At 57.0% G+C, this 57,197-nt stretch carries 55 protein-coding genes (2 of these 55 only partly in view); 28 read left to right on the top strand and 27 right to left on the bottom strand.

From position 1 onward, the window contains the following. Positions 1-819: the 3' end of a TonB-dependent receptor domain-containing protein gene (locus ACWFTY_RS14455; protein WP_447524883.1), read on the top strand. It extends 2,145 nt beyond the left edge of the window; 819 of the gene's 2,964 nt are visible here — the last part of the coding sequence; its start codon lies beyond the left edge, outside the window; the stop codon is at positions 817-819. A gap of 91 nt (positions 820-910) precedes the next feature. Here ACWFTY_RS14455 and ACWFTY_RS14450 read toward each other — a convergent pair whose 3' ends face one another. The 4 genes from ACWFTY_RS14450 to clpB form a co-directional block, all read right to left on the bottom strand. After that, positions 911-1,651, bottom strand: a complete 741-nt coding sequence (locus ACWFTY_RS14450; protein ID WP_447524882.1) for a 2OG-Fe(II) oxygenase — start codon at positions 1,649-1,651, stop codon at positions 911-913. 27 nt (positions 1,652-1,678) lie between these two features. Beyond that, the gene (locus ACWFTY_RS14445) at positions 1,679-2,698 is read right to left on the bottom strand and encodes a hypothetical protein (RefSeq protein WP_447524881.1); all 1,020 of its coding nucleotides are present in this window, start codon (positions 2,696-2,698) and stop codon (positions 1,679-1,681) included. A gap of 68 nt (positions 2,699-2,766) precedes the next feature. Beyond that, a complete protein-coding gene (locus tag ACWFTY_RS14440) occupies positions 2,767-3,897 on the bottom strand; it encodes a membrane dipeptidase (protein WP_447524880.1) in 1,131 nt (376 codons plus the stop codon). 31 nt (positions 3,898-3,928) lie between these two features. Next, on the bottom strand, positions 3,929-6,508 hold the full coding sequence (gene clpB, locus ACWFTY_RS14435) for an ATP-dependent chaperone ClpB (RefSeq protein ID WP_447524879.1): 2,580 nt from the start codon (positions 6,506-6,508) through the stop codon (positions 3,929-3,931). A gap of 135 nt (positions 6,509-6,643) precedes the next feature. Between clpB and ACWFTY_RS14430 the strand changes: the two genes are divergently transcribed. Beyond that, the gene (locus ACWFTY_RS14430) at positions 6,644-8,878 is read left to right on the top strand and encodes an acylase (RefSeq protein ID WP_447526906.1); all 2,235 of its coding nucleotides are present in this window, start codon (positions 6,644-6,646) and stop codon (positions 8,876-8,878) included. Between the two features lie 78 nt (positions 8,879-8,956). Here the strand turns inward: ACWFTY_RS14430 and ACWFTY_RS14425 are convergent, their stop codons facing one another. Beyond that, complete coding sequence (locus tag ACWFTY_RS14425) at positions 8,957-10,219, bottom strand: acyl-CoA dehydrogenase family protein (RefSeq protein WP_447524878.1); 1,263 nt, start codon at positions 10,217-10,219, stop codon at positions 8,957-8,959. 240 nt (positions 10,220-10,459) lie between these two features. Here ACWFTY_RS14425 and ACWFTY_RS14420 point away from each other — a divergent pair, with 240 nt between their 5' ends. Next, complete coding sequence (locus ACWFTY_RS14420; protein ID WP_339826553.1) at positions 10,460-10,885, top strand: MarR family winged helix-turn-helix transcriptional regulator; 426 nt, start codon at positions 10,460-10,462, stop codon at positions 10,883-10,885. Positions 10,886-10,995: 110 nt separating this feature from the next. Here the strand turns inward: ACWFTY_RS14420 and nadB are convergent, their stop codons facing one another. Then, positions 10,996-12,588 carry an L-aspartate oxidase gene (nadB, locus tag ACWFTY_RS14415; protein WP_447524877.1) on the bottom strand — a complete coding sequence of 531 codons (1,593 nt, stop codon included), beginning with the start codon at positions 12,586-12,588 and terminating at the stop codon, positions 10,996-10,998. Positions 12,589-12,691: 103 nt separating this feature from the next. Beyond that, positions 12,692-13,630, bottom strand: coding sequence for an ABC transporter ATP-binding protein (locus ACWFTY_RS14410; RefSeq protein WP_447524876.1), 939 nt, complete (start codon positions 13,628-13,630; stop codon positions 12,692-12,694). Positions 13,631-14,168: 538 nt separating this feature from the next. Between ACWFTY_RS14410 and ACWFTY_RS14405 the strand changes: the two genes are divergently transcribed. The 11 genes from ACWFTY_RS14405 (at position 14,169) to ACWFTY_RS14355 (ending at position 22,718) form a co-directional block, all read left to right on the top strand. Then, entirely contained in the window at positions 14,169-14,711 is a 543-nt protein-coding gene (locus ACWFTY_RS14405) for a DUF4402 domain-containing protein (RefSeq protein ID WP_447524875.1), read from the top strand. Positions 14,712-14,805: 94 nt separating this feature from the next. Then, complete coding sequence (locus ACWFTY_RS14400) at positions 14,806-15,015, top strand: zinc-finger domain-containing protein (protein ID WP_447524874.1); 210 nt, start codon at positions 14,806-14,808, stop codon at positions 15,013-15,015. Between the two features lie 48 nt (positions 15,016-15,063). Further along, positions 15,064-16,491 (top strand): metalloprotease TldD, encoded by a 1,428-nt coding sequence (gene tldD / locus ACWFTY_RS14395; RefSeq protein WP_447524873.1) that lies wholly within the window; start codon positions 15,064-15,066, stop codon positions 16,489-16,491. A 36-nt stretch (positions 16,492-16,527) separates the two neighbouring features. Further along, positions 16,528-17,061, top strand: coding sequence for a DUF924 family protein (locus ACWFTY_RS14390; protein WP_447524872.1), 534 nt, complete (start codon positions 16,528-16,530; stop codon positions 17,059-17,061). Then, entirely contained in the window at positions 17,055-17,573 is a 519-nt protein-coding gene (locus tag ACWFTY_RS14385; RefSeq protein ID WP_447524871.1) for a CPBP family glutamic-type intramembrane protease, read from the top strand. The genes ACWFTY_RS14390 and ACWFTY_RS14385 overlap by 7 nt, the downstream gene beginning before the upstream one ends. A gap of 12 nt (positions 17,574-17,585) precedes the next feature. Then, complete coding sequence (locus tag ACWFTY_RS14380) at positions 17,586-18,143, top strand: pyridoxamine 5'-phosphate oxidase family protein (protein WP_447524870.1); 558 nt, start codon at positions 17,586-17,588, stop codon at positions 18,141-18,143. 3 nt (positions 18,144-18,146) lie between these two features. Further along, on the top strand, positions 18,147-18,359 hold the full coding sequence (locus ACWFTY_RS14375; protein ID WP_447524869.1) for a putative signal transducing protein: 213 nt from the start codon (positions 18,147-18,149) through the stop codon (positions 18,357-18,359). Further along, a complete protein-coding gene (locus ACWFTY_RS14370; protein WP_447524868.1) occupies positions 18,356-19,186 on the top strand; it encodes a patatin-like phospholipase family protein in 831 nt (276 codons plus the stop codon). The genes ACWFTY_RS14375 and ACWFTY_RS14370 overlap by 4 nt, the downstream gene beginning before the upstream one ends. Before the next feature lie 141 nt (positions 19,187-19,327). Beyond that, on the top strand, positions 19,328-19,666 hold the full coding sequence (locus ACWFTY_RS14365; RefSeq protein ID WP_067201060.1) for a P-II family nitrogen regulator: 339 nt from the start codon (positions 19,328-19,330) through the stop codon (positions 19,664-19,666). 15 nt (positions 19,667-19,681) lie between these two features. Next, a complete protein-coding gene (locus tag ACWFTY_RS14360) occupies positions 19,682-20,992 on the top strand; it encodes an ammonium transporter (RefSeq protein ID WP_447524867.1) in 1,311 nt (436 codons plus the stop codon). A gap of 151 nt (positions 20,993-21,143) precedes the next feature. Continuing rightward, entirely contained in the window at positions 21,144-22,718 is a 1,575-nt protein-coding gene (locus tag ACWFTY_RS14355) for a sodium:solute symporter family transporter (protein ID WP_447524866.1), read from the top strand. Between the two features lie 29 nt (positions 22,719-22,747). Here ACWFTY_RS14355 and ACWFTY_RS14350 read toward each other — a convergent pair whose 3' ends face one another. From ACWFTY_RS14350 to ACWFTY_RS14315, 8 genes are all read right to left on the bottom strand, one after another. Beyond that, complete coding sequence (locus tag ACWFTY_RS14350) at positions 22,748-24,337, bottom strand: GMC family oxidoreductase (protein WP_447524865.1); 1,590 nt, start codon at positions 24,335-24,337, stop codon at positions 22,748-22,750. Continuing rightward, entirely contained in the window at positions 24,271-25,311 is a 1,041-nt protein-coding gene (locus tag ACWFTY_RS14345; RefSeq protein ID WP_447524864.1) for a phosphatase PAP2 family protein, read from the bottom strand. The genes ACWFTY_RS14350 and ACWFTY_RS14345 overlap by 67 nt, the downstream gene beginning before the upstream one ends. A 222-nt stretch (positions 25,312-25,533) precedes the next feature. Further along, complete coding sequence (locus ACWFTY_RS14340; protein ID WP_447524863.1) at positions 25,534-26,433, bottom strand: sterol desaturase family protein; 900 nt, start codon at positions 26,431-26,433, stop codon at positions 25,534-25,536. Between the two features lie 47 nt (positions 26,434-26,480). Next, positions 26,481-26,906, bottom strand: a complete 426-nt coding sequence (locus ACWFTY_RS14335) for a TIGR01244 family sulfur transferase (RefSeq protein ID WP_447524862.1) — start codon at positions 26,904-26,906, stop codon at positions 26,481-26,483. 104 nt (positions 26,907-27,010) lie between these two features. Then, complete coding sequence (recQ, locus tag ACWFTY_RS14330; RefSeq protein ID WP_447524861.1) at positions 27,011-28,789, bottom strand: DNA helicase RecQ; 1,779 nt, start codon at positions 28,787-28,789, stop codon at positions 27,011-27,013. 79 nt (positions 28,790-28,868) lie between these two features. Next, complete coding sequence (locus ACWFTY_RS14325) at positions 28,869-30,677, bottom strand: ABCB family ABC transporter ATP-binding protein/permease (protein ID WP_447524860.1); 1,809 nt, start codon at positions 30,675-30,677, stop codon at positions 28,869-28,871. Between the two features lie 65 nt (positions 30,678-30,742). Beyond that, the gene (locus ACWFTY_RS14320; protein ID WP_447524859.1) at positions 30,743-32,863 is read right to left on the bottom strand and encodes a TonB-dependent receptor plug domain-containing protein; all 2,121 of its coding nucleotides are present in this window, start codon (positions 32,861-32,863) and stop codon (positions 30,743-30,745) included. 157 nt (positions 32,864-33,020) lie between these two features. Beyond that, positions 33,021-33,308, bottom strand: a complete 288-nt coding sequence (locus tag ACWFTY_RS14315; RefSeq protein WP_447524858.1) for a hypothetical protein — start codon at positions 33,306-33,308, stop codon at positions 33,021-33,023. Here ACWFTY_RS14315 and ACWFTY_RS14310 point away from each other — a divergent pair, their 5' ends adjacent. After that, on the top strand, positions 33,309-33,518 hold the full coding sequence (locus ACWFTY_RS14310) for a hypothetical protein (protein WP_447524857.1): 210 nt from the start codon (positions 33,309-33,311) through the stop codon (positions 33,516-33,518). Between the two features lie 52 nt (positions 33,519-33,570). Here the strand turns inward: ACWFTY_RS14310 and ACWFTY_RS14305 are convergent, their stop codons facing one another. Together ACWFTY_RS14305 and ACWFTY_RS14300 are read right to left on the bottom strand one after the other, a co-directional pair. After that, positions 33,571-33,864, bottom strand: coding sequence for a GIY-YIG nuclease family protein (locus ACWFTY_RS14305; RefSeq protein ID WP_447524856.1), 294 nt, complete (start codon positions 33,862-33,864; stop codon positions 33,571-33,573). 123 nt (positions 33,865-33,987) lie between these two features. Beyond that, positions 33,988-35,511: a fumarate hydratase gene (locus ACWFTY_RS14300; RefSeq protein ID WP_447524855.1), complete on the bottom strand. Its 1,524-nt coding sequence runs from the start codon at positions 35,509-35,511 to the stop codon at positions 33,988-33,990. A gap of 2 nt (positions 35,512-35,513) precedes the next feature. Here ACWFTY_RS14300 and ACWFTY_RS14295 point away from each other — a divergent pair, with 2 nt between their 5' ends. Together ACWFTY_RS14295 and ACWFTY_RS14290 are read left to right on the top strand one after the other, a co-directional pair. Next, positions 35,514-35,648: a hypothetical protein gene (locus tag ACWFTY_RS14295; RefSeq protein ID WP_447524854.1), complete on the top strand. Its 135-nt coding sequence runs from the start codon at positions 35,514-35,516 to the stop codon at positions 35,646-35,648. A 148-nt stretch (positions 35,649-35,796) separates the two neighbouring features. After that, on the top strand, positions 35,797-36,684 hold the full coding sequence (locus ACWFTY_RS14290) for a DMT family transporter (protein WP_447524853.1): 888 nt from the start codon (positions 35,797-35,799) through the stop codon (positions 36,682-36,684). Between the two features lie 325 nt (positions 36,685-37,009). Here the strand turns inward: ACWFTY_RS14290 and ACWFTY_RS14285 are convergent, their stop codons facing one another. After that, on the bottom strand, positions 37,010-37,162 hold the full coding sequence (locus tag ACWFTY_RS14285; RefSeq protein ID WP_447524852.1) for a hypothetical protein: 153 nt from the start codon (positions 37,160-37,162) through the stop codon (positions 37,010-37,012). A gap of 607 nt (positions 37,163-37,769) precedes the next feature. On the opposite strand from ACWFTY_RS14285, the gene ACWFTY_RS14280 reads away from it, so the two are divergent. From ACWFTY_RS14280 to ACWFTY_RS14255, 6 genes are all read left to right on the top strand, one after another. Continuing rightward, positions 37,770-39,833, top strand: a complete 2,064-nt coding sequence (locus ACWFTY_RS14280; RefSeq protein ID WP_447524851.1) for a ribonucleoside-diphosphate reductase subunit alpha — start codon at positions 37,770-37,772, stop codon at positions 39,831-39,833. Positions 39,834-40,037: 204 nt separating this feature from the next. Continuing rightward, entirely contained in the window at positions 40,038-41,087 is a 1,050-nt protein-coding gene (locus tag ACWFTY_RS14275) for a ribonucleotide-diphosphate reductase subunit beta (RefSeq protein WP_447524850.1), read from the top strand. Positions 41,088-41,124: 37 nt separating this feature from the next. Then, a complete protein-coding gene (locus ACWFTY_RS14270) occupies positions 41,125-41,679 on the top strand; it encodes a Panacea domain-containing protein (RefSeq protein ID WP_447524849.1) in 555 nt (184 codons plus the stop codon). Then, entirely contained in the window at positions 41,676-42,452 is a 777-nt protein-coding gene (locus ACWFTY_RS14265; protein ID WP_447524848.1) for a hypothetical protein, read from the top strand. Before ACWFTY_RS14270 ends, ACWFTY_RS14265 begins: the two co-directional genes overlap by 4 nt. Before the next feature lie 64 nt (positions 42,453-42,516). Beyond that, positions 42,517-42,777, top strand: coding sequence for a DUF2442 domain-containing protein (locus ACWFTY_RS14260; RefSeq protein ID WP_447524847.1), 261 nt, complete (start codon positions 42,517-42,519; stop codon positions 42,775-42,777). Between the two features lie 276 nt (positions 42,778-43,053). Then, on the top strand, positions 43,054-43,437 hold the full coding sequence (locus ACWFTY_RS14255) for a DoxX family protein (RefSeq protein WP_447524846.1): 384 nt from the start codon (positions 43,054-43,056) through the stop codon (positions 43,435-43,437). Between the two features lie 112 nt (positions 43,438-43,549). On the opposite strand, the gene ACWFTY_RS14250 is transcribed toward ACWFTY_RS14255, so the two are convergent. Then, complete coding sequence (locus tag ACWFTY_RS14250; protein ID WP_447524845.1) at positions 43,550-43,888, bottom strand: hypothetical protein; 339 nt, start codon at positions 43,886-43,888, stop codon at positions 43,550-43,552. Positions 43,889-44,117: 229 nt separating this feature from the next. On the opposite strand from ACWFTY_RS14250, the gene ACWFTY_RS14245 reads away from it, so the two are divergent. Further along, complete coding sequence (locus tag ACWFTY_RS14245) at positions 44,118-44,597, top strand: DUF1294 domain-containing protein (RefSeq protein ID WP_447524844.1); 480 nt, start codon at positions 44,118-44,120, stop codon at positions 44,595-44,597. Between the two features lie 130 nt (positions 44,598-44,727). Here ACWFTY_RS14245 and ACWFTY_RS14240 read toward each other — a convergent pair whose 3' ends face one another. Next, positions 44,728-45,033 (bottom strand): GIY-YIG nuclease family protein, encoded by a 306-nt coding sequence (locus ACWFTY_RS14240; RefSeq protein WP_447524843.1) that lies wholly within the window; start codon positions 45,031-45,033, stop codon positions 44,728-44,730. A 201-nt stretch (positions 45,034-45,234) separates the two neighbouring features. Then, positions 45,235-45,600 (bottom strand): hypothetical protein, encoded by a 366-nt coding sequence (locus tag ACWFTY_RS14235; RefSeq protein ID WP_447524842.1) that lies wholly within the window; start codon positions 45,598-45,600, stop codon positions 45,235-45,237. A 223-nt stretch (positions 45,601-45,823) separates the two neighbouring features. On the opposite strand from ACWFTY_RS14235, the gene ACWFTY_RS14230 reads away from it, so the two are divergent. Beyond that, positions 45,824-46,180 (top strand): hypothetical protein, encoded by a 357-nt coding sequence (locus ACWFTY_RS14230; RefSeq protein WP_447524841.1) that lies wholly within the window; start codon positions 45,824-45,826, stop codon positions 46,178-46,180. On the opposite strand, the gene ACWFTY_RS14225 is transcribed toward ACWFTY_RS14230, so the two are convergent. Continuing rightward, positions 46,177-46,647, bottom strand: coding sequence for a thermonuclease family protein (locus ACWFTY_RS14225; protein ID WP_447524840.1), 471 nt, complete (start codon positions 46,645-46,647; stop codon positions 46,177-46,179). The two genes, ACWFTY_RS14230 and ACWFTY_RS14225, sit on opposite strands and share 4 nt — an antisense overlap. Before the next feature lie 21 nt (positions 46,648-46,668). Between ACWFTY_RS14225 and ACWFTY_RS14220 the strand changes: the two genes are divergently transcribed. Further along, the gene (locus ACWFTY_RS14220) at positions 46,669-46,872 is read left to right on the top strand and encodes a hypothetical protein (protein WP_447524839.1); all 204 of its coding nucleotides are present in this window, start codon (positions 46,669-46,671) and stop codon (positions 46,870-46,872) included. Positions 46,873-46,913: 41 nt separating this feature from the next. Here ACWFTY_RS14220 and ACWFTY_RS14215 read toward each other — a convergent pair whose 3' ends face one another. Next, positions 46,914-47,036: a hypothetical protein gene (locus ACWFTY_RS14215; protein ID WP_447524838.1), complete on the bottom strand. Its 123-nt coding sequence runs from the start codon at positions 47,034-47,036 to the stop codon at positions 46,914-46,916. 250 nt (positions 47,037-47,286) lie between these two features. Between ACWFTY_RS14215 and ACWFTY_RS14210 the strand changes: the two genes are divergently transcribed. Next, the gene (locus ACWFTY_RS14210) at positions 47,287-47,505 is read left to right on the top strand and encodes a hypothetical protein (RefSeq protein ID WP_447524837.1); all 219 of its coding nucleotides are present in this window, start codon (positions 47,287-47,289) and stop codon (positions 47,503-47,505) included. 58 nt (positions 47,506-47,563) lie between these two features. On the opposite strand, the gene ACWFTY_RS14205 is transcribed toward ACWFTY_RS14210, so the two are convergent. Beyond that, complete coding sequence (locus ACWFTY_RS14205) at positions 47,564-48,340, bottom strand: SDR family NAD(P)-dependent oxidoreductase (protein ID WP_447524836.1); 777 nt, start codon at positions 48,338-48,340, stop codon at positions 47,564-47,566. A 233-nt stretch (positions 48,341-48,573) separates the two neighbouring features. Between ACWFTY_RS14205 and ACWFTY_RS14200 the strand changes: the two genes are divergently transcribed. Continuing rightward, positions 48,574-48,984: a glycine zipper 2TM domain-containing protein gene (locus ACWFTY_RS14200; RefSeq protein ID WP_447524835.1), complete on the top strand. Its 411-nt coding sequence runs from the start codon at positions 48,574-48,576 to the stop codon at positions 48,982-48,984. 126 nt (positions 48,985-49,110) lie between these two features. On the opposite strand, the gene ACWFTY_RS14195 is transcribed toward ACWFTY_RS14200, so the two are convergent. From ACWFTY_RS14195 to ACWFTY_RS14185, 3 genes are all read right to left on the bottom strand, one after another. Then, positions 49,111-53,307: a hypothetical protein gene (locus ACWFTY_RS14195; RefSeq protein ID WP_447524834.1), complete on the bottom strand. Its 4,197-nt coding sequence runs from the start codon at positions 53,305-53,307 to the stop codon at positions 49,111-49,113. Then, positions 53,307-55,103: a hypothetical protein gene (locus tag ACWFTY_RS14190; RefSeq protein ID WP_447526905.1), complete on the bottom strand. Its 1,797-nt coding sequence runs from the start codon at positions 55,101-55,103 to the stop codon at positions 53,307-53,309. Before ACWFTY_RS14190 ends, ACWFTY_RS14195 begins: the two co-directional genes overlap by 1 nt. 314 nt (positions 55,104-55,417) lie before the next feature. Beyond that, a protein-coding gene (locus ACWFTY_RS14185) for a heme-binding protein (protein WP_447524833.1) crosses the window boundary here: on the bottom strand, positions 55,418-57,197 show its 3' portion. Its footprint extends 245 nt past the window's final position; the window shows 1,780 of its 2,025 coding nt (coding positions 246-2,025); the start codon falls outside the window, past its right edge — the gene reads right to left on this strand; its stop codon occupies positions 55,418-55,420.

Raw genomic sequence — 57,197 nt, 5'->3', positions numbered from 1 at the left:
CCTGACATTCAGGGTATCTCGGGCTTCAACGGCGGTAACCCCGACGTGTTCGAAGAAACTGCAGACTCTTGGACCGTTGGTGCAGTTCTTGCTCCACGTTCGATCCCTGCATTGGGTAACCTGACGATCACTGCCGATTACTACAACATCAAGATCACCGACGTGATCTCGGGCTTCCCGCGGCAGTTCTCGCTTCAACAGTGCTATGATGAAGGCAATCCAACATTCTGTGATCTGATTGTCCGTCGTCAGACTGCAACGGCTGTTAACAGCGCAGGTTCGATCGATTTGATCAACGCCCTGCAGGTTAACGCTGCTGTTCTGAAGACTTCGGGTGTCGACGTTACAGCGTCTTGGAGCACTCCACTTGGCCTGACGAACGGCGATCGTCTCTCTCTTCGCGGTGCCTACACGCACGTGATCAAGAACGATTTCTTCTCTCTGCCTAATTCGCCTGCAGATCCTTCCGCTGGTGAAATCGGTACGGCTAAGGATCGCTTCACCGCGAACGCAGCTTACTCGAACGAAGACTTCAAAGTCGGATTTACCGGTACATTCATCGGCAAATCCTACGAAGATGACCAGTTCGATGGACCCAAGGCTCACTCGATCCCAGCTTACTTCCTGCTGGACATGAACACATCCTTCTTTGTGTCTGAAAAGTTCGAGTTCTACTTTGGTGTTGATAACCTCCTCGACAAAGCTGCACCGAACATTTTGACCGGAACACCGTTCAACGTGACCGGTTCGGATACAGCCGCTGACGTTTATGACGTCTTTGGTCGCCGTTATTACACCGGTGTTCGTCTGCGCTTCTAGTCGCAGTCGATCAAATCGGATAAAAAGAAGGCGGGCTTTCGAGCCCGCCTTTTTTATTGCCTGAACAAAATTTTTAGACCGGATCGCTTGATCAGGGATCCATCGCCCAACCGGTGATCGCATAGCGACCGACCGGGGCAAATGGTGCGACATAGGAAACCGAATGGCGCTGAGGCACGAGGAACAGGTTGAGGCTGTTGAACATGGGTCTGACACCCGCTTCGATATTTCCATATTCGTCGAAAAAGTTCAGAAACCCGCCCCATTCCGACTTCCAGTCCGGGACCGTCAGATTGAGCACATAGGCGACGCGTCTCGGGTCTCTGCTGTGCAAGTCGTCATGTTCGGTCAGGAAATGGCCCGGCCGGAAGCAGGTTGCCTGTGCCTCCGCCTTGATCACCGACTGCACGCCGGTAACTTGCCGGATCAGATTGAGAAACGGCTGGTCGTTGAGATGTTCCAGCAAGCGATTAAGCGGATGCGCCGGGTCCCATTGCTCGAGATAGGCGGTCAACATGGCATATTGTTCGTAGATGAATCCATATTCCCCGTTGCCGACTGCTTCGCCGGCCTTGTCATAGATCATCTGCCTTTCACTGTCCGATAGCGCTTGCGTCTCTGCAAAACGCAGAGCTTGCGGTCCTTCCGCGCCGATTTGCCACGCCAGCCCCCAATTCGTTCTCGTCTGCAAAACCGACCGGTAATATTCTGCCGTATCGATGTTCAGCGCATTGCGTATCTGGATACGGCCCCGTGCTTTGAATTGTTTTGCCAGATCCGCTAGATCAAGATCTGCGTTCAGCTGAAAACCAGCGTTTTGATCGGAGTTCATTTTCTGTTTCGGCCTCTATTCCTGTTGTCAAAGCAACGGTGATGGGAGTTCAAGCGCGATATTTTGGCTTTGTGCGACGGCGGCAGTCCATTGCACGACCATATCGATCTCGTCGCCATGAGCTTCATCGACGCCCGAATGCTGATCCAGGCGGGCATCCGTGTCAAATTTCGAAAAATCTTTCGAATGTTGGGTGAAAGCGGGGCCGGCAAGGACTTCTGCAAGTCGATCGCTATCTAGGCCCAGTTCGAAGAACGACCCGAGACTGGCAATTGTGTCCCGCTTGTTGCTCAAAAATGCTTCGCTATCCAGGGTCTTGATACGATCGCTGCCATATTTCTGTACAATTTTGGCAAATCGCGCATGTTCGGAAAGCCACCCCACCGCCGCAATCTGGATATCGGTCAACCGGAGCAAATCTGCGGAGGTAAAGCCGCTGATCAGATCCTGATCGTCCATGATGCCGATGACATTATCCCGGGCCCAAATTCTCCCCCACATATTTTTCGCCGCAAGCGACCGCAAAAAGGAATTGAGCGGGGCGTGCAGCAGCAAGGCTTTGGAATTCGGTCGCATATCCAGGATCGACGGTGCCAGGCAATTGACGATATTGGATGGCTTGACGATGATCTTCTCGGCATTGGAGAAGGGACGCGCAAGAAGGTCTATAGACTGATCGAGAGCCGTGGCGAGTTTTGCCGGGGCGTTACCACGCCGTTTCATGCCGACCAGATCGTTCAGGACGATCGGTTCCTTCAATCCCATGGAAATGCCTTCGATATCCAGCGCCCGGGCCAGCATTGTCGAGCAGGCGAATGCCGAATGGAAGATGAAATCTACCGGAGCCAGTTCGGCACGATCCAGATCGAGGTCTTCCGACCTGATCATCACCCGCCGGGATTCCTCGGGAATATATTCGTCGGTCAGGAAGGTGCAGCGACGATGTTGCTCGCGGGTCAATGCGACGAATTGAAACGCATCGCTGCGTTCATCGTAACGATGGGCGAGAAACTCGGCGTTTCCGGTCATTTCTGTGGTTGAAGTCATCGTGGTCCATAATGCGGGGAAATGGTCGATCGCACAATAGGCGGATTTCTCCAAATAAGGGGTTCGGTCTATCCCAGAACTTCGACGAGAAGCTTCTGCCAGTTCCCACCCATGATTTTTGATACGTCTGTCTGGCCGAAACCATCGTCCAGCAAGGCATTGCGGATCGTCATCATGCGGGACAGATTGTTGAGCTCGGGGATTACGACATGTTGCGGATCAACTTCATATCCGGGAATGCCGAGCTTTCGCATCGCCTGCCACCAGCCGAGATATTCTTTGACGCCTTCGGCATTGTCATTTTTCAATTTGCGTAGATTTTCCTGCCCCGCCATCGGAAAATCATTGGAGATGCCGACCGCGTCAATGCCGCCAATATTTACCGCATGCCGGATATGCGCGATCAGGTGGTCGATATTGGGCTGGCTGTCGGTTGTCAGCCAGAAACTCATCATGAAAATACCGATTATGCCGCCCTTGTCTGCGATGGCCCGGATGCCTTCGTCGGTAATGCAGCGAGGGTGATCGACAATCGCCCGGCAAGCTCCGTGGGAATAGGCGACAGGCGACTGACTCGCCTGCGTGGCCTCCAATATGGTCGGCACCGACCCATGGGAGACGTCTGGCAGCAGGCCGACCCGGTTCATCTCGGCAATCCCCGCTCGGCCGAGTTCCGTCAGTCCGCTCTGTTCCGTTTCGATCGCGCCGCCGGCGAACTTATTGTCATTATGATGGGTCAGTTGCAGCACACGCAGACCCTTTGCGTGAAAATACGCGATCCGGCGGAGGTCTTCGCCGATGGTTTCACAAGACTGGAATTGCAGAAATGCAGCGCAGCCGGGTTTCGAACCGATGTCGCTCCCGCGTTTGGCAACAAAGACCAGATCGCTATCTTCTATCCGGCTGATCGCGGCATCCAGTGAGGCATCGTTGACGCCGAAATTTCGCTGGTAACGCGGCGTTCCGTCCGCATCCCGGACTTCTTCGACTTGCGAGACATCGCAGATCATCGCGGTCAGTCCGGCCTGGCGGATTTCTTCCAGATTATCGGGAAGGAAACTCAACCCATCTATCACCGGAGCATGTCGAACGGCACCGGTCAGGCTCCGCGCCATCGCGATCCCGCCACTGCCCGCCAAAGCGGACAGTGCGGTGCCGCCGACAAAAGCTCTTCGCGAAACTGATTTCAGGTTTTCCATGCCCGCAATATGGATGTTCAGCCGTCGATTGTCATGCAGTTTCCATCTTCAGCGCGCCGTCGCCTTCGTCGATCTTGACGGTGGATCCATCCGGCACTTCGCCGCGAAGGATCATGTCAGCCAGCGGATCCTGAAGATATTTCTGGATCGCCCGTTTCAGCGGACGTGCACCATAGACTGGATCATAGCCGACCCGTCCCAGCCACCGCCTTGCGGCATCGGTGAGGTCCAGTTCGATCTTCCGGTCCTTGAGCAATTTCTGCACGCGGAGGACCTGAATATCGACGATCGGCGCCATATGTTCTTCGCCAAGCCGGTGGAACAGGATGATTTCATCCAGCCGGTTGAGGAATTCGGGGCGGAAATGCGCGCGGACGACTTCCATAACCTGCGGCTCGACATCCTGAACCGTCTCGCCATCCTTCATATTCGCCATATATTGGCTGCCGAGGTTGGAGGTGAGGATGATCAGCGTGTTGGAGAAATCCACCACCCGGCCCTGACCGTCGGTCAGGCGGCCATCGTCGAGTACCTGGAGCAACACGTTGAACACATCGCTATGCGCTTTCTCGACTTCGTCAAACAGGATCACCTGATAAGGACGCCGGCGAACCGCTTCGGTCAGCACCCCGCCTTCATCATAGCCGACATAGCCCGGAGGGGCGCCGATCAGGCGGGATACGCTGTGCTTCTCCATGAATTCGGACATGTCGATCCGGACCATCGCCTGATCATCATCGAACAGAAACCCGGCCAGCGCCTTGGTCAATTCGGTCTTGCCGACGCCGGTGGGGCCGAGGAACAGAAAGCTGCCCAGCGGACGGTTGGGGTCTTGCAATCCCGCGCGGCTCCGGCGGACGGCGGCAGACACAGCTGCGACCGCATCTTTCTGACCGATCACGCGCTTGCCGATCAGCTCTTCCATCGCCAGCAGTTTCTCGCGCTCGCCTTCGAGCATCTTGTCGACCGGGATTCCAGTCCATTTCGATACCACTGCCGCAATATCTGCGGGTGTGACTTCTTCGCGCAACATCGCGCCTACGGTATCCTCGGAGGCATCTTCAACCGCTTTTTCCAGATTGGGAATAGTGCCGTAGCTCAGCTCGCCTGCCTTGGCGAGATCACCGGCACGCTGGGCCTGTTCCAGCTCAAGCCGTGCATGGTCCAGTTGCTCCTTGAGCTGGGCCTCGGCGTTGATCTTGTCTTTCTCGCCCTGCCAACGCGTGGTCAGTTCCGCACTATGCTGCTCGAGCTCGGCCAGTTCTTTTTCGAGATTTTTAAGCCGGTCCTTTGACGCGTCATCGGTTTCTTTCGACAGTGCCTCACGCTCGATCTTGAGCTGGATGATGCGGCGGTCGAGCGTTTCGATTTCTGCGGGTTTTGATTCCACTTCCATACGGATGTGCGATGCCGCCTCATCCATCAGATCGATGGCTTTGTCGGGCAGGAACCGATCCGAAATATAACGGTTGGAGAGCGTTGCTGCGCTGACCAGAGCGGCGTCGGTAATCCGCACGCCATGGTGCAGTTCATATTTTTCCTTCAGTCCACGGAGGATCGAAATCGTGTCCTCGACGGTCGGTTCGCCGATGAATACCGGCTGGAACCGCCGTTGCAGAGCCGCGTCTTTTTCAACATATTTCTGATATTCGTTGAGCGTGGTCGCGCCGATACAGTGAAGTTCACCGCGCGCCAAAGCCGGTTTGAGCAGGTTGGAAGCGTCCATCGAGCCTTCCGATGCGCCAGCGCCAACCAGCGTATGCATTTCGTCGATAAACAGGATGATTTCGCCTTCGGCACCACGCACTTCGTCGAGCACGCTCTTGAGCCGCTCTTCAAACTCCCCGCGATATTTCGCACCGGCGATCAGCGACCCCATGTCCAATGCCATAAGACGGCGGTCTTTCAGACTGTCCGGCACATCGCCATTGGCAATGCGCAGCGCCATGCCCTCGGCGATAGCGGTCTTGCCGACGCCGGGTTCACCGATCAGGACGGGATTATTCTTGGTCCGGCGCGCCAGTATCTGGATCGTGCGGCGGATTTCCTCGTCGCGACCGATGACCGGGTCGAGCTTGCCATCGCGTGCCGCCTGGGTCAGGTCGCGGGTATATTTTTCCATCGCTTCATAGGCGTCCTCGGCCGAGGCGGTGTCCGCCGAACGTCCGCCACGCAAATCGTTGATTGCAGTATTGAGCGCTTCGGCGGTGACGCCGGAAGAAAGCAGCGCCTTGCCCGCTGCAGTGTCTTTGGACAACAAGAGTGCGAGCAGCAGCCGTTCGACTGTAACATAGCTGTCGCCAGCCTTTTCGGCGATCTGCTCGGCCTGATCGAGCACGCGAACCGCGTCATTATTGAGGCCCGGTGTCTGCTGCGCGCCGCTGCCCGAAACCGCCGGAATTTTTTCCAGAGCTTCGTCAATGGCCTGATGGGCCTTTTTCGCATCGCCGCCAGCCTTGGTGATCAGACCCGCTGCCATGCCCTGATCGTCTTCGAGCAATGCCTTGGCCAGATGGGCAGCGGTAATCTGCTGGTGGTTCATCCGGATCGCCACGGTCTGGGCGGATTGCAAAAAGCCCTTGGCGCGGTCGGTAAATTTCTCAAGGTTCATCGGTTCATCCTGTTCAGTCTCAGTGTCTGATCATAAATATGGTGTTGCAGTGGTGCAACACAAGCATATTGATGACTTTTCCCGTCGGGTTGATATGGTAAGCGCCAAAGGGCGTTAAGATACACGCAGCATATGATGCTGTCGGAGAGGAAAAAATACGTGAAAACACTTAAGCGTGTGGGCATCGGGCTGCTCATCATTGTTGTGCTGTTGGCAATCGGTCTCTCGGTCTGGGAGCCGCTGAGCATTAAAGAATCTGCTCCGCCACCGGATGGCTCTTATGAAGCGCGGATTGTCCGCGACGAGTTCGGTGTGCCGCATATATTCGGCAAGACCGATGCCGATGTCGCTTATGGCGTGGCCTATGCCCATAGCGAAGATGATTTTTCGACGCTGCAGGAAGTGACCGCGATGACGCGGGGCCGGATGGCCACGCTCAATGGGGCGGAGAGCGCGCCGATCGACTATATTGCCGCTTTGCTCGATGTGCGCGGCACGGTCAGTCGCAAATATGATGATCTGCCGGCCGATGTCCGCGCTGTGCTGGCTGGCTATGCGTCCGGTCTCAACGCTTATGCTGCCGATCATCCCGAAGAGGTCAAGCTGACTAAACTATTCCCCGTCAATGGTCAGGACATCGCCGCAGGTTTCGTATTGCGTTCGCCGTTTTTCTTCGGGCTCAACAATCCGGTAGAAGCGCTGGTGCAGAACAAGCCGCTACCGCGCGAAGGCGGCCCGCGCCTGTCCGACGAACCGGTCAAAACATCGATCCATCCGCTCAGCCCTGACAAGTTGATCGAGGATGATTCCGCCACACCCGTCGGACCAAACCCCAACGAAAATGGCTCCAACGCCTATGCGATTGCCCCGGACCGCTCACCCGAAGGCAAGACCCGCCTGATCTCCAATTCGCACCAGCCGTTGCGGGGGAATGTCGCATGGTACGAACTGGTTGTGCACAGCGAAGAGGGCTGGAACTTCGCCGGAGCGAATTTCCCGGGCTCGCCATTCCCGTTTCTCGGGCATAATGAATATCTCGGCTGGACCAACACCGTCAACCGGCCCGATCTGGTCGATGTCTACAAGCTCACACTGAACGACAAGAAAGACGCCTATCGTTTCGACGGCGAATGGAAGCCACTGGAAAAGAAACGCGTCTGGCTGAATATCAAATATGGTCCCTTTGTCATTCCCTATCCACAGATCGCCTATCGCTCGGTCCACGGGCCGGTAATCATGAACGACAGCGGCGCCTATGCGCTCCGTTATGCCGGTATCGACGAACTCGATATGCTGACCCAATATTACCGGATCAACAAGGCGAAGAATTTCGATGAATGGCAGGCAGCGATGGCGGGGCAGGGCGTTCCCGCTACCAATTTCATCTATGCCGATGCCGAGGGCAATATCGGGCTCTACTATAACGCGATGTTCCCCGACCGGCCCGAAGGCTATGACTGGCGCGGTGTGCTGCCCGGCGACAGTTCAAAGGCGCTGTGGCAGAAAACGCTGCCCTTCACCCGCGTTCCCGCGCTGGTCAATCCGGCATCGGGTTACGTCATGAACGCCAACAACACGCCATATATTGCTGCTGGGCCTGGGGACGAACTCAAGCCCGATAATTTCTCGCCGCTGCTCGGTGTCGAGGATGACCAGACCAACCGTTCGCGCCGGTCGATCGCGTTGCTGGAAAAGGCCAATGATGATGGCAAGATCACCGACGCCGAATTGTGGGCCATCAAATATGACACCGGCTACGAAAAGGCGGGCTATGCGAAAAACTGGCTGGACAGGATTGCCGCACTCGACCTGAAAGGCAGCGCGAAATTGCTCAAGGCGCAGCAATTGCTTGGCCAGTGGGACTGGAACCTGGATGGCAAGGGCCCGGCAGACGCGCTCGCGCTGATGGTGCTGCGTCCGGCCAACAAGTCGCATTATAACCGGGGTGAAATGCCCGATCCGCGCGAAATATTGCAGGACACGGTCGACCATCTGACGAAATATTTCGGCAAGATCGATCCGCCGATGATGGATGTGCTGCGGATGCGACAGGGCAATGTCGATCTGCCGGTTGACGGCGGCAATGACACGATCCGCGCCTCGACCCTGTGGGATGTCGAAGACGACGGACGGCTATCGGTACGGCATGGCGACAGCTATATCATGTTCATCGAATGGGCGAAGGACGGGAAGGTCCACTCCCGCTCGATCCAGCCGTTCGGCGCCGCGACCACGCGTCCGGATTCACCGCATTACACCGACCAGATGCAGTTGTTTGTCGACAAGAAGCTGAAGCCGGTTTGGTTCGATCCGGCAGATCTGGAGAAGCACAAGACGAGCGACAAGATGGTCGGGACGGCTGTCCGCTAGGATCAAGGAATCAATACCCCACACAGCAGAAAGGCCGGACATGATGTCCGGCCTTTCTTGTATTATGTGGTGATGAAATTAACGCTGTGGCTTGTAGCCTGCATTGCCCATCTCGTTGCGGCCGACGACCATATGGTGGACTTCATCCGGACCATCAGCGAGGCGCAATGTTCTTTGGTTGGCATACATACGGGAAAGCGGTGTCCATTGTGATACACCGGCTGCACCGTGGATCTGGATCGCCTCATCGATGATCCGGCATGTGATTTCGGGAACATAGGCTTTGACCATGGAAACCCAGACACGAGCTTGCTTGTTGCCCATGACATCCATTGCCTTGGCGGCTTTCAGAACCATCAGGCGCATCGCTTCGATATCGATGCGGGCGCGCGAAATAACTTCAAGGTTTTTGCCGAGCAAAGCCAGAGGTTGGCCAAAGGCTTCCCGGCTTCCGCCGCGATGGACCATCAGGTCCAGTGCCCGTTCTGCGACGCCAACGCTACGCATGCAGTGGTGGATGCGTCCGGGGCCGAGGCGCAGCTGAGAGATTTCAAAGCCGCGGCCTTCGCCGAGCAGCATATTCTCTTCGGGCACCCGGACATTGTTGAACTTGATATGCATATGGCCATGCGGTGCGTCGTCTTCGCCAAAGACATGCATTGGCCCGATGATCTCAACGCCTGGTGTATCCATAGGCACCAGAATTTGTGATTGTTGCGAGTGCGATGCGCCATCCGGGTTGGTCAGGACCATAGTGATCATGACTTTACAACGTGGATCGCCAGCGCCGGAAATGTAGAATTTCTCTCCGTTGATCACCCATTCGCCTTTTTCAAGAACAGCCTCGGTGCGAATATTCCGTGCATCGGACGAAGGATGCCCTGGTTCGGTCATTGCGAAAGCAGAGCGGATTTTGCCTTCGAGCAAGGGGACGAGCCATTCCTGCTTTTGTGCGGTTGTGCCGACGCGTTCAAGAACCTCCATATTGCCGGTATCGGGCGCGCTGCAGTTCATACATTCGGATGCCAATGAGTTTTGGCCCAGGATGCCGGCAATAAACGCATAGTCGAGGTTCTTAAGGCCTTCGCCCGATTCTGCGTCGGGCAGGAAGAAATTCCAGAGCCCTTGTGCGCGCGCCTTGTCTTTCACGCCTTCCAGCAATTCCAGCTGTCCGGGCGCGTAGCTCCAACGTTCTTCGCGATTTTCGCCCATGGCGTAAAATTGTTCGGTTATCGGATCTACTTCTTCGGCAACAAAGCGCTTCACCTTGTCATATAATATCCGGCCGCTGTCTGACATTCTCAGGTCATTCATTTCTGAATCATTGGGATCATGGGTCATTATCGTTCCTTTTCTAGTCTGTCTGGGCGGTCACATCCGAATTGACGAAGGTGGAAACGCGAGTCGTTATATATTTCAGTATTAAACTATATCACAACCATTGCAGATGACAATATCACGATACAGACGTTGATAATAGGGGGTAATCGCTTCTGATGTGTCAGTTTGGTGAGAGATTATAATTCACTATTGAACTTATAAATGGTTAGCAATTGTCCAGCGATGCGGTAATAAGAGGGTATGTCGGCAAGAAATCAGAGATTCTACTCGCGGCTCCAGCTAGCCGCCCACGCGCTCAAGAAAATTTCTGATCGCCAGTTGCTCGACGTCGCAGGCGTTACGACAGCTCAAATGTCGGCTCTGGCGTTAATAGCTTCCGAAGAAGCATCCACCCAGACTTTGTTGGCAAAAAGGCTCGGTCTGAATGATAGCGCGATCACCGCGATGATGCGTCGGCTGATTGATCTCGATCTGGTCGAACGGGTGCGGGATGACCAGGATGGCCGGGCATGGCTGTTAAAGCTGACCCAATCGGGTGCGGAGACCGTGGAAAGAGCAGGCGCAGCCGGTGATCAAGCCAGCATACAGGTTGACGCGTTGCTCGGCGAAAAGACAATTGCTACAGTCGTCGCCGCGATGGAATTGATCATCAACGAGTTGGATTGACGGCTCGGGTTGCTCAGCATTGATCAACGCGTCATCTACATCATCCTAGTGCTTCTGTTTATGATGCGAATTGCATCGCAACAAATGCGAATATCAGCGACACCGTCCTCTTAAGGCACCAAAACCGTATCTACCGCCTCCGGCAACAATTCCGGATAATCGGTAATATAATGCAGTCCCCGGCTTTCCTTTCGCGCCAGCGCTGACTTCACGATCAGGTCCGCGACCTCGATCAGGTTGCGCAGCTCGATCAGATCCTGGGTGACGCGAAAATTGCCGTAATATTCTTCGACTTCACCGCGCAGGAGGTTGATGCGGTTCTGGGCGCGTTCGAGCCTTTTGGTGGTGCGGACGATGCCGACATAATTCCACATGAAGCGGCGAATCTCGGTCCAGGTCTGCTTGATCACAACTTCTTCGTCGCTGTCGGTGACGCGGCTTTCATCCCAGGGCCGGATGGCGGGCGGGGCAGGCAAGTCATCCCAGTGCTCGGCAATATCCCGCGCCGCGGCATCGCCGAAGACGAAACATTCGAGCAGGCTGTTGGAGGCCAGCCGGTTCGCGCCGTGCAGCCCGCTCTCACTGGCTTCGCCGGCGGCATAGAGGCCGGGCAGGTCGGTGCGACCCGCGAGATCGATCAATATTCCGCCACAAGTATAATGTTGTGCCGGCACGACCGGGATCGGCCCCTTGGTCATGTCGATGCCCAGCCCGATCAACTTGTCATAGATATTCGGGAAATGACCTTTCACAAATTCCGGATCGCGGTGGGAGATGTCGAGATCGACATAGTCGAGCCCGAGCCGCTTGATCTCATGGTCATTGGCGCGCGCAACAATATCGCGCGGGGCCAGTTCCATCCGCTCCGGATCAAAGCGCTGCATGAAGCGGTCCCCGGCTTCATCGCCCGCATCTGCCGGCAGTTTCAGATGGCCGCCTTCGCCGCGCACCGCTTCGGTGATCAGGAAATTCTTGACCTCCAAATTATAGAGGCAGGTCGGGTGGAACTGCATCATCTCCATATTGGAAACCCGTGCGCCCGCCCGCCAGGCCATGGCAATGCCGTCGCCGGTTGCGCCGCGTGGTGCGGTGGAGAAAAGATAGGTCCGTCCGGCGCCGCCGCTCGCCATGATTGTCGCGCGCGATGTCAGCGTCTCGACATGACCGGTTTCATTGTTGAGCGCGTAAACGCCCCAGACATTTTTGGCGCCGGTCGGGGTCTCCGCATGGCGGTCGACGATCAGGTCAATCGCCACCATATGCGGGCGTAGCGTGATATTCGGATGGGCCGCAGCGGTATTCTGCAAGGCTTCCTGTACCGCCCAGCCGGTCGCATCATCGACATGAACGATGCGTCTATGGCTGTGCCCGCCTTCGCGAGTGAGATGCAGGACTTCCGCTTCCTTGTTGAAGGGGACGCCCATATCTTCCAGGCGTTCTATCGCGGCTGGTGCATTTTCGACCACAAATTCGACGGTTTCGCGGCGGTTCAGGCCCGCACCGGCGACCATCGTATCGTTGATATGATTTTCAAACGTATCGCCCGCATCGAGCACGGCGGCAATCCCGCCCTGCGCCCAGGCAGTAGAGCCGCCGGTCAATTCACCCTTGGCCAGTACCAGCACCTTGTGGGTGCGGGCCAGCGTGATGGCTGCGCTCAGTCCGGCTGCGCCGGATCCGACAATTATAACGTCATGGGTCAATTGATAACTTCCGTTCGTCCTGAGCCTGTCGAAGGACCGCTCTCCGCAAAATGCCGTGGTTCGACTGGTTCACCATTGTCGGTCACGGGTGCGCACATCTTCGTCACGCCGCTTTGGCGCGGGTCAGGTTGAGAAACACATCCTCGAGATCCGCTTCTTTCGTGGTGACCTCGACAATCGCAAAGCCACGTTCCTGTATCGCCGCCATCACGCCGCCGGCGTTGGTCCGGTCCTTGTTATAGGTGACCGCCACTGTGCGCGGGCCGATTATCTCGGCTTTTTCGAACAATGTATTGGCAAAGGAAACCGCATCCTGCGCCTCGCTGATATCGCGGTCCAGCGTCAGCTCGACGATCTTTTCGCGGGCCATATCGACCAGTTCGGGTGTCGGTTTATTGGCGATCAGCTTGCCGTGATTGATAATCGCGATGCGGTCGCACAGATTTTCTGCTTCTTCGAGATAATGAGTCGTCAGCACGATGGTCACGCCGGCTTTGTTGAGATCTACAACATATTCCCAGAGCTGTTGCCGCAGGTCGATATCGACGCCCGCGGTCGGCTCGTCGAGTACCAGAATCGGCGGGGAATGGACCATCGCCTTGGCGACCAGCAGCCGCCGCTTCATGCCGCCGGACAGGGTCCGGGCATAGGCATCGGCCTTGTCTTCCAGATGGACAGCGCGCAGCAATTCCATCGTCCGGCGCTTTGCTTTCGGCACGCCATAGAGTCCAGCCTGTACCTCCAGCGCTTCCGACGGCGTGAAAAAGGGATCGAAAATAATCTCCTGCGGAACAATGCCGATCGAGGCCTTGGCGTTGCGCGGGCTGTCATCAATATCAAAGCCCCAGATACTGGCGCTGCCGCCGGTCTTGCGGACCATACCGGAAAGAATGTTGATCAGCGTCGACTTGCCGGCACCATTGGGCCCGAGAAGCCCGAAAATCGAGCCGCGCGGCACGTCGAAACTGACGTCGTCGAGTGCCTGTTTGCCGCCGGCGTAGGTTTTGGAGAGGTTTTTAATCGAGATCGCTGCATCAGTCATTCGGGCGGCATACCCATATTAATTCCCATAATCAAAGGCTTTGGCAGAGGCATCATAGCGAGGGGAACAACACTTGCCCGACCGGGGGCAGACCCCTGACAATTGCTATTGGGCGACCGCTATGCAAGCCGGTACCAATCAGGTAATTGCAATATTAACCATGTTGCCGACCCATTTACTTCACGCCTGACGGCTAGGCCGCCGTGAATGTGGGACAATGAACATCCAGTCGGCCGTCGACATTCCGGGCGCGCTGCAAAATGCGCGCCTCGGGCAACCTCGTCATGGCTGTCGGGCCGCTACAGGGCGTCCATGTGGAGGAATGCGATGTTGCCGCCGACTTCCAGTGACCAACGGCTGGCCATCTATCCCGACAACAGTAGCGTTGCCGAAGCTAGAATATCCAGCATTGCCAATAAATATCAATGCCTTGTATCCTTATTTTCAAAGGTTACCGTGAATTTAACCATGCGGGTAAAGGTAAAATTACAACTATCGATATAAGACAGTTAACAACCGATATAGGACAGATTTTGTGATGACCAGAGAACAAATCTTACCACGCCTGATTGGTGGCCTTTTTGTCGTGCTCGTCGTTTTGACAGGTGCACCGGCTGCCTTCGCCCAAGCAACCGAGACTGACGCCAGAGCTGTGACCATTGGCCCGCTTTCCGTCGTCAAGACCAGGGATCTGCAATATGGCAACATCATTCCCGGCACCGGCAGTGGCACGATGTCGATTGATCCCCGCAACGGTGATATATCCATGACCGGCGGCGCCATCCGTGCCGGCGGAGTGGCCACTCCGGCGAATTTCATAATTTACGGCGGACCGAATCAAATTGTTGAAATATCGATTCCCGGATCCTTGTTCGTGACCCACACAAACGGCACCGACCAGATGCGGATTGATCGCTTGTCGATCGGCAACGGAAACCGGGATTTCAGCACCTTTGTACGCGGTCTGCTGGGAACGCTGGGCATTTATGATCTGACGGTTGGCGGGCGGCTGCGCTTCAATGGCAACCAGCAGACAGGGGCCTATAGCGGGTCCTTCATCATGACCGTCGACTATCAGTAATATCGGGCAATGATATCGGCCAATGATATCGGGTAGCGATCGGCGGGCGTCAGAAAATATTGCGCCCCCGCAAATCTGTTGCTAATTCACCGGGATGATCGAAACTCCCGAAATCGTCAAAACTTCCAAAAAACGCGTATCCTGTGACGGATCGACCGATATTGCGGGCGGTGCCGCCTTGGGCCATCCCAGAGTCTGGTTGGAAATCGACGAAAAAGGCTATGTCGATTGCGGCTATTGTGACCGGCGATTCGTTCTTACCGGCGGTCCCGCGGACATCTCTCCGGCGCTGTCCGAAGAATAATCCGACATAGGGGGTGCAAGGTCCCCAATATATTTCTATATATAGGGGATGACAAAAAACCTTGATCCCCGCTCGTTTCTATATCGTCCCGATGGCCTCGACCCGGAGCGCGCCAAAGCGCTTGTTGCCGACAGCCTTTCCGCTTGTGACGATGGCGAACTTTATCTGCAATATAGCGCGGTGGAGAGTTTCGGCTTTGACGATGGTCGTCTGAAGACCGCCGACTATAGCACCGACAGCGGCTTTGGCCTGCGCGGTGTGTCGGGCGAGATGACCGGTTTTTCCTTCAGCAACGAAACCAGCGAGGCGGCGATCAAGCGCGCTGCAGAGACGCTGAAATTGCTCGACCCGGCCAAGGGCGAGAAAGCCCCGCCCCCGCGCGGCAACAACCGCCATCTCTATGGCGAAGCCAATCCGCTGGAAGCGATACCCTTTGCCAAGAAAGTCGCGCTCTGCCAGCAGATTGATGCCGCAGCGCGCGCCCGCGATCCCCGCGTTGCCCAGGTTTCCGTCGGTCTGTCCGGCAGCTGGAGCGTTGTCGAAATCGTTCGTCCCGACGGCTTTGTCGCCACCGACGTTCGCCCTCTGGTGCGGCTCAATGTATCAATTGTCGCAGAACAAAACGGCCGGCGTGAAAGCGGCAGCTTCGGCATGGGCGGGCGTTATCTCTATGACGAGCTGTTCGAAGAAGCGCGCTGGAACCGCGCTGTCGACGAGGCCTTGGCGCAGGCGCTGGTCAACCTCGAAAGCGTAGATGCGCCAGCGGGCGAACAGACCGTCCTGCTCGGCCCCGGCTGGCCCGGTATCATTCTCCACGAAGCGATCGGTCATGGCCTCGAAGGCGATTTCAACCGCAAGGGCACCAGTGCCTTTTCCGGCAAGATCGGCCAGCGCGTCGCTGCGCCCGGCGTCACCGTGGTCGACGATGGTTCGATCCGGGAGCGGCGCGGTTCGCTCAGCATCGATGACGAGGGCACGCCGACGCAGGAAAATATCCTGATCGAGGATGGCATATTGAAATGCTATATGCAGGACCGGCTGAACGCGCGCCTGATGGGCGTTCCGGCAACCGGCAACGGCCGTCGCGAAAGCTATGCCCATGCGCCGATGCCACGAATGACCAACACGTTCATGCGCGGCGGCAATGATGATCCGGACGAGCTGATGAGCCGGGTGAAGAACGGCATCTACGCCAAAAGCTTCGGTGGCGGGCAGGTCGACATCGTCTCCGGTAAATTCGTCTTCTCCTGTACCGAGGCCTACAAGATCGAGAACGGCAAGCTCGGCGCGCCGATCAAGGGCGCGACGCTGATCGGTGACGGCCCGACCGTGCTGACCAAGGTCGCCGGTATCGGCAATGACATGGCGCTCGACGAAGGCGTCGGCATGTGCGGCAAGGGCGGACAGTCGGTGCCCGCCGGCGTCGGCCAGCCGACCCTGCTGGTGGAAGGGCTGACCGTCGGGGGGACGGCGTAAGTCTGGAGCTGGCATGACGAAATCGGTATTATTCCAATGAACTGGCCTGCTGAAATATTGTCCTTCTGGTTTCAGGAGCTTGACCCCAAGGACTGGTGGGCCAAGAGTGATGCTACCGACGAGCTGATCGAGGAGCGGTTCCTCGAACTCTGGGAAGAGCAGAAATCGAAAACCGCCGACGATTTCCTGACTGCGCCGGAAACCGCGCTGGCCGCTGTCATCCTGTTCGACCAGTTCCCGCGTAATATGTTTCGTAATAGCGCCGACGCTTTTTCCACCGATCATCTGGCGCAGCAGATTGCCGAAAAGGCGGTGGACCTGGAGCTCGACGCGCAATTGCCCGAGGATCAGCGCGCTTTCCTCTATATGCCGTTCATGCATGCGGAAGATATCCAGCTGCAAAACAGGTCCGTCACCCTGTTCACCAAACTCGGTAGCAATCAGAAATTCGCCAATGAGCATCGCGACGTGATCGCGAAATTCGGTCGCTTTCCGCATCGCAACGCCGTTCTCGGACGGCAAACCCGGGACGAGGAACAGGCCGCCATCGACGCCGGGGCGAGTTGGTAGCCCCGGTGCCGGTCGCTGCGGTCAAGCAGACCTGGCGCGCGTTGCAAGTCTGGCCCGCCGGCGGTCGCTGGAAAGCCGCTCTGGGTATTGCGCTCCCGGCCGTTGCAGTTATCGTATTATCAGGATTTCTGGGCGGCTGGCTCCGCTTCGATCCCGTAACCGATCTCCCGTCGTCGCTGATCGCCGCCGCCATCCTGTTCGTCGTCCCCGCCCTTGTTGAAGAGCTGGTCTTTCGCGGCGTGCTGCTGTCCTGGTTCGCAACCGTCTCGCAACGCTGGGGCAACTGGCTTTCGATCGGTCTGTTCGTGCTCTGGCATCCGGTGCAAGCACTAACCTTCGGGCCGCCATGGTCGGCAATATTCCTGCAGCCCTCGTTTCTATTTGCTACGTTCATCCTGGGCATAGTATTGACCCATATCCGGATCGTTTCGCAGTCCCTGTGGCCTGTGATAGTGATCCACTGGCTGCTGGTTGCGGTCTGGAAGCTTCTGTTTGGCGGACCATTTTACTGAGAAGGGTGGAATATGGCGGAATTTTTTGATGCGCTGAATGATGATCATATCGCATTCATCGCCAAGCAGCCGATGTTCTTTGTCGCGACCGCTGCGGCGGACGGCCGGATCAATCTCTCGCCCAAGGGCTATGATGCGTTCCGGGTGATCGGGCCCGACCGCGTTGCCTATCTGGATTTGAGTGGCTCGGGAAACGAGACTCACGCCCATCTGGTCGCCGACGGCCGGGTGACCATCATGTTCAATAATTTTGCCAATCCCGCGCTGATCATGCGGCTCTATGGTACCGGAAAGCCGGTGCTGCCGCAGGATGCAGGCTGGGATGAACTGGCTGCACATTTCGACATTCTGCCCGGCACCCGCCAGATTTTCGACATAAAGGTCGACAGCATACAGACCAGCTGTGGCTGGGGCGTACCGCAGATGGAATTGAAGGCCGAGCGCGAAACTTTGGTCAAATATCACCGTCAGGCCGATCCGGAGGCCTGGGTGGCCAAGTCCGCCGGCCGGATGAAAAGTATCGACGGCCTGCCGACACGCGCGACGGACCGCTATTTTGGCGAGCAATAGATCATGAGTCTGGTTGAACTTTCCCGGCATATGCACGGCGTCGAAGCGGAGATCATCCGCGGACGGCTGGAAGCCGCCGGCATCGGCGCGGTCTGTTTCGACAGCAATGTCAATATTGTCGAGGGCGCCGGCATCGCCTTGCCCGCCCGGGTGATGGTGCTGGCAGAGGATCTGGCCGAAGCGAAAGCGATATTGGCGGAGGACGTGTCATTATGACCGGTGCCGGAAAAATTTCCCTCGCGCTGGGCGGTGGAGCCGGTCTCGGCTGGACCCATATCGGCGTGCTGCGGGCGATCGACGATAGCCCGCTGGAAATCGCCGCCATTGCCGGCACATCGATGGGCGCCATTATCGGCGCGAGCTACGCCGTGGGCAAGCTCGATTATCTCGAGGACATGGCCCGCAACGTCAATTTCCGTAATATGCTTCGTTTCATGGACCCCTATTTCAAGCGCGGCGCGGTCATGGGCGCGCGCAATATCGAGAAAGAGCTGGAGACCGAACTCGGCCATCTCGACTTCAAGGACTTGCCCTTTCCGGTCGCGGCGGTCGCTGCCGACCTGCGCACCGGCGATACGATTGTGATGAAATCCGGCAAGCTGGTGCCGGCGGTCCGCGCTTCCATGTCGCTGCCTGGCATATTCAAGCCGGTCGAACATGAAGGCCGCCTGCTCGTCGACGGCGGCGCTGCCTTGCCGGTTCCGGTATCCCCGGTGCGGGCCCTCGCGCCCGAAGCCCTGTGCCTGTCGGTCAACCTGCAGGATGATTTCATCAATCGCTCGATTGCCGCAGGCATTACGGAGAACAGCGCCAAGGAACCCAATAGCATTGCGATCATCAAGGCTTCGGTCGGACTGTCGCTGCGCAACCTTGGCCGCTATTCTCTGGCGCTCGATCCGCCCGATTTCGCGATGTCGCCCCCGGTCGGCCATATCGACATCCAGAACTTCTTCCGCGCCGACGAACTGATCGATATCGGCCGGCGCGAGACCGAAAAGCTCATTCCTGCGATAATGGCGAAACTGGCCGAGCGGTCTGCTTAAAATTTGTGCACTTGTGCTGCAATGCACAATATTTACTCTTCCTTAAGAGTCTCAATTTCATCAAAATCGTTTGATTCCAATGCCTTCCGATTCTGGCACGCGCTTTGCTAAGAGTTCCCCGCAACAACAATAGGGGGCGTAATGAAATTTATCATAGCCATAATCAAACCGTTCAAGCTTGACGATGTTCGTGAAGCGCTGACCGGTGTCGGTGTGACCGGCATGACCGTAACCGAAGTCAAAGGCTTCGGTCGGCAAAAGGGCCAGACGGAAGTCTATCGCGGCGCGGAATATACCACCAACATGGTTCCGAAGCTGAAAATCGAGGTTGCCTGCAGCAGCGCTGTTGCGGCCCAGGCGGTAGAGGCGATCCAGACCGCCGCCGGAACGGAATCGATTGGCGACGGCAAGATCTTCACGCTCGGTCTCGAAGACGCCGTCCGCATTCGCACCGGTGAAACCGGCGACACAGCAATATAATCGGGGAAACAGATAATGAGAAAATTTTTGACGATTTCTGCAGGATTGGCGGTCATAGGTGCCGCTGCTCCTGCTCTTGCACAGGAGGCGGTTGAAGTGGCCGACCCCAGTGCGAATACAGCCTATATCCTCAATACGCTGCTTTTCCTGATCGGTGGATTTCTGGTCATGTGGATGGCCGCCGGATTTGCCATGCTGGAAGCAGGACTGGTCCGGTCGAAAAACGTGTCGATGCAGTGTCTCAAGAATATCGGACTCTATTCGATCGCCGGCATCATGTTCTGGGTCATCGGCTACTCGATTGCCTATCCGGGCTTTGAAGGCGGCTATTTCGGTATCGCTGACTTCCCTTATGCCATGCAAGGCGTTGGCGAAGCCGATGTCGACACCGGCTATTCGATTGCATCCGACTGGTTCTTCCAGATGGTCTTCTGTGCAACCACGGCGTCGATTGTATCCGGCACCGTTGCAGAACGGGTGAAAGTCATTCCGTTCTTCATCTTCGTGTTCGTGCTGACCGGGTTCATCTATCCCGTGATTGTCAGCTGGGAATGGGGTGCAGGCTGGCTCGATGCGATGGGCTTCAGTGATTTCGCCGGATCCACACTGGTCCACTCGACTGGTGGCTGGGCGGCTCTGGCCGGTGCCTTGATCGTCGGACCGCGTATGGGACGCTATATCAACGGCAAGGTTACGGTCATGCCGGGCTCGAGCATTCCATTGGCGACGCTGGGTACGTTCATCCTGTGGCTCGGCTGGTTCGGTTTCAACGGTGCATCGCAGCTCGCAATGGGCACGATCAGCGATGTCAGCGATGTCTCCAAGATCTTTGTGAACACCAATATGGCTGCGGCTGGCGGTGTTGTGGTTGCGATCATCCTGACTCAGCTACTGTACAAGAAGATCGATGTCACGATGGCACTCAACGGCGCACTCGCTGGTCTGGTCTCGATAACGGCTGAGCCTCTGGCTCCTTCGGTACCGCAGGCACTTCTGATCGGTGGTATCGGTGGCGCGATTGTCGTCTTCGCCGTTCCTCTGCTCGACAAGCTGAAGATCGATGATGTTGTCGGCGCCATCCCGGTCCACCTTATGGCTGGTATCTGGGGTACGCTGATCGTTCCTTTCTCCAACACCGAAGTGCCGTTTGTTGCACAGCTTACCGGTGTTGTCGCCACTGGCGTGTTCGTGATGGTCACGAGCTCAATCGTCTGGTTTGCGCTTAAATACACCATCGGTGTGCGTCCGACTGAAGAGCAGGAAATGCTCGGAATGGATATCGCCGAAGTGGGTGTCGAAGCCTATCCGGAATTTGCCAAAGGCTAACCAGTTTGGCGCCGGCCCTCTCCTCCCAAAATTCGGGTCGGCGCCTCACCTTGTTCCTCCTGCGAACAAATAACTTTATGGCCGGTGATGTGAAAACATCCCGGCCATTTTTTTGTCGGCAACAGATAATCACGGGCTACAGACCGGATAAATGAACAGTTTCGACTATCTGGTGGTCATCGCCTATCTCGCGGCGATGCTGATGTTCGGAATGTTCCTCAGCAAGCAGAATGGCGAAGGCGACTATTTTCTCGGTAACAAGGCGATAGGCTGGTTTCCGCTCGGTCTCTCGGCCATGGCCACCCAATTATCGGCAATCAGCTTTATCTCGGCGCCGGCCTTTGTCGGCTTGCGGGAAGGCGGCGGGCTGAAATGGCTGACCTTCGAATTTGCACTGCCCCTTGCGATGCTGCTGGTGATGTTCGTGATCATGCCGCCGCTCTACCGCTCAGGCGTGATCAGCATATTCGACTTTCTGGAGCAGCGGATCGGCCAGTCGACCCGCTTCCTGATCAGTGTCTCCTTCCAGATCGTCCGCGCCTTTGGTACCGGTATCATGGTCTATACGACCGGTATCATCATCGAGGCGGTTCTGGGCGTTCCATTCCTCCAGTCGATCCTGGCGATCAGCATAATCACCATCGTCTATTCCTTTCTCGGCGGCATCCGGGCGGTGGTCTACGCCGACGCGATCCAGATGGTGCTGATCGTCTTCGGACTGCTGGTCTGTCTGGCCTATGCGATCACGTTCATCGGCGGCTTCGATATATTCTGGGCGAGCATAGATCCGGAGCGGTTGCGGGTTGTGGACTGGACCTATGCGGGGCTTGTGACCGATGAATTTGCCTTGTTGCCGATGCTGTTTGGCGGCTTCGTACTCTATGTATCCTATTATGCCTGCGACCAGACCCAGGCCCAGCGGTCGCTCTCGGCCAAAAGTCTCGGGGATGTTCGCAAATTGCTCACGGCGAACGCCTTGCTGCGTTTTCCCGTGACGCTTCTCTATTGCATCACCGGCCTGGCGGTCGGCGTGATTGCATCGGGGGACAGCGCCTTTCTGGCGCTCATTCCGGATGATCGCCCGGACTATCTGATGCCCTTTTTCATTCTCGAATTTCTGCCCCATGGCATTATCGGCCTGTTGCTGGTGGCGATCATGTCGGCGGCGATGTCGACGTTGAGCTCGGCGGTGAATTCCCTGTCGGCGGTTACGATCGCGGATATGAAGGGCTTTGGCCTGCAGCTGGGAAATCCCGGGCAGGAAATCAGGCTGGCGCGCCTGCTGGCGCTGTTCTGGGGCGGGCTGATCCTCTATTTCTCGATCTATTCGGGCGATATTTCTGCCACGGTCATCGAAGCGATCAACAAGGTGGGATCGGCGCTCTACGGCCCGGTTCTGGGCGTGTTCCTGATCGCCATCCTGTGGCGGCGCAGAACCGTTCTGAGCAGCAATATCGGCTTTCTGTGCGGGGTCGCGCTCAATCTCTATTTCTGGCAGTTCCAGCCCGGCCTATTCTGGATGTGGTGGAATCTTATCGGACTGCTTGTGACTCTCTCGGTCGCAATCCTGCTGTCGCTGGCCTCGGGGAAAATGCCGCTTGCCGGTCGCCCAGCCAAATGGTCCAAGGAGCGTGTCTCGCCGAGCCACGTCCTCCTTGTGACGACAGGTCTTACCCTGTTCGTTTGTCTCATCATCCTGATTTCCCTGTCGATCGAGAGATTCTAGGCGCATCGACCAGTCGGCAGCGAAACCCGTTAGCCGGCCAGATCGGCCTTGATGAACTCCGCCGCCCGCTCACCGATCATGATGCTCGGAGCATTGGTGTTGCCGCTGATGATTTCCGGCATGATCGAGGCATCGGCGATATAAAGGCCTTCCAGTCCGCGGAATTTCAGCCGTGCATCGACAACCGCTTCATCATCTCCGCCCATCCGGCAGGTGCCGACCGGGTGATAGACGGTATCGGCGCGGTCACGGATCAGCTTGTCCAGTTCCGCGTCATTGTTGATGTCTATCGGATGCCTGTCGGTTGGTGAGAATTCGGTCAGCGGCGGTGTTTCCAATATCCGTTTCATGTGCCGGACACCTTTGCGCAGCGTATCGATATCCCGGTCATCATCGAGAAAATTCGGGTCAATGGCCGGCTGGGACTCCGGATCCTTGTCGTTCAGCCGGACCGTGCCCTTGCTATGCGGGCGCAGCACACAGGCGTGACAGCTGAAACCATGACCCTTGACCGGCTCGCGCCCGTGATCTTCGAGCATCGCCGGAACGAAATGATACTGGATATCGGGGGCAGGGACATCCGGACCGCTGCTCCAGAAACCACCGGCTTCGGCATAAGGCGTGGTCATGATGCCGGTCCGCTTGAACCGGTGCTGGAAGATAGCCTTGGCCATGCGCACGGTGCCGGCAAGCGAATCGCCGACCAGCTCTTTGGACTCGGTCTGGTAGCCGGAGACAAAATCGATATGATCCTTCAGATTGGCTCCGACTTCGGGCTTGTCGACAACGACATCGACACCCTTGTCTTTCAGATGCGCCGCCGGACCAATGCCGGACAATTGCAGGATATGCGGCGAACCGAATGCACCGGCAGACAGCACGACAGCCGCACGGGCGTTGATCGTTTCGCTGCCGGAACCGCGTTTGATCTGGACGCCGGTAACGCGCCCGTCTTTAATCGTCAGCTTCTCGACCAGCGATTTGGTCTTGATTGTCAGATTGGAGCGAGAGCGAGCGGGGTCGACATAGGCACGCGCCGCAGTCCAGCGTTCGCCGCCTTTTTGCGTGACCTGATAAATGCCCATGCCTTCCTGTTTCTCGCCATTGAAATCATCGAGAATCGGGATCTGCAGATTGCGCGCTGCTTCGACGAACGCAAGGCTCCCCGGGTTGGGCCATTTCTGATCGGACACCGAGAGCGGACCGTCGCCGCCGTGATAATCGTCGCCGCCGCGTTCGTTGCCTTCGGATTTTTTGAAATAGGGCAGGACATCATCATAGGACCAGCCGGCACAGCCTTGGGCCGCCCAATTGTCATAATCCCATTTATTGCCGCGGATATAGATCATCGCGTTGATCGCGCTTGATCCGCCGAGCCCGCGTCCGCGCGGCTGATAGCCGGTGCGGCCGTTGAGACCCTTTTGCGGAACCGTATCGAATTTCCAGTTGGTGCCTTTCGGTAGAAAAGGCAGCATTCCCGGCGTTTTCACAAGGAAATTATTATTGCGTCCGCCCGCTTCGATCAGGCAAACCGTGCGCTTGCCATCTTCGCTTAGCCGTCCCGCGACGGCACTGCCGGCGGAACCGCCGCCGATGACGATGTAGTCAAATTCTGCCATATTCCAGTCTCTCTCCATATTCGCTGTTTGCGTATTTTGGGGAGGCTATATTGTATTGCACCGGCCGTGCACAGGGCAAATAAACCGACAATCGCACCGCCGATCATATCGACCAGATAATGGGTTCCTTCAACCGGCGTCGAGAGCAGCATTGCCGCGTTGATCACCAGCAGCGGCCAGCGCAAATAGCGGCATTGCCACGCCATCGCGATATAGATGACGGCTGCTGCGGTGTGGAAACTGGGTGCGCACACCAGCCCCTGCAGCGCTCCCAGATCGACCGCACCGAGCATATTATCGCGCAACAGCGGCAGCAATTCGGCCTGATAGAGCGCGCTGGTCGGCATATAGGGAATCGGGCCCTGCCAGACATAGGCCAGCGGACCGGCCGCGGGCATGGCGAGGAACAGCAACATGGTGATCAGCGCCGCCAGCCAGAAAGTGAACAGGAAAAGCTGCGCCCGGGCGCGCTCGCCGCTCAGGGCCAGACCGCCGAGCAGTAGCACCGGCGACATGTAGATATTGGCATAGGCGATGCTACCGGCGGTTTGCAGCCAAGGATTGTCGACCACCAGCATATACCAGTCCAGCCATACGAATCCGAGAAAGGCGTCGATACGCGCCAGCGCCGGATCGACAAATCCGCTGGTGGCAGCGGCGGCAGGATAGGTCGCGGTCGCGCCGAGCAGGCTGATGAACAGAAAGAATCCGACATATTCGCTGAAGTCGCGGGCAACTCGTTGCCATCCGGCGACATGATCGCGCATCGCATAGCGGGTAGCCGCCAGCAGAATCAGCGTCAGGAAATATTTGCCGTTACTGACTTTGAGAAAGTCCATGCCGAGACCGGCCCAGCCCATCATGGCGATGACGATCATCAGGCTGCAGGCCAGCAGGCCCAGAATCCAGCTGGTCGGCACAATCCGCGAGGTCAGTGCCTGTCTGTCGATGTGAATGTCATTTGTGTCGCTCATGTCCATGAGCAGGCCCCTTGGCAAAAACCATCCGCAGGCCAAAAATATCTATATGCCAGCGCGCGCAAAGCGCGGCTGCTTCCCCCCGAAAATTCCAAAATGATTCCAATGCGCGACCCGCGTGCGAATCATGCACGACTGGAGAAGTCCTCAACCCTCTATATCGCGCTTGCGCTTTTTCTTACGGAAAGGATAGTAACAAATATGTAATCTTGTGCTGGACTAGTTCTCGATACTGTCGTGCCAGCGTTGCTTGATCATCTCGCTGCTTTCGCGGCTCCCATCATGGCTCCAGCCAGGCGGTTTGACGAGATAGTTCCACTTATGCCGCCACGGGGCCGACCACAGGTCTTTGGCGATGCCAATCCATTCATGAAAGGCGGCCCAGAACAGGTTGTAATTGGTCAGATTCTTGACGATGCCATATTGGATTTTTTCGGCATCGGTCTCCGGTTCATAGGTGCCGAACATTTTGTCCCAGATGATGAAAACACCCGCATAATTGCGGTCGAGATAGCGCGGATTGGTCGCATGATGGACGCGATGGTGCGACGGCGTGTTCATCACCGCTTCGAACCAGCGCGGCATCCGGTCAATCGCCTCGGTGTGGATCCAATATTGATAGACCAGGTTCAGTCCCGCGAGGAAAAAGATCAACGCTGGCGGAAAACCGATCAGAAACAGCGGCATCCGGAACAGGAAGCTGAGCGCAAAAAAGCCGGTCCAGGTCTGACGCAGCGCCGTGGTGAGATTATAATGCTGGCTGCTGTGATGAATGACATGTGCCGCCCAGAACCATCTGACCCGGTGTGCTGTGCGGTGGAACCAGTAATATGCGAAATCATCCAGCACGAAAGCCAATGGCACGATCCAGAGCGCGCTCGGCCAGCCTATCTCGATATCGAGGAGGCGATATTGATAGATCCACAGGCTGAGCGCCAGGACAAAGCCGCCGGTCAGGATGCCGGCGACAACACTGCCGGTGCCAAGGGCCAGGGATGTGAGAGCATCCCGGGTTTCATAACGGATCTTCTTATTCTTGCGGCTCCACAACCACTCCATGGCGACCGTGATGACGAACATCGGGACGGCCCAGTCAGTCGGGGATGGCAGGTTTTCCATGACTCCGGCTACTTACACAAATGTTAGTGGCTGTCCATATCCCGCGATCAACTTCCCGCAGACAGCGCATCAATCATCGCGCGTACCGGGGTGATGTCATAGCCCGCATTGCCCGCAAGCCGGGAGATTTCATCCGCTTCGACACCCTGTTTCGCCTGCGCCAGCGCCCACAGCAATGTGGATCGTGTGCCGGAGCGGCAATAGGCGAGGGTCTTGTCCCCGTCAGCAAGTGCGGCGATCATCGCTTCAACCTGCGGCCCGGAAAAGCCGCTATGGGTAATCGGGATCGCGATATATTTCATGCCAGCGTCGCGAGCCGCCGCTTCGATATCGGCGCTTTGCGGGGCGGACGGGTCTTCGCCATCGGGGCGGTTGTTGATGATCAGGCTCACTCCTTCAGCCTTGGCTGCGGCGACATCTTCCAGGGTGATTTGCGGCGAGACGCTAATATTGTCATTGATTTTCCGGAACATGTTCTGGGTCTCCTCTGTCGAAAATTGTGAATCGGTTGCGGTTGCCGCGCTGCAGCTGATCAAGGCAATGGGCAATAAGGCGGGCAGGATTTTCATATATCGACCTATGCTGCTTCGGTCACATCGCGGATGACGGCCAGAAAGGCTTCGCCATGTTTCTTCAGTTTCGCCGCGCCGACACCGGGAAGCTCACTGAGTGCCGACAGGCTGCCCGGCTTCAGGCCGGTCATATCACGCAAGACGCTGTCGTGAAAGATCACATAAGGCGGGACGCCCAGTTCCTTGGCCAGTTCCATACGCTTTGCTCGCAGCGCCTCGAACAAGGGATCGCCAAACGGGTTGGGAGAGGCGCTGCTGCCGCGTCGTTTGCGCGATGTCCGTTTGGGCGGTTCGACAATCGCGATTTCCTGTTCGCCCTTAAGAATCTTGCGCGCCTCTGGCCCGAACATCAGGCCGCCATGTTCGGTGTTGCGCAGCGCATCGCGCAGCAAAAGCGACCGCGATACCGGCTTGATCAGAGCGGCTTCCTCTTCGCCGACAATGTCGAACACCGAAAGCTGGTCATGACCGCGCGAGAGGATTTTCTCATCCTGCCGTCCGGTCAGGACTGCTTCGAGATGGGTGACGCCGAAACTCTGCCCTGTGCGATAGACCGCAGACAGGAATTTGCGTGCCAGCTCGGTGACGTTACGCGTTTTCGGGGCGTTCAGGCAATTGTCGCAATTCCCGCATTGGTCGGCTGGATGTTCACCAAAATGCCGGAGCAAAATCGCCCGCCGACAGCCGGCGGTTTCGACCAGGCCGCCCAAAGCCGCCAGCCTCGTTCGCTCGCTCTCCAGCCGGGTCTCGTCAATTTCGCCGAGCCGCTGCCGTGCTCGGGCAAAATCTTCGGCGCCCCAGAACATATGCGCTTCGGCCGGGTCGCCATCGCGGCCGGCACGTCCGGTTTCCTGATAATAAGCCTCGATCGATTTTGGCAGACCGGCGTGGGCGACAAAGCGCACATCCGGCTTGTCGATCCCCATGCCGAAGGCAATGGTAGCGACCATCACCATATCTTCCGAAGCGACAAAATCATGCTGGTTCTGCTGGCGGACTTCCGGCGGTAGTCCAGCATGATAGGCGCGCGCGCTGCGTCCGGTGGCGGCGATCTGGCTGGCCATTTTCTCGGTTGCAGCCCTAGTCTGCGCATAGACAATGCCGGGTCCCGGAATGCGATCAACGAGATCGCCGATCTGCCTTGCTAGGCCGCTGCGCGGGCTCATGCTGTAGCGGATATTGGGCCGGTCAAATCCGGCGAGGATCAGACCATCCTGCTCGATTCCCAGCTGCACCAAAATATCGTCGCGTGTATGCGCGTCGGCAGTGGCGGTGAGCGCGAGACGCGGCACTGAACCGAAATGGTCGAGCAGGGGGCGGAGTAAACGGTAATCGGGCCGGAAGTCATGCCCCCATTCGGACACACAATGCGCCTCATCAATGGCGAACAGCGAAATATCGGTCTGTTCCAGCAATTCGCGGAAATGCGATTGAGACGCGCGTTCCGGCGCGGCGTAGAGCAGGTCCAGTTCGCCTGCCTTCAGACGGGCAATCGTCTCGGCACGATTGTCATCGGCAGAGGTGAGGGTGGCCGCCCTGATCCCGACCGCTTCGGCGCTGCGCAACTGATCGTGCATCAGCGCAATCAGCGGCGATATGACGATGGTCGTGCCTTTATTGGCAATGGCGGGCAACTGGTAGCAGAGCGATTTACCGGACCCGGTCGGCATCACGGCGAGCGTATTTTGCTTCGCCATCACCCGTTCCAGCACCTGGTCCTGCATGCCGCGAAAGCTGCTGTAGCCGAAGGTTGATTTAAGGAGGGGAAGTAGGGCTTCGGTCATGCTTTCTTCTCTAGCCAGAGACGGCGTACTGCGAAACCGCAAAAGCGATTTTGACCGAAAATGTAATCCGCCAGGACGGTCACACCTTCTCCGGCTGGTCCTCGGCCTGCCGCTTCCACATGTCCGCATAGAGCCCGCGCTTGACCAGCAACTGCCGGTGACTGCCGCGTTCGGCGATCCGGCCTTCGTTGAGCACGATGATTTCGTCGGCGTGGGTGATCGTCGAAAGCCGGTGCGCGATAATAAGCGTCGTGCGCCGCTCTGATATCTTGGCGAGAGTCGCCTGGATTTCATCCTCTGTGCGACTGTCGAGTGCCGAAGTGGCTTCGTCCAATATCAGGATCGGCGGATTTTTCAGCAATGTGCGGGCAATGGCAACGCGCTGCTTCTCGCCGCCGGACAATTTGAGCCCGCGCTCTCCGACCTGCGTATCATAGCCATCGGGTAGCTTGGCGATAAAGCTATCCAGCGCTGCTCCGCGCGCGGCCTCCTCGATCTCTGCCTGGGTCGCGCCTTCACGGCCATAGCCGATATTATAGCCGATGCTGTCGTTGAACAGCACGCTGTCTTGCGGAACGATACCGATTGCGCCACGCAAACTGTGCTGGGTGACTTCGGATATGTCCTGACCGTCGATCAATATCCGTCCGGCTTGCGGATCATAGAAACGGAACAGCAGCCGCGCGATCGTCGACTTGCCGGCGCCGGAAGGCCCGACAATGGCAAGCGTCCCGTCGGGCGGTACTTCGAAATCTAGCCCGTGCAGGATCTGGCGATCATCATCATAGTTGAACACCACATTCTCGAACCGCACAGCGCCATCGGAAACCTGCAGCGGCTTGGCGCCCGGCTTGTCGACCACTTCCTGTTCGGTATCGATCAGTTTGAACATTGCGTCCATGTCGACCAGACCCTGGCGGATGGTGCGATAGACCATGCCGAGCAGGTCGAGCGGGCGGAACAGCTGCATCAGCAGCGCGTTCACCAGCACCAGGTCACCCACCGTCAGGTCACCCTGTTTCCAGCCGTAAACGCTGAACGCCATCGCGCCGATCATCGTCAGGTTGGTGATGATCGACTGGCCGATATTGAGCATGCCCAGCGAGTTTTCCGATTTGACCGCGGCATTGGCCCAGTCCCGCATCGCCTTGTCATAGCGGTCGGCCTCGCGCTGTTCGGCGGTGAAATATTTGACCGTCTCGTAGTTCAGCAGGGCATCGACGGAGCGACCGATCACTTTGGTGTCCATGTCATTCATCTTCGCCCGCAGCGCATTGCGCCAGTCGGTCACCTTGCGGGTGAAGGTGATATAGATAGCGACCATTGCCATTGTCGCAGCAACCAGCCCGAAGCCGAATTTGATCTGGAAGATTATCAGCACAGCGGTCAGTTCGACGACCGTGGGAGCAATGTTGAACAGCAGAAAATAGAGCATGATATCGATGCTCTTGGTGCCGCGCTCGATGATCTTGGTGACTTCACCGGTGCGCCGACCGAGATGAAAGCGCAGCGACAGGCTGTGGAGATGGGTAAAGACATTGGTGGCGAGGCGCCTTGCTGCCTGCTGGCCGACCTTTTCAAAAACAATGTTCCGCAAATTGTCGAACATCACCTGTCCGAACCGCGCCAGACCATAAGCCGCTACAAGCGCGAGCAAAACCGTCAGCTCGGTGCCCAGTGCATCATCGGACATGCCATCGATAACCGCCTTGTAGATGAACGGCATCGTCAGAATAGCGGCCTTGGCACAAAGCACCAGGAATCCGGCGATAATGATCCGTAGCCTTAATCCCGGCTCACCTTTGGGCCAGAGATAGGGCAGGAAACGCTTGAGCGTGGGGATCATCGGCGGGTCGATCTGACCCTGGGTGGCATAATCAGGTGGCATGGGTGCGGATGTAGGACTGCCCGCACCGAAAGTCTATCCGGCTATAAATTCACCGGCGCGGTGCGTCAGAAGCTGCCGCTGACGGTCAAACGGTAAATCAGTCCGAACTCGCGGCTGCGATCCTCGACAAAGGCGATCGGACCGTTGCGACGACCTCTGATAAAGTCGCGATCCAGATCCCCGGGCTGACCCAGAAGATCGCCATAGGCCGTGCGGGTAAAGTTTTCGGCGCGACCGAACAGATTGCCCAGATTGGCCTGTACCGTCAGCCCCAACACATTCTTATGCTCGACAAATATCCAGCTATAGGGCGCGCCCGTGCGGAAGCGGGTGATCTGGTCCAGTCGCAGAAAATCCGAGTAGCGGGATTCTTCAACACCCGCGCCCCAGGCCCAGTTGCTGCCCGGGATATCGTGCCGCAATGTGGCTTCATAGCTGTATATCTTGTCGTCGCTGATCCGCCGATAAATGCCTGTGAGCGGATCGCGCAGCGAACTCCGCCGGACTTCTCCCTCAAAGTCGAGCTTGGCGCCGGTCCAGCCGATCGGATCGAACAATATGCTGGTCACCATTTCCACACCATAGCTGGTTGCACTGTCCAGATTTCCGCGCGCCTCGGTGGTCGCCGTGATCGGGATGGAATCGACAATGTCGCTAAACTTCTCGCCATAGATATTGACCGTAAGCGAACCCCATGGTCCCAGCTTCTGTGTCGCCTCCAGTTCCGCTCGCCAGCTTTGCGGCGGCACCAGCCCGGGATTGCCGGCATTGCCACTATTTTGCGATACGTCGACCGATTGCACAAAATCGAAAAAGTTCAGCTGACCCACCGATCGCTCGACTTTCAGGCTGATGTCGAGATCGGGCTGCGGCCGCCACGCCAGCGAGACAGACCCTTTCGGCCGGATGAAAGACCGGCTCTCACCGGCCGCTCCGCTCTGGCTGATTTTGCTATATTCGCCGCCCAGGGTTGCCTGAAGACTCAGATTCTCCAACAGGGGCCGTCCATAGGAACCAACGACCTCGCCGCGATATTCGGTTACTTTGCTATCCGCATTGGTGAGCACGACCGGCTGATACACGCCCTGCGGATCAAGGACTTCCAGCGCGCCTTCATTGTCGAGAAAATTATAGGCGCCTTCGATGCTGATGCCCCAGTCGGTTCCGCCAGCGGTCTTCCAGCCATATTCGGCGCGCAAGATCGACTCCCCTTCGTCGGTCACCCGGTCAAACCGGCTACCTCTGGCGGGCGTGACGCCGTCGGAAGAAGTCTGTCCGAAAAAATCGGTAACCGGACTATGTTCGAAGCGCTGCAAGCCAATGAGTTTCAGACGGCCACCGCCAAGACCGAATTCATAGTCCGCACTGAATTCCGCATTCCATTCATTCTCGCGGCTGGAATAAAGTTCGAAAATGTCAGACTGACCGACTTGTGTGCGATCCGTGGCCACCGTTTCCCGTTTCCGGTAGAGCTGATAGGCGGCGTTGGCATTGAATATCGACCCACCATCACCGGCGAGGCTATAGGATCCGCTCAGCTTCGGCTGATCCTGACGATAGCGGGAGATCTCGTCGCGTTCGAACAACAGATTGCCAAAGCGGTCGGTGATCTGTTCCGGCCCCTCGACACCGTTACGCGCAGCGTCATTTTCGATCGACAGGGTGAAATCGCCTTTGCCGAGCTTGCCGCTGATCGATGCTTCTCCATCCAGCCAGTTGTTGCCCGCGCGCCGCCATTGCGGCTCCCATTTGAAATTGCCGCTGAGACCGCTGCTCTCGCTGACATTGGTGACGAGATTGAGCACCTGGCCGGAGAGGCCGGAGATGCTCAGCGTCGCCCCGTCGACAATTTCGAGCCTCAAGACATTGGCTGCGGAAATCCGGCCGAGGAATGTGAAGGCGTCGATATTCTTGCCCGATATACGCGCGCCATTGATCAGGACATTTTCGTCGGCCTGGCCGAGGCCGCGTTCGTCGCTGTCACCAGTGTCGATGGTGAAGCCGGGCACCTGACGGACCATGTCGAGCGCAGTGCGGGGATTGAACCGGGAAAATTGCCCCGCATCATATATCTGCCGGCCGCTTTCGGTGCGCGGCTGCATGGAGGAGAGGCTTGCCGTCTGCGACTGTGCCGCAACAGGGAAGGGCGACGATGCGATTACCGCAGCCATGGCAATGCCAGTCAAGAACCGTTTTCTGTCGTGCACCATATCCCCCGGACCGTCTGCTTCGAATGGGGCGCTGCTATGGCCGATTGGTTGCAGCCGATACCGGCTTTCGATAAACTACATTCGTAGTCGGATAAACAGCTTCTTCTGTTCCGGGTAACAAGCCACTCTAATCTTAAGGTTTATGGAAAAAAAGCACCCAGGCCGCCGCGCAATTGGCGAGCGTGTAGACGAAATAGAAAATCACCGCGGTCAGCATACCCATATTGGCAAAAATCATCGCTGCAACGAGCATGAAGAACTCGAGAAAATAACTGCCATGGGGGCCGAGAATTTTCCGGAAACTGCCACGTGCTTCGGCCATGACCGGATGATTGCTCTCGAGCATGGCCTTGTGCATCGCGAAATTGGCGACACCGCACAGGAAGATGACAAAAATATACATGGCTTCAATATAGGCCAATTGGATGCCATTGTCATTGGCGGACAAAAGATTCAGTCAGCTGCGGACAGGAATAATCTGGTCAGCCATCCCTATAATGTCGTGCGGATGGAAGAACGCTGGGCCGAGGTTTACGGTGCCTTCGAAAAATATGCGCCGCGTCATGAGGGCTATGAAGCTGGAGATGTCCAGCTATGGGTGGACCAAATGCGGGCGGCGCGGAAAAGCTAGTGCATGCCCGTCAACCTTGCGTGGGCATGGGCCTCAGCCGTCGGCAGCGCAATTATCCGTTGATCGTTCCGTACAAATCATCCCAGTTCGGATTGGCTTCGCTGACCAACCGCAACTTCCAGACGCGCTTCCATTTCTTGATCCGTTTTTCGCGCAAGATGGCATTTTCGATCTCGTCATGACGTTCGATATAGACCAGCCTTTTGCAATCCCATTTTTTGCAAAAATTCGAACCGGTGCCTTGTCGATGGGCGGATACTCTTTCGGCCAATCGTGCAGTGACGCCGGTATAGAGGACGCCGAATGGCTTGTTGGTCATGATATAGACGTAACCGCCCTTGGTCATAACTCTTCCCCATTTCCGTCGCCCCTGCGAAGGCAGGGGCCTCTACCGGCATTGCGCTGCAGACGAGACAGGCCCCTGCCTGCGCAGGGGTGACGGCTGTCTATGACAATGACATCACAAAATTCAAACCCCTTCGAGCAGCCCTTCTTTCCTAATCTTCTCTTGCCACACCAATGGCGCCAGATGGTGGACGCTTTGCCCTTCGGAATCGACCGCGACCGTTACCGGCATATCCTGCACTTCGAACTCGTAAATCGCTTCCATGCCTAGCTCCTCAAAACCGACAACCTTCGATCCCTTGATCGCACGCGACACCAGATAGGCGCTGCCGCCGACCGCCATCAGATAGGCGCTCTTGTGCTTCTTGATCGAACCGACCGTATCTAGCCCGCGTTCAGCCTTGCCGACCATTGCCAGCAGGCCCTGTTCGAGCATCATGTCGGTAAACTTGTCCATCCGCGTGGCGGTGGTTGGACCGGCGGGACCAACCACTTCTTCACCAACCGGATCGACGGGGCCGACATAATAGATAACGCGCCCCTTGAACGAGACCGGCAGTTCCTCGCCGGCCTCCAGCATATCCTTGATCTTCTTGTGCGCAGCATCGCGGCCGGTCAGCATCTTGCCGTTGAGCAGCAGCCGGTCACCATGTTTCCATGTCGCCACTTCTGCTGCATCCAGCTGGTCGAGATGCACGCGCTTGGCTTCCGAAGATGGCGTCCAGTTCACATCCGGCCATTCGTCCAGCTTGGGCGGCTCGAGATAGGCGGGGCCGCTGCCGTCGAGCGTGAAATGCGCGTGGCGGGTGGCAGCGCAATTGGGGATCATCGCCACCGGCTTGCCGGCGGCATGGCACGGCCAGTCGTTGATCTTGACGTCGAGGATGGTGGATAGTCCGCCGAGTCCCTGTGCGCCGATGCCGAGCGCATTGACCTTGTCGAAAATCTCGATCCGCATTTCCTCGATATCGTTGCGCGGGCCACGTTCTTTGAGCTGTCCCATATCGATCGGGTCCATCAGACTTTGCTTGGCCAGAAGTACGGCGCGTTCGGCGGTGCCGCCAATGCCAATGCCGAGCATCCCGGGAGGGCACCAGCCCGCGCCCATTTGCGGGATCATTTCCAGCACCCAGTCGACAATATTGTCACTCGGGTTCATCATCTTGAACTTGGATTTATTCTCCGACCCGCCACCCTTGGCCGCGACATCGACGGAGACTTTGTCGCCGGGAACCATCTCGACATGCAAGACACTCGGGGTGTTGTCCTTGGTGTTGCGCCGGGTAAAGGCGGGGTCGGCGAGGATAGAGGCGCGCAGCTTGTTCTCGGGATGCAGATAGGCGCGGCGTACGCCTTCATCGACAATTTCCTGCATCGATTGCGAAGTGTCATCGAGCCGGCAATCCATTCCCCATTTGACGAAGACATTGACGATGCCGGTGTCCTGGCAGATCGGGCGGTGACCCTCCGCGCACATTTTCGAATTGGTCAGGATCTGGGCAATCGCATCCTTGGCTGCAGGCGATTTCTCCGCATCATAGGCTTTGCCGAGCGCCCGGATATAATCCATCGGATGATAATAAGAGATAAATTGCAGCGCGTCGGCGACGCTCTCGATCAGGTCGGCGGTTTTGATGGTCGTGGTCATGAATGCTCCAGAATATCGGCGAAATGCGATTGGACTGCCTTTTGACCGATATGACCGGACCGGGCAAGTTTTTGTGGTGCCGCGCCTGCCGTGACATGGCCGGCCTGGTGATGGACCTGGCCGATTCAGCAGAGTGACCCTTGTCACGGCCAATATAATAAGCGGGTGTTGGAGGATGTAAAAAATAAACCGTCGCTCGCGCTATGCTGCGATTGCGAACGATCCGCTGACGCGATACGAACAGCGAAGCGGGCAGTGCCAACTACCCATCAAGGAACCGATTCTATGCGCGTGCGCGATTTTCTACTGCTCGTCCTGATCTGCCTGATCTGGGCTTCCAACAATGTACTGAGCAAGATCATCGTCGATGACTGGGCCGTTCCCCCCATTTTCTATGCGGCTCTCCGCTTTGCCGTCGTGGCGCTCGTGATGCTGCCCTGGCTTTTGCCGATGCCGCGCCCGGCCTGGCGCATCATATTGATTGGAATGCTGATGGGTGGCGGAAATTTCGCGCTGCTGTTCATTGGCCTGCAGACAACCTCGCCATCGTCCGCCGCCATCATATTGCAACTCGGGGTTCCCTTCACGATTCTGCTGTCAATGCTGATGCTCGGGGAGCGCGTTCACTGGCGCCGCGGCATTGGTATCGGCCTGACTTTGCTTGGCGTGTTGGTTGTGGTCTGGCGCCCTGAAGGCATCACGCTCTCGACCGGGCTCTGGTTCGTTGCCGCTGCCGCATTTGCCGGCTCTGCCGGTGCTGTGCTGATGAAGCGGGTTCATGATGTCGCTCCATTCCGCTTTCAGGCCTGGGTCGGTCTGGTGTCCGTAATTACCTTGACGATTTCCTCGCTGCTCTTCGAGCAGGGGCAATGGGCCGCTGCCGTAGCTGTCGGATGGCCGCTGGTCGCTGCTGTCCTGTTTACCGCTCTGATTGTTTCGGTAGGGGCTCATTCTGCTTATTATCACCTTATTCGAAGCTATGAGGCCAATCTTCTTGCTCCGCTTACGCTTATAACGCCGCTGGCGACGATCGCCTTGGGGGTCTTGATCACGAATGATGCTTTCGATTTGCGTATGGGAGTGGGCGCAGCGCTGGCGATTGGCGGCGTGCTGATTGTCGCGCTTCGGCGCAAGCCTGCCACCGCGCTGCTCGTCGATCGCGAGCAGCGATAGAGGTTGTGGCAGAACTGCGCGAGCCATTCCTCATCAGAATTTATTTCAGACCGGACTATAAGCGCTCGGCGTAGGTTATCGGTGTGGGCTTGAAAAAGGGCGGATTAATTCTGGTAGCGCCATTGCCAGCAATGTCAGCCCAAGGATACTGTAAGCGAAGCGCTCGGCATAGACAGAAGCATTTCGAAATGCATGGTGGATCGGCTTGCAAGCAGACTCACTGCCAAAATTAATGCGGAATAGCCCCCCCCCTCTAAGGTTGAGCGTTGCATCCCGGGGCGGAAATTCTGCCGGCACGGCTACAGTTTATCAATAGTCGGTCCGATTAGCTCGGATTAAAGAGAACCGTGGATTCAAAGGGGGAGGGAAGCGATTTTGAATTCGATTCTTTCGCCAAATCAAGTTCAATCAAGACCGGCTTTTCATATTTCATTTTGGTCTTGGCGGATTTCGGTTCGTTTTCCTGCTCATGAATCATGTTTATGCTCCAAATCTGATTGTTCCTTCATTGTCGCCATTATGGTTAATGACGAAACGTGAAAATTACCGGTCGGCAAGATGCGAGCCGGACATATGATCTACCAGATATGGTGTCACAATTCTGCCATCACCCCTTGTGGATGATCTGTGGACAGATATTTTTGTAAATATAGGCATCTGCTCTTGCACAACGCGCTAGGCTTAGAAGGTCCACGCGTCGCTGCATCGCAGCATGAATCGCCGCTCGACGAAGCGATTCATTTATACGACGAACGGAGTCGTTAATTTGTCATTTACCCCCTTGCATAAAATTTCGATTCAGCCACTATAGGTTGTGGTTCGGCCTAGGGGGCACACCAACTGATAGTATTAGCCGTCTTTAACACCGACTCGGTGGGGCCCTCCCTTTGTGCCAAATGTACAGTGAGAAATACCGGATTTGGGTAAGAAAAAAATGCCCGCCGGGGCGTGAATACTGTTAGAGTGAATGCTTCGGCATGAGTCGAACAAGACAGGAACAAACGCCCGGATATGATCCTGGTGGTCGATCGGCCGAATATGCCGCCTCGATCGTTGATTTAGTAGAGTGATTTGAGGGGGCTTTGATGGATTTTAGAGACAACCGCGACAACGAGAATGTGTCGGGAACAGATGTGAGTGAGAGTGAAATGGGCGCGGAAGTATTGGACAAGCCAGAAAGCAAGACCGAAAACACGGGGCCGACCAGCGAACCTGAAGTCAGCAAGAAGGCTGCTGCAGAAGCGGCTGCGACCAAAGCCAATGACGAGAAGGAATTGAAGGCCGAGCGCGACAGCCACAGTGTTGAAAAGCGCCGCTTCAAGATCACGCAGGACGAAAGCCGCGATGCTCTGCTGACCGACTTTGGCAAGGAAACACTCAACGACCGCTATCTGTTGCCGGGCGAATCCTATCAGGATCTGTTCGCCCGCGTTGCCGACGCTTATGCGGACGATGAAGCGCATGCCCAGCGGCTTTATGACGCGATTTCCAAACTCTGGTTCATGCCGGCAACGCCCGTATTGTCCAATGGCGGCACCGGACGCGGCCTGCCGATCAGTTGCTATCTCAACAGTGTCGACGATAGCCTCGGCGGCATCGTCAACACCTGGAACGAAAATGTCTGGCTCGCTTCGCGCGGCGGCGGCATCGGCACCTATTGGGGCGCGGTTCGCGGTATCGGCGAGCCGGTCGGCCTGAACGGCAAGACCTCCGGCATCATTCCGTTCGTCCGCGTGATGGACAGCCTGACCCTGGCAATTTCGCAGGGCTCTTTGCGCCGCGGTTCGGCGGCTTGCTATCTTGACGTCAACCATCCGGAAATCGAAGAATTTCTTGAAATCAGAAAGCCTTCCGGCGACTTTAACCGGAAAGCCCTGAACCTGCATCATGGCGTATTGCTGACCGACGAGTTTATGGAAGCGGTTCGCGACGGCAAGGAATTCGATCTCAAATCGCCGAAAGACGGTTCGGTTCGCGGCACCGTTGACGCGCGCAGCCTGTTCCAGAAGCTGGTCGAGACACGGCTGGCCACCGGCGAGCCCTATATCATCTTCAGCGACACGGTGAACCGGATGATGCCGAAGCATCACCGCGATCTGGGACTCAAGGTTTCCACCTCCAATCTCTGCTCCGAGATCACACTGCCCACAGGCCGCGATCATCTCGGTGAAGACCGGACGGCGGTATGCTGCCTGTCCTCGCTCAATCTCGAGAAATGGGATGAATGGTCGGTCGAGAAGGGCTTTATCGAGGACGTCATGCGCTTCCTCGACAATGTCCTGCAGGATTATATCGACCGCGCGCCGGAAGAAATGGCGCGGGCGAAATATAGCGCGATGCGCGAACGCAGCGTCGGTCTCGGCGTGATGGGCTTCCACAGCTTCCTTCAGGCACGCGGCCTGGGCTTCGAAAGCGCGCTGGCAAAGTCGTGGAACTTCAAGATCTTCAAGCATGTTTCGGCCAAGGCATCCGAAGCCAGCATGATGCTGGCCAAGGAACGCGGCCCTTGCCCCGATGCGGCCGATCAGGGCGTGATGGAGCGCTTCTCCTGCAAGATGGCGATCGCGCCAACCGCGTCGATCAGCATCATCTGCGGCGGCGCCTCTGCCTGCATCGAGCCGATCCCGGCGAATATCTACACCCACAAGACGCTCTCGGGCAGCTTCATCGTGAAGAACCCGCATCTGCTGAAATTGCTGCAGGAGAAGAGCAAGGACAGCAACAATGTCTGGAACACGATCCTCGAAAAGGGTGGCAGCGTCCAGCATCTCGACTTCCTCAGCCCGGAGGAAAAGGACACGTACAAGACCAGCTTCGAGATCGACCAGCGCTGGCTGCTCGAACTCGCCGCCGACCGCACGCCCTATATCGACCAGGCACAGTCGCTGAACCTGTTCATCCCGGCCGATGTCGACAAGTGGGACCTGCTGATGCTGCACTTCCGCGCGTGGGAACTTGGTATCAAGTCGCTTTATTATCTGCGTTCGAAATCGATCCAGCGCGCCGGTTTTGCCGGTGGCGAGACGATGATGAGCGAGCCGGCAACGGGCGGCGGCGTCGAAGCCGACAATACGCTCGATCCGAAAAAGGTCGAGCTGATGACCACCGCCGGCACGACGGATTATGACGAATGTCTGGCCTGTCAGTAAATTAGGCAGTTTGCCTACTGCCCCCTCCCTTTGCTCCTTTCGGGAGGGGGCCGTTTTTTAAAAGGAAAAGAGCGCAGCGCACCAAAGCCGTCACCCCAGCGAAAGCTGGGGCCAAACCCGGACCAAGGTGTGCGAAAATAATATCGGAACAGGTCCCGGCCTACGCTGGGATGACGACGAGTATAAAGCGGAGATTGAGTAACCATGTCACTTCTGGAAGCACGCAAAACCTACAAGCCCTTCGAATATCCATGGGCCTACGAGTTCTGGAAACGGCAGCAGCAGATTCACTGGATGCCGGAAGAAGTGCCGCTCGGAGAGGATTGCCGTGACTGGGCGCAGAAGCTCACCGATCACGAACGCAATCTGCTGACCCAGATTTTCCGTTTCTTTACCCAGGCCGATGTCGAGGTGCAGGATTGCTATCACGACAAATATGGCCGGGTGTTCAAGCCGACCGAAATCAAGATGATGCTGACCTCGTTCAGCAACATGGAAACTGTCCATATCGCCGCCTACTCGCATCTGCTCGACACGATCGGCATGCCGGAAAGCGAATATTCGATGTTCCTCGAATATGAAGCGATGAAGGACAAGCACGACTATATGGGCACATTCGGCGTCGACAATGACGAGGATATCGCCAAGACGCTGGCGATGTTCGGCGGCTTCACCGAAGGTCTGCAGCTGTTCGCCAGCTTCGCCATGCTGATGAACTTCCCGCGCTTCAACAAGATGAAGGGCATGGGCCAGATCGTCACCTGGTCGATCCGCGATGAAACGCTCCACTGCGAAGGCATCATCAAGATGTTTCACACCTTCGTGCAGGAACGCGACTGCCTGACCAAGTCGGTCAAGGAAGATATTATCGACTGCTGCCAGAAAACCGTGCGGCTGGAAGATGCCTTCATCGACCTCGCGTTCAGCGACGGCCCGGTCACCGGCATGACCGCCAAGGAAATCAAGCGCTACATCCGCTATATCGCCGACTGGCGCCTCGGCCAGCTCGGCTTCCAGCCGATCTACATGGTCGAAGACCACCCGCTGCCATGGCTCGCCCCGATGCTCAACGGCATCGAGCACGCCAATTTCTTCGAAGCCCGCGCCACCGAATATTCAAAAGGCGCGACCAAGGGCGAGTGGAATGACGTCTGGTCGAGCTTCGACCAGCGCAAGGGCAAGGTCGCGAACGAGGACGAGGCTGTCGATGATGGTCCGGATATGTTTGCGGAAGCAGGGGTTGCTGCGGAGTAGGGGTTGTACAAAGCAAGAACATCGTGTATGAAAAAGTGTGGAAAATTTTGTTAATATTTCGAAAGAACGTGTGGATGCCCTATCCGCAATCCGAACGGAAAATGCGATGCTAGATGTCCGGGCGATAGCAAATTTTGTTCTTGATGTAGCTAACGCCAAAGACGTTCCTGTTTCTAACATGGCATTGAATAAGATCGTCTATTTTTTGCATTGCGATTATTTAATGGAACAGAAACAGCCGTTGGTTGGGGCAAAAATTGAAGCATGGAAACACGGTCCGGTCTTTCGAGAGTTGTACCACGAATTTAAAGTATGGGATGATAAGCCGATAAAATCGCGTGCGAACAAAGTGGACCCACACACAGGCGAAGTGATGATTGCCAAGGCCCATTTTGGGAGTGAGGAAAGAAAGTATATATCCAGCTTAGTCGAGAGATATATTCATTTTTCGGCAGCGCAGTTGAGAGCTCTCTCTCATATCGAGGGTAGTCCTTGGCATCAGGTATGGGATCATTCTGGTCGATCAAATCCAGGAATGAAGATTAGCGATGATCTAATTACCAAATATTACTCTCAGGGAGCATTGCAGTGACAGAATACTCTGATCCTATTTTTCGTAAACTTGATCGTATACCCGGAGCGCCAAATTTTGTGCGGTATAATTTTCAGGAACTGGTTAAAACAACAAAAGCATACGTTCAGTTTGCCAAAGGTATGCCGACTGTTTCGTACGTAAATGGAGTCAAAATAATAACCGATTTGGTGCTCGGCTTGATTGATGTGAATCAGGCCCGAAAAGCAGCGGTTAAATTGAAAGATTCTCCATCAAGGCAGCCGGTTATCGAATTTGTTGATGCCTTTTGTTTGTACGCAGAACAGCGTAAATATAAAGCTACTCCTGCATACAGTGATTTTGAAACATCCTTTTCTATCGGTCGAAATTTGTATCTCCCCGTCAAGCCCACGTTAGTTGCGCTTGAACATGGCCAGCTTAAACCGATTTTTGTCTTTGGTTGGAAATCCGTGCCGCTCAACACTTTTCAACGAAGACTTTTGATGACGATCTTGGAAGACGCTATATTTTCATTGACGGACTTTTCGAGTTCCGATGCTGAAATCGTATTTTTACCTGAAGTAGAGGAGCAAAGAACACCAGAGATATGGCATCGAGGCGATTACGAATTACTCTCCGAAAATGAGTTGAGAAATCAGATGGAGATATTTTTATCGGCAAGGGATTCTGCTTATCCAATTATCGCTGAATGGTTGAAAACCAAAAAGACTAGCCCCTCCGATATTGGGGACAGCAAGGATGATAGGGATCAGCTTGGCTTTTTTGACGGTGATTCACCCGAATTGCGCTGATTCGTGGTAGATAGGAACTTTCACTCGGGTTCCGATGACAGTGTACCAATTGAAAGACGATGGCATGACTTCTTCTTCACCTGAACCGCTTGCGGTCCGGTTTGACGAGAATAGTTTCTGGGTCGATCTGGAAGACGGTCGTACGCTCGGCATCCCGCTGGCCTGGTTTCCGCGCCTGTTGCATGCCACGCCCCGGCAGCGTGAGCAGGTCGAACTCAGCCGCTCAGGCCTGCACTGGGAAGAGATTGACGAGGATATATCCGTCGCTGGCCTGCTGGCCGGTCGCGGCGACATTACCCGTACGACGGACGTGGCGGCAGAATAAGAGGGGATTCGAAACACGGCGTCGGCGCGCCAATCCCCTCCCTCGTCATCCTGAACTCGTTTCAGGATCTCCCAAGGCTCACGCTCTGACGATGGAGGTCCTGAACCAAGTTCAGGATGACGACTGGCTTAGGCCAATTCTCCTCTCAACCGCGGCTCACTACCCACAACAGCAAAATCGGCAACACACTGTTGCCCCGCGCCCACCGTCTCCCGCGTTGACGCTAGGGCAAGCCCGCCCTAGGTTTCTCCCACCAATCAACGGGGAGGAACAATCATGAAATTTCTGGATGGATATAAAGAACACACCTACGCGCTGCTGCGGATCGTCGCGGGGCTGTTGTTCATGGCGCATGGCGTGCAAAAGCTTTTCAACTTTCCGGTCGCCTTTGAATATCCGCTCAATCCGGTGCTCTATGCCGCTGCGGCTATCGAGCTGATCGGCGGCGCGGCGATTGCGCTGGGACTGTTCACCCGTCCCGCCGCCTTCATCGCCAGCGGCATGAGCGCCGCCGCCTACTGGATGGCGCATGGCTCCGCCGGCCTGTTCCCGCTCACCAACGGCGGCGAAATTGTCGCGCTCTACTGCTTCATCTTCCTGTTCATCGCCGCGCATGGTGCCGGTATGTGGAGCGTTGATGAGAAAAGAGCTGAAACCTAATATAACGCATCGTCATCCTGAACTTGTTTCAGGACCTCCATCGGCAGAGCGCGAACTCTCGGGGGATCCTGAAACGAGTTCAGGATGACGAGTTTAATTACCGGCTCAACCCTCAGCCACTATTCCCGAAATCCGCGCCGCCCTTTTCGCTCAGCGGCGCATCATCCTCCGCCTTGTCCAAGATCCCGAGGTCGCTTTCCTCGTCATCATCATTGCGCTCGCCCGCAAAGGCGCCGCCTTCGATGCGGCCGCTTTCCACCATCTGTTTCATATGGTCGACCGTGTCCTGGGTGTCGTCGGGGATGATCTGCGCCGGATTGGTGTGGCCGCCGTGCGTGCTGTCCGCGATATCCTCGCGCTTGGCCTTGGTGTGCTGCTGCGCCTTCTCGGCAAATTTCTGCGCCTGCGCATCGTCGCGCTGGGACTGGTTGATGTTCTGATTGTCGGTCATGATTTTCCTCTTTCTGTTGTTCTATCAACACGGGGGCAGGGGATTTGTTCCGTGAAGCGCGTAACGTTGCGGCAGCAAGCCCCGTCATTGCGAGGAGCAAAGCGACGAAGCAATCCAGAGCGGCAAGCGACGCACTGGATTGCTTCGCTGCGCTCGCAATGACAAAATAACCGCTCCCCCCAGCCGCACCTTTCACCAGTTTTTAAACCTATCCCGATATATTCGCGCGATGTTGTCCGCGACCAATATCCTGCTGGCTTTCATGCTAATCAACGCCTGGACATTCGTGATGTTCGGCTGGGACAAGATTCAGGCGGAAAAATTCCAGTGGCGGGTATCGGAGGCAACGCTGTTGAAACTGGCGCTGCTCGGCGGATCACTCGGCGCTTATGCGGGCAGGGCGCTATTCCGCCACAAGACGCGTAAGCAGCCGTTCAACGGCCAATTACAGAATATCGCGATGATCCAGATGGTTGTGCTGACCTTCTGCGGCGTCTATTTTTACGAGCCCGCCGGTCTCTCGACACCGGCGCAAGCCGAAAAGGTGCAGACCTTCGCGCAGCGGCCGCAACAAAGCGCTTATTATCGTAATTGCGCTGCCGCCCGCAGCGCCGGCGCTGCGCCGCTCTATCGAGGCCAACCCGGCTACCGTTCGCCGCTGGACCGCGACAATGACGGCATCGCCTGCGAACCCTATCGCGGGCGGTGACACCAGTTCGTCATCCTGAACTTGTTTCAGGATCCCTCGAGGTTCACTCGCTGCCGATCGAGGTCCTGAAACGAGTTCAGGATGACGACTTGTGCTACCGGATGCAGCGCAGTTGGTTGGGCCACAAACGCTACCGCACAGGCCCAAACCCCAAACCCTCCGCCAGATCGAGCCACTGCGGATTGCTAGCCTCGATCAGGTTCAGCTTCCACTGCAGGTGCCAGCGCTTCAATTGCTTCTCGCGTGTGATCGCCAGTTCCATCGTGCCATATTGTTCGAACAGCACCAGCTTGTTCAGATTATAGCGCTTGGTAAACCCGTCCGCGCTGCCTTCGCGATGCTGGTATATGCGCTGCATCAGGTCGGATGTGACGCCGACATAGGGCAGGCCGCGCGGCCTGTTGGTCATGATGTAGACGCAAGGCTGGAAGGACATGGTGTCGGCTTACCGCCGAGGCGGGGCTGTTAACAGGGGCAGGGGGCGAAACTGTCAAGTGGCGGCCTATTCCGTCAAAGCTCGCTGTCGGTACACAGAATCGTCATCCTGAACTTGTTTCAGGACCTCCCGATAGTTCACGCGCTGCCGATGGAGGTCCTGAAACAAGTTCAGGATGACGATCCTCACTACGCCCCAACCTCACCGCCGCGGCAACAACCTCCGCCAGTCACCCCAAAGCACCACCACCAGCGACCCACCAATCACCACCAGATCCACCACAGCCTCAACCGGCGCATATTCCAGACCCGCGACCGCCGACAATCCACCAATCACCGCCCAGACCACAAACAGCTTCCGCCCGCCGTCCCAGCCCTTCACCAGACCGATGCCGGCGGCAAACAGCAGCATCGGCGAGAGCATCATCAGGATCGGACCAAGGCCGGGCACCAGCATCATCATCGACGCGGTCAGCATCGGTGGCAGGGCGGGCAGGGGGACCGGGAGAAAGCTGAGCGCGGCAACGGTGATCGCGCCCCAGCCGATTATGTGACGATATTTTTCCATGAACGCCCAATATCACGGCGCGCCGGATTTGCTATCCTGTTGGGAATTTCAGGGATCGACCTCTGTCCTACATCCGGCCGTTATGCTAAAGCCGGGATCATGAGAAACTATGCCGCCAATCTGGTCCAGGCTTTTGAAAAAAGCGAAAAATCTTGATTTTGGGGCAGGTGGGTATTTTTTCTTTTAACACTGTAAGCTTTGTAAAGTTCAACCCGGAGTCGCCATGAAATTTGTCCGAATCATTTTCGCTCTCGCCGCCGCCTGGGGCTTGTTCGCGCTGGTCCCCGGACTATTCGGCGAAGCCGGCCCGCGACCGGAATATTATTACGGTTTCATCGGCATCGCATTGGTGTTCCAGCTGATCTTCATCCTGATCGCCATTGATCCCGCCCGCTATCGCGCATTGATCCCGCTCTCGATATTGGAAAAGCTGTCCTTCTTCCTGCCGGTGACCATCCTCTATACGCAGGGACGGGTGGCAATGGGGCCGGTGTTCTTCGGCGCCATGGTCGACGGATTGTTCATGTTGTTATTCGCGCTGGCCTGGCTGGTTTCGCGCAAGGCCGGGCAGGCGGCCTAGCACCAGTTGCGGCGATAGCCCTGCCAGCGTTCGGCGAGGCCCTCGGCGACCAGTATCTCGCCCAGGCTCTGGCCGTCGCGGGTGATGATCCGCAGATCGCGGCCATATTGGTCCTGGTCGCGGTCGATCGATTGCAGCGAGAAGCTGCCCTGATTGAGCAGCGCCTGCAGTCTGATCTTGGCGCGCTGGCCGAGCCGCTTTTCGGAGGCGCAGCCGGGGCGGGAGATTTCCGGGGTGTTGATATCGGCGATGCGGATCTTGCGGCCCTCGAACCAGATCGTGTCGCCGTCAACGACGCAGCTGTAGCGGTCGGGGCCAAAGCAGATGCCGAAACTGGCGCGGTTCGGATCGATGCCGACGGCTGCTGTCGTGCTGGCCGGACCGCCGCTGAGGAAGATCGCCAGAAACAGCGCCGTGCACAAGGCGACGGTGATGATGATGAAGGTGGGCCAGCGGATGTCGTTCACCGGCTGGAAAATAGCGGGAAGATGTTAAAGGAGGCTAAATGGCAGTGTCTGGAAATGCGGGGCAGGGAGGCGACATGGGAGTGGGGATCGGCGGCGCCCGCCCGGGGCATCTTCGGTGATCAGATCACCAAAGATGCGCTGTTGTTGACTGCGGGGCCGATCGAGGCGCTGAGCAGGACGGCAGCCGAAACGAACGAGGCAAAGGCTGCGGCAAGGCGGGTTTGAAATTTCGAGGACAACATATTCGGGGTTCCTTTATGTGTGGGTTAAGCGACCAGAGCGGCGGCGTTGTTCATGGCGGGGGCGATCGAAGCGCTGACGAAAATTGCGGCGGTGAAAAGAGCAGCAAAAGCGGCGGCGACCTGGTTCTGGATGTTTGCGTTGGTCATGTTGTATTTCCTTTTTGGTTTAAATGGTTGCTTCACAAACTGTTTTGCGAAGATGCCAATAGCATTGCACAGGCCGTGCCAGTTTAGGAAAACCCATATATATCAATTGGATAGCTATATTCAGCCATCGGGCCAATATGAACCCAAACTGAATAATGGGGAAATGTGCCAATATTTGGCATTGGCGATTGCGGATAGATCGCGACGGGGATCGACAAGTTGTTAATCTGGCGATGCTATCGCCTGATCCATGTTCGGACCCCGCCTCACACGAGTCTTCGCCAGCCGCGGCCACGCCTTATGGTGGTCCGCGATGGTGCTGGTCACCGCTTATTGCGTCGCCGCCGATCCGCCAGCCGAAGTGGCGCCCGCGCCGGATGCGGCCGAGACCAAGGCACAAGCCAGGCAAGGTGATCCATGGGCCGGCATGAAGGATGCCGCCAGGAAGCGCAAAGAGTTGCTGCCCTGAGCCTATAAAGCCGGAGCCTATAAGTTGGTGATGCTATTGCCGCTTCAGGCAGGACGCCTCAATATTGCGCGGTCCCGCCATCGACGCTGAGCGTCCCGCCGGTAATCCCGCCACCCGCATCCGATGCCAGCAGCACCGCCATCGCCGCGACCTCCTCGACCTTGCCGGGACGCTTGAGCGCGCTTTCCTGCGAGAACATGTCGATCATCTCGTCGAAGCTCATGCCGAGCCCTTCCGCCGTCGCCGGGCCGCCCTGCATGATCAGGTCGGTCAGGATCAGACCGGGGCAGATGGCGTTGATGGTGACACCCGAAGTGCCAACTTCCTGGGCCACTGCCTTGGTCATGCCGTTGATGCCGTGCTTGGCGATCGTGTAGGGCGCGAAGGTCGGTTTGCCCATCTTGCCCTCGGTCGAGCTGATGTTGATGATGCGGCCCCATCGCTGCGCGATCATCGGTTTCAGCGCCCGGCGGGTCGCCCAGAAGGTCGAATAAATATTCCATTTCATAGCCATATCAAAGGCTTCGTCGGTCAGATCGACGAGAGGCGCGAGATCGCCCGCGCCGCCCGCGTTATTAACAAGAATGTCAATAGCGCCGAAATGCTTCACCGTCTGGTCAATAAAACCCTCAACCTGATCCTGCTCCATCACATCCCCGGCAATGAAGATCGCCCGGTCCCCGACATCCAGTTCCGCGACAACTTCAGCACCTTTGTCCGGATTGCGCGCAAAAAGCGCAACATTCGCCCCCTCCGCCAGAAACGCCTCGGCAATCCCGCGCCCAATACCCGCCGTGCCGCCCGTAATCGCTGCTGTCTTGCCGTTCAATTTCATCGCTCTTCCTCTTTTCTATATCGGGCATTTGCTATCGGACGGGGTGACAATCGACAATGGATTAAAAAGCTAGTCCCTGATGCTCCGGTTCAATCCATTCAGGTAAACGGCTCCAATTATGAACCTTAGATAAAGTCAGCATTCAGCAATCGGTCAAGGCGGCGCCGCTAGAACTCTATTTGTCAGCCAGCAATTGATTCGGGTTCCGGAAGAACCCTTTTGGAGTGAAGAAAATGATCAACAAGATTTTGGGAAGTCTAGCCATTTCAACCGCAGCCATCGCAACAATGGCCTTTGCCGCGCCTGCAGAAGCACGCGGCGGCTATTATGGTGGCGGACAGTATGAACAAGCGCGCAGCGACGGATATCGTGAATATCGTCGTGGCGACACATATCGGGGCAGCCGTTACCGGGACCGGGATCGCCGCGACTATCGCGACCAGCGCCGTTACCGCGATAACCGTTATTCAGACAACCGCCGCTATCGGGGTTGTGACCGCGGCACCGGCGGTACGATTATCGGTGCGATAGCAGGTGGTCTGCTCGGCAACGAGGTTGCTGGTCGCGGTAGCAAGACCGAGGGCACGATCATCGGCGGTGCAGTCGGTGCATTGGCCGGTCGCGCGATCGACGGCAACTGCTGAACCGTTAGCGTTTCGACTTATTGAGCTAAACCCTGTGCCACAGTGTGCAGGGTCATCAATTCCCTCGAGTGGCGTATTGGGGGACAGGGGGCCGGTGCTGCTTTATAGCCCGGCCCCCGATCATTTCTATGGTTTGGCAAGCAATGGCGGAACCGGTCCGACCCAGTCTGCCAGATCGGGCTCGTCCTTGACGAAATAGGGCTCGCCCTTGCTGTTCAGGTAGAAGCGCTGCATCTCGCTGCGGGTAAAGGGTCGGGAACCCAGTCGTCCGAACACTGCCATCTGTCCGCCTGTCTCATCGACTGCCCGATCCCGATCCAGACCCTTTGACAAGGCCAGTGCCGGTTTCGGCGTGCGGGCAAAGGCGATGAGCTCCGGCTTCGGCGCGGGCGAGAAACCATAGAAGTTTTTCTGGCTATCGGGTGTGGTCAGCTGGACCACCTTCAGACCATTGCGGCCATCGGCGACATAGGCAAACAGGGTGGCGTTGGTCGATCCGACGATGACATCCTCTGCATCATTCATCGTTCCGCCAAAAGTCTCTTTCAAATAGACGGTCGGCGCTTCCGGTCGCGTGATATTGGCGATTACCAGGCCTTCGTCCTTGGCCGCGATATAGGCATAGGTGCGGGCGAGGTAGATCCGGCGGGCGTTACGCAGCGGAATTGTTCCTGAAGCCACGGCGATGGGGTTTTCCATGTCGGTGACATCAAACAGTTTTACGCCGTCGGCATCGGTTACCCACAGATATCGGAATTGCAGCGCCGAAGCCCGCGCGTCGGCCATCGGAATGGTGATAACATGCCGGGGTTTTAGCGGGTCGTCGAGATCGATCAAAGTCAATCCTTCAGCAGTGGTAATATAGGCATAGTGCCCGGCCAGAGTGATATGCTGGGCTCCATCAAGCACCCCGCCTTCGTTCCAGGTCAGGCTGCGCTTGAAAAAATTATTACGGAATTCGCCATCGGCCAACGTGTTGATATTGACCAGTATCAGACCTTCTTCGCTATCGGTGATCACAGCATAATTATAGATCGGGTGGAATGCCTGTTCTTCGTTGACCTCCCGCAGTTCTTTGGTGTTGCGGGTGGGCGCAATCGGCTGGTTGGTCGCCAGCGCCATACAGGTCGCGTTCTTGGTATCGACATGCGTATCCTGGCCAAGCGATGAGAAGGGGGCTTTGATGATCCGCTCCGAAAAGCCCTTGTTGCCGATGGAAGCGACATCATAGGCGCGGAATCCGCCTTTGCCCTCGGCAACAAACATATATTCGCCGCGCAATTGTAGGCAGCGAACGGCATCGCTGGTGCCCTGAACGACATTTTTGAACTCTTCGAGCGCCTTGGTTTCGCCGGATAGATCCTTGTCGAGCCGTTCTCCGCGGACCCAGTCGATCAGTTCGCGATCATTATCTTCAACGTGCATCTTCCAATAATCGGGATAGGCATATTTCTGGAGGTAGGAGCCGATGACCGCCTGTGGTTCATCCCATTCGGTCACCCGAACAGCTTCAAAGCCTTTTTCCAAACCGACCCAGGCGTGGAGGCCGATGAAGTTTACAAAATTCGTGCCCTGCAGCAATGTTTGCGCCATGATCGCGTTGTTGTCATTGGCTTCGCTGACGTGACAATCCGAGCATTGTTTGGTCTCGGTCTTGCGCACGGTGTGCGGGAAATGCGGCGCGAATGCTTGTGATGAGAAGCCGATCCCAGAGATAGGCGGCTGCTGGACGTATATGCGTTCGCGGTTGATATTGGTCGAGGACAGGATCAGCGCGGAAGTGGAACGCACCGGAGCGATAACATTGCCCTTGCTGGTCTGGTGACGGCCGAGCTGGAACATTTGGTCGCGGGCAACTTGTGGATTGTATGTTGCGTAGTTCCGCGTAGTTCCTCCTTCATATTTATGGTTGTCGGCCTGCCAGTTGGCTTCGATCGGCAGATGGCAGCCACCGCAGCTTGTCGTCCAGCTGAGATGGCAGGTGAAGCAGACCATATTTTCGTCTTTATGCGCCCGTTCTTCTTTCGGAACGCCGCTACCGAAGGCATATTTGCCCGTTTCTGCTCCGCTTTTGGACATAAGCTTCGCTCGTGCCGCCTTGAGATTGAAGTCGGGGTGCGAACGATCGACGCTATTCTTGACCAGACTGACTTGCCAGCTGAGTTCGGGATCGACGATCGAACGCTGGATCAGTACGCGCTTGCCCTCGGGGTTTTTAAACCATTCGAACCGCCGCTCGCCATTGGCATTGCGCAGCAGACCAAGATTGCTGCCTTTGGGCCGAGCCGCAAGATTGCTGGTCAGCAAAGTGGGGTAGGCATCAGCGGTACCGTGGCAATCCTTGCAGCTGATCTCCACGGCATTGGCAACCTCGCCATAGATCAGGCCGTTGCCATGGCTGTCTTGCGAGAAATGGCAATCGGCGCATTGCATGCCGACTTCGGCATGGATGCTCATCATATGGACCGATTTGCCCGGATTCACTCCTGGTTCAACGAATTTCCCTTCGTCTTCCTTGCGGAATTTTTCCGGATCATCATTGGCGACAATATTATCGGTATCGGTGCTGTAGCTGGCTTGATTGCCCTCGGCGTCGAGCAGATTGCCATCGCGATCACGTTTCAGGACCGCACGGAAATTCCAGCCATGACCGTGATAGTCGGCAAATTGAGTATCCTTGGCTTCGCTGTTGAGATCATAGACGTTGCGCAAGAAATCAATGTCGGCCCACAGCCCCTTCGGCGCAGCGCCTTCCGGATTGCGGTCCAGCACCTTGCGGACTTCTTCGGCATCCGGATATTTCTGCTGCTTATAGGTCTTCTGATAGTCTTCGTCGCTCATGCCTTCCGGTTTGGGCGTCTTGTTATCCGGACCGGGCCACATATAGGGCGCGTCTGATTCATAGTCCCACATCGTGTAGCCAAGATAGCTGTTCAGGAAGATATTCGGCTGGTGCATATGACAGTTCATGCATTGCGCGGTCGGGATCGCCCGGGTGAAGGCATGTTGTATCGGATGGCCTTTTTCGCGCTTTGCCGGATCTATCTCGTCGGCATGATCATCGCCATGGCCGGTGTTGTCGCCATGCGCTGCTGCAGCCGGCTTCTTGTCTTCGCCATGGGCGCCTTTTGCTCCGTGGGCAGCATCATATGTACCAAAGCTGCCGAAACGATGTTCGCCCTCTGTCAGATTGCGGATCGTCGGGTCGACGGTCTGCGTCTGGCCGTCGCGGCCATATTTGGCCCAGATCGAGCTGTGCCGTGGTTCACGGTCATTGGCATAGACAACGTGACAGCCGGCGCAGCCCGACTGGCGATAGTCGCCCGGCTGGTCGTTGGTGCCCATGAACCACATGAAAGGATCGTTGAGGCGGGTTTTGTGGATATTGAGCACGGGAATGGCGACGCGCAGGCCGGTTCCCGGACCGCGATTGGATTGTTTGAGATCGGGACGGCCGGGCTCTTCCAGCCGCTGGATGATGCCGCCGATATTGGGCAGTCCGATCTCGGGGAACTGGGTGTTGATATTGCGGCCACCGCGCTCGAACACCCGGAAAATATCGCCCGGTGGTACAGTGTGCCACGTCGGTAGCGGGTAAAGGATTGGCAGCGCGCCGCGTTTCTTTTCGGCTTCGGTCACGGTGCCGTGCGGATTGCCGGGCGACTTGATCGTCGCCGCTTCGCCCGTACGGGTGTAGGCTTCGCCGAACACGTAATTTTTGAACGGAACGATACCGTTGTTATAAGCGGCTCCACCCCAGAGCATCGCGCCGGTTGCCATGAGCGACCGTTCCGAAGCCTCGATAATTTCCATATGGCAGGCGCCGCAGGATTCGCGCGCAACCCGATAGTCCGACGGATTGACAAAGCGCACAAATTCCGGCGATTCACTGTTCAGCAGACCATAGCTGCGCTTGGGATTGGCGGAAGACGGCCAGTGCCAGCTTTCAGGATATTTTGGCAGGACATGCGCCTTGGTCAGCGCATCCATATAGGGGAGGCTGTTCTTGCCCCAATTATTGTCACCGACAACCGACGCGTCGCCGCCGTGACAATCGACACAGCCGAGAACCACGGCCGGGGTTTCGTGCATGGTTTTCTGGTCGCTGTCGGTGTGGCAGGTCTGGCAGCCGTCGCTCTTGACCTGCGCTTCATCCCAGGTCTGGTTCTGCGGGGCAGGGGGCGTGAAACTATAGTCGACCTTTTGCGGCTTTTCCTTGCCTGCAGCCATCAATAATGATGCCGGAGTGACGGTCAGCGCCAAGGCACCCAGTCCCGCGAGGAATAATTTGCTATTGCCGGTCAAGAGGTTCCGCCAGCGCATCAGAATGCCAATATCGCGTTAAGTAGAATCGAATAGTGGAAGTCGCGTTTGTCGGTCTGATCGAACAAATCCTTGAATCCTTTTCCGGGTATCAAAGCAGCGCCCGAGAGGCGGAATACCATATTCTGCGTGGCTTTCGGGCGGTAAATGGCGGCCAGCGACAGATCCCAGCCGATATCCCTTGGAATCGACCCTTCGACGCGCAGAGCTTCGAGGCTCTCGGTCTTGTGGAACCAGAGATGATTGGCATTGCCGGAGAGCCGGAAATCGGGCGTCAAATCAGCGTCGACGCCGACGCCGGCCAATATCGTGCCGGGATTGTTGAAATTGCTCTGGCCCTGTTCCTTGGACGAACGAAGGCTATTGAGAATACCATTGCGACCGTTGATCGAGATCACCCTGCCGCCACCGGCGAAGGGGATGGTCTGGCGGATCCAGTAGCTTGTATCGGCTCCGGCAAAGATCGGATTTTCGAAGATCGCGTCAAAGCCGGCCTCGGTATTATTATAGGGATTGCCGTCGCCGCTGGCGAACAGGCCGGAAGCGCGGAAGCGCAGGAAGTCGACGTCATAGCTGGCTTCCAGCGCACCGAAATAGGCTTCGATTTTCGCCGGTTCGCTGGTGAAGAAGCTGTTCCGGTCCTCGCCAAACGCACCGTAAACCTGACCCGTCAGATTGATCCGCCCGATCCGCCCATCAAAGGCATAGCCCGGATAGACAACATCATAGGCCCGGCCCCTGAGGTCGCCGAGCAGTGCCGGACGGACAGGAAAGCCGTTGTCGTCAATCTGGACATCGGACTTTTCGCGATTCATATTATAGGTCAGACTGAACTGGCTGGTCAGGCCGACAAACGGCAGATCCTGCCGGTAGAGATTGGCAAAGAAAATATAGCTTTCGCGCGGGGTCTGGGTGATGTCGTTGAGACCGGAATTGGTGTCTTTTTCCAGCTGGACAAAGGCGCCGAGATTATACTGGATCCGGTTGTTGTCGCGGGTGCCGAACAGGCGAAAGCCGAGTTGGTTGTCCTGAAACAGGAAGCCGCGGAAATCCGCCTGCATCGGCTGGATACCTAAGCGGAAACTGTCGAAGTCATAGCGCGCCGAGGTGTTGCGGATATGATAGTCGAAAAACGCCTCCTGCACGCCGACAAACCAGTCGGTGCGGTGCGAGGATTTGGACGGCTCGACGAACAGGACCCGCCGTTCCGGGACATTCACATGATTGACCTGGGTTGCCAAAGTCAGGCGATATTCCACATCAGGTGGCTTGTAGGCGGTGGAGCCCTTGATCAGGGCAAAGCCGGTGATGAAGGTCTGGGCGTAGACCTCCGAACCGGAGCGTCCGAATACATCGATGCTGTTCGGCCGTTCCGTGGTCTGGACGCCGACCGGGATCGGAAAGCTGCGGGGCTCGACGACCGTATCGGAAATCACATTGGCGACGAAGAACCAGTCATCGCCTTTGAGAAAGCCCGGTTTCTTGTCAGCCGGGATGGGCTTGTCGCCCTTCAGAACATTCTGGTTATAGGGATTGAGCGTGCTGTGACAGTTGTTCCGCAGCGCTCCGAACAAAGTATAGATCGCCTGGTCGCCGCCCTTGGCGGGACAGAGGCTTTGCATGATCCGCCAGCGGTCGGGGACCGGAAACTCATCGGTCGGAAAGGCATCCGGGGGCGGAGCATTGATCGCGCCGGGATTGTTCTGGGTGACCCGATCGGGCAGGGTTTGCTGGACGCCGGGCCGGCGGCGGCCGTCTATCAGCGCGTCATCGGCGGTCAGGCTGTCAACGTCCATTTCCAGTGGATCGGGAGTTTCGGACTGCTGCGAATCGGAAGAATTGGAAGCATCTTTCGGAGTGGAAGGGGCAGCTGCGGATTTTTCGTCCTTTTCCGGCTCTTCTTCGTCGGGATCTGGCCCGCCCATGCCCGTTTCGGTAGCAAAATCGACAGATTCTGTACGTATCCAGTCAAATTTTTCCCCAGCCAACAAAGCTGTCAAAGAGGCTTCCATGTCGTTGACAGAAGCACGCTGCGACTCCAGCTGCTCGGCTTGCCCCGACATCACCGCCAGGATCGGTACAAAGGAGGCTGAGAGTACCGGCATCAGTCCTACAGTCCCTCGCAGACATTTTGTTCATTGCTGTCGAGGAACGGCGCGAAGGGGCAGTTCACATAGCGCAACCGGACATTGGCATTGCCCAGGTCGACAACGATATTGTCGGCCCGGATGGCTTTTGGTGCGTGGCCAATGGTGCCGACGCGCTGGCCGGCGTTATACAGTCCGAGGAAGCTGGCCATGTCGTCCTGGTCGATACCGTCGCCGGAGACCCCGACACCGCCGATGAGCTTGTCACCGCGATAGATTGGCACGCTGCCCGGGAAAATCTGCATACCGTTGGCGAGGCGGACCTGTCCGCCGGTTCCCGCTATTGTCGGCAATTGAGTGCATTGCTGCGTTGTATCCGCGCTGGCACCGCTGGATCTGACATATGCGACATGGGTCACAATGTTGGGCACGACGAGGTCGAGTTGCAGTCCGACAGCAAAGGGACTGAATTGCGATGATTGCGCGACCGACAATGGGCCCGGCGGACGGCTGATTTCACCATCGGGGAAATAGGGTCTGGAAAGATTGCCGCCCGAGCGATCGGCAAAGGCGACCGTGCCGGTGAGCGCATTGGGATCGCCCAGAAACGTGCGCACACGCTGCACATAGGCAGAGACATTGGCCAAAGGCGGGAATGCCGGCGTGCCCAGCAATTGCTGGGCCGCAACCGTGTTGGAGACAAAGGCCGCCGTTCGCGCCTTTTGCAGTGATACATCGGTACCGAAAATCGGGCCGTCCGGAGTGCGCACGATACCCAAAATCTGGCCGTGGGTATCGACGACGCTCACGGTTGCCTGCATCCGGCTATCCAGCGGCTGGCGGATTTGCGCTCTGGCCCGACCGAAGATGATGAAGGCTTCTTCCAATATCGCGCGCACTTCCGTCGCGGTGAGCGGGGTGGTTACCGCTGCCGCATCGGTGCCGGCGCGGATCGGATAGCGATTGGTACCGCTGCCATCGGTCAGCACGAAAGCATCGCTGTTGCTGAACTCGGTTGCTGTCGCCGCGCGGATGCCGGACGCTTCCGTCCCATAAGCGGTACCCGCGACGATCGCGCCATTGGTATAACCGGTAACAGTCAAGAGCGTGCCAATGACATTGTTTATCGCGGCAAAATTGCTCTGCAGCGGTGACAGGTCGGACACCACCATGTCGCTGAACCGCAATGATGTGCCATCGACCGAAATCCGGTTGGCGGTAATCGAAGCAGGCGGCGCAAAACCCTGAATACCGGCGAGGGCGATCGCCTCTTCATCATCGACGTCGATGTCCAGAATATTGGGGTCAAACGCATAGTCACCATCGCCCATCACACCGATGCCGCCGACCACTACCCCGTCTTTATAGAGCGGCAGTCCGCCGGGATCGGCGGCCAGTCCTAGCGGCGATCTTTTCGGACCGATCAGCGATCCGGTGCCACCCATCGCGTAGAAACGCTGGGACAGATCCGAGCAAGGTAGCTGGCTGAACTGCACGCCGAAAAGCGGACCGCTTTCCAGGCCGACGGTGGTTGGTGCGGGCGGGAAATGTTCCTGCGCGATCTGGCTGGCTGTCCGGGAAGAAAAGGCGTTGCCGCCGCTGGACAGATAGGCGCCGGTCACAGCCTTGGCGATTGCCGCGGCCGCTGCCGGAACTTGTTGACCTTGCAGCCCGACAAAATTGGCCGCGCTGGCCAAGCCGCCGATCTGCCTGTTGCTGATCGTCACTTCGGTCGATCCGCTGTTGGAACCGTTCATGTCAAACACGGCGAGCACATTGCCGACCCGGTCAACCACCGCGATG

It is taken from the genome of Parasphingorhabdus sp. NYA22, assembly GCF_976973735.1.
Note: the sequence above shows the minus strand (reverse complement) of the source record. Positions and strands in the feature narration are given on the sequence as shown.

Bases quoted from the DNA above. Each gene is read 5' to 3' on its own strand.
- ACWFTY_RS14360 (WP_447524867.1), top strand. From the start codon at position 19,682: ATGAGAAAATTTTTGACGATTTCTGCAGGATTGGCGGTCATAGGTGCC.
- ACWFTY_RS14325 (WP_447524860.1), bottom strand. From the start codon at position 30,677: ATGCCACCTGATTATGCCACCCAGGGTCAGATCGACCCGCCGATGATC.
- ACWFTY_RS14450 (WP_447524882.1), bottom strand. From the start codon at position 1,651: ATGAACTCCGATCAAAACGCTGGTTTTCAGCTGAACGCAGATCTTGAT.
- ACWFTY_RS14255 (WP_447524846.1), top strand. From the start codon at position 43,054: ATGAAATTTCTGGATGGATATAAAGAACACACCTACGCGCTGCTGCGG.
- ACWFTY_RS14230 (WP_447524841.1), top strand. From the start codon at position 45,824: ATGAAATTTGTCCGAATCATTTTCGCTCTCGCCGCCGCCTGGGGCTTG.
- ACWFTY_RS14210 (WP_447524837.1), top strand. From the start codon at position 47,287: ATGTTCGGACCCCGCCTCACACGAGTCTTCGCCAGCCGCGGCCACGCC.
- ACWFTY_RS14425 (WP_447524878.1), bottom strand. From the start codon at position 10,219: ATGACCCATGATCCCAATGATTCAGAAATGAATGACCTGAGAATGTCA.
- ACWFTY_RS14215 (WP_447524838.1), bottom strand. From the start codon at position 47,036: ATGACCAACGCAAACATCCAGAACCAGGTCGCCGCCGCTTTTGCTGCT.
- ACWFTY_RS14295 (WP_447524854.1), top strand. From the start codon at position 35,514: ATGCTCCAGAATATCGGCGAAATGCGATTGGACTGCCTTTTGACCGAT.
- ACWFTY_RS14190 (WP_447526905.1), bottom strand. From the start codon at position 55,103: ATGGACGTTGACAGCCTGACCGCCGATGACGCGCTGATAGACGGCCGC.
- ACWFTY_RS14245 (WP_447524844.1), top strand. From the start codon at position 44,118: ATGTTGTCCGCGACCAATATCCTGCTGGCTTTCATGCTAATCAACGCC.
- ACWFTY_RS14400 (WP_447524874.1), top strand. From the start codon at position 14,806: ATGATCGAAACTCCCGAAATCGTCAAAACTTCCAAAAAACGCGTATCC.
- ACWFTY_RS14220 (WP_447524839.1), top strand. From the start codon at position 46,669: ATGTTAAAGGAGGCTAAATGGCAGTGTCTGGAAATGCGGGGCAGGGAG.
- ACWFTY_RS14390 (WP_447524872.1), top strand. From the start codon at position 16,528: ATGAACTGGCCTGCTGAAATATTGTCCTTCTGGTTTCAGGAGCTTGAC.
- recQ (WP_447524861.1), bottom strand. From the start codon at position 28,789: ATGACCGAAGCCCTACTTCCCCTCCTTAAATCAACCTTCGGCTACAGC.
- ACWFTY_RS14285 (WP_447524852.1), bottom strand. From the start codon at position 37,162: ATGATTCATGAGCAGGAAAACGAACCGAAATCCGCCAAGACCAAAATG.
- ACWFTY_RS14240 (WP_447524843.1), bottom strand. From the start codon at position 45,033: ATGTCCTTCCAGCCTTGCGTCTACATCATGACCAACAGGCCGCGCGGC.
- ACWFTY_RS14410 (WP_447524876.1), bottom strand. From the start codon at position 13,630: ATGACTGATGCAGCGATCTCGATTAAAAACCTCTCCAAAACCTACGCC.
- tldD (WP_447524873.1), top strand. From the start codon at position 15,064: ATGACAAAAAACCTTGATCCCCGCTCGTTTCTATATCGTCCCGATGGC.
- ACWFTY_RS14405 (WP_447524875.1), top strand. From the start codon at position 14,169: ATGACCAGAGAACAAATCTTACCACGCCTGATTGGTGGCCTTTTTGTC.
- clpB (WP_447524879.1), bottom strand. From the start codon at position 6,508: ATGAACCTTGAGAAATTTACCGACCGCGCCAAGGGCTTTTTGCAATCC.
- ACWFTY_RS14300 (WP_447524855.1), bottom strand. From the start codon at position 35,511: ATGACCACGACCATCAAAACCGCCGACCTGATCGAGAGCGTCGCCGAC.
- ACWFTY_RS14275 (WP_447524850.1), top strand. From the start codon at position 40,038: ATGTCACTTCTGGAAGCACGCAAAACCTACAAGCCCTTCGAATATCCA.
- ACWFTY_RS14260 (WP_447524847.1), top strand. From the start codon at position 42,517: ATGACTTCTTCTTCACCTGAACCGCTTGCGGTCCGGTTTGACGAGAAT.
- ACWFTY_RS14370 (WP_447524868.1), top strand. From the start codon at position 18,356: ATGACCGGTGCCGGAAAAATTTCCCTCGCGCTGGGCGGTGGAGCCGGT.
- ACWFTY_RS14445 (WP_447524881.1), bottom strand. From the start codon at position 2,698: ATGACTTCAACCACAGAAATGACCGGAAACGCCGAGTTTCTCGCCCAT.
- ACWFTY_RS14380 (WP_447524870.1), top strand. From the start codon at position 17,586: ATGGCGGAATTTTTTGATGCGCTGAATGATGATCATATCGCATTCATC.
- ACWFTY_RS14420 (WP_339826553.1), top strand. From the start codon at position 10,460: ATGTCGGCAAGAAATCAGAGATTCTACTCGCGGCTCCAGCTAGCCGCC.
- ACWFTY_RS14280 (WP_447524851.1), top strand. From the start codon at position 37,770: ATGGATTTTAGAGACAACCGCGACAACGAGAATGTGTCGGGAACAGAT.
- ACWFTY_RS14375 (WP_447524869.1), top strand. From the start codon at position 18,147: ATGAGTCTGGTTGAACTTTCCCGGCATATGCACGGCGTCGAAGCGGAG.
- ACWFTY_RS14235 (WP_447524842.1), bottom strand. From the start codon at position 45,600: ATGGAAAAATATCGTCACATAATCGGCTGGGGCGCGATCACCGTTGCC.
- ACWFTY_RS14340 (WP_447524863.1), bottom strand. From the start codon at position 26,433: ATGGAAAACCTGCCATCCCCGACTGACTGGGCCGTCCCGATGTTCGTC.
- ACWFTY_RS14335 (WP_447524862.1), bottom strand. From the start codon at position 26,906: ATGTTCCGGAAAATCAATGACAATATTAGCGTCTCGCCGCAAATCACC.
- ACWFTY_RS14250 (WP_447524845.1), bottom strand. From the start codon at position 43,888: ATGACCGACAATCAGAACATCAACCAGTCCCAGCGCGACGATGCGCAG.
- ACWFTY_RS14305 (WP_447524856.1), bottom strand. From the start codon at position 33,864: ATGACCAAGGGCGGTTACGTCTATATCATGACCAACAAGCCATTCGGC.
- ACWFTY_RS14355 (WP_447524866.1), top strand. From the start codon at position 21,144: ATGAACAGTTTCGACTATCTGGTGGTCATCGCCTATCTCGCGGCGATG.
- ACWFTY_RS14430 (WP_447526906.1), top strand. From the start codon at position 6,644: ATGCTGTCGGAGAGGAAAAAATACGTGAAAACACTTAAGCGTGTGGGC.
- ACWFTY_RS14345 (WP_447524864.1), bottom strand. From the start codon at position 25,311: ATGAGCGACACAAATGACATTCACATCGACAGACAGGCACTGACCTCG.
- ACWFTY_RS14290 (WP_447524853.1), top strand. From the start codon at position 35,797: ATGCGCGTGCGCGATTTTCTACTGCTCGTCCTGATCTGCCTGATCTGG.
- ACWFTY_RS14195 (WP_447524834.1), bottom strand. From the start codon at position 53,307: ATGCGCTGGCGGAACCTCTTGACCGGCAATAGCAAATTATTCCTCGCG.
- ACWFTY_RS14350 (WP_447524865.1), bottom strand. From the start codon at position 24,337: ATGGCAGAATTTGACTACATCGTCATCGGCGGCGGTTCCGCCGGCAGT.
- ACWFTY_RS14200 (WP_447524835.1), top strand. From the start codon at position 48,574: ATGATCAACAAGATTTTGGGAAGTCTAGCCATTTCAACCGCAGCCATC.
- ACWFTY_RS14365 (WP_067201060.1), top strand. From the start codon at position 19,328: ATGAAATTTATCATAGCCATAATCAAACCGTTCAAGCTTGACGATGTT.
- ACWFTY_RS14205 (WP_447524836.1), bottom strand. From the start codon at position 48,340: ATGAAATTGAACGGCAAGACAGCAGCGATTACGGGCGGCACGGCGGGT.
- ACWFTY_RS14440 (WP_447524880.1), bottom strand. From the start codon at position 3,897: ATGGAAAACCTGAAATCAGTTTCGCGAAGAGCTTTTGTCGGCGGCACC.